General features: G+C 49.0%; 46 protein-coding genes and 1 tRNA gene (1 of these 47 running past the window's edge). 35 read left to right on the top strand and 12 right to left on the bottom strand.

The genetic code is table 11. The features are described from left to right. From GK108_RS17830 to GK108_RS17720, 23 genes are all read left to right on the top strand, one after another. Window positions 1–2,315 carry the 3' portion of an ATP-dependent Clp protease ATP-binding subunit gene (locus GK108_RS17830; RefSeq protein ID WP_163951535.1) on the top strand. The gene continues 226 nt to the left of window position 1, outside the view, so the window shows 2,315 of its 2,541 coding nt (coding positions 227–2,541); its start codon lies beyond the left edge, outside the window; it ends in the stop codon at window positions 2,313–2,315. 21 nt (window positions 2,316–2,336) lie between these two features. Further along, on the top strand, window positions 2,337–3,161 hold the full coding sequence (locus tag GK108_RS17825) for a hypothetical protein (RefSeq protein WP_163951533.1): 825 nt from the start codon (window positions 2,337–2,339) through the stop codon (window positions 3,159–3,161). A gap of 120 nt (window positions 3,162–3,281) precedes the next feature. After that, window positions 3,282–3,686, top strand: coding sequence for a hypothetical protein (locus GK108_RS17820; RefSeq protein ID WP_163951530.1), 405 nt, complete (start codon window positions 3,282–3,284; stop codon window positions 3,684–3,686). A gap of 107 nt (window positions 3,687–3,793) precedes the next feature. Beyond that, on the top strand, window positions 3,794–4,243 hold the full coding sequence (locus GK108_RS17815; RefSeq protein ID WP_163951528.1) for a hypothetical protein: 450 nt from the start codon (window positions 3,794–3,796) through the stop codon (window positions 4,241–4,243). Between the two features lie 73 nt (window positions 4,244–4,316). Further along, a complete protein-coding gene (locus GK108_RS17810; protein WP_163951525.1) occupies window positions 4,317–5,681 on the top strand; it encodes a type VI secretion system contractile sheath protein TssC in 1,365 nt (454 codons plus the stop codon). 66 nt (window positions 5,682–5,747) lie between these two features. Then, entirely contained in the window at window positions 5,748–6,143 is a 396-nt protein-coding gene (gene tssD / locus GK108_RS17805; RefSeq protein WP_163951523.1) for a type VI secretion system tube protein TssD, read from the top strand. An 89-nt stretch (window positions 6,144–6,232) separates the two neighbouring features. After that, window positions 6,233–6,559 (top strand): hypothetical protein, encoded by a 327-nt coding sequence (locus GK108_RS17800; protein ID WP_163951521.1) that lies wholly within the window; start codon window positions 6,233–6,235, stop codon window positions 6,557–6,559. A gap of 139 nt (window positions 6,560–6,698) precedes the next feature. After that, window positions 6,699–8,549, top strand: coding sequence for a type VI secretion system Vgr family protein (locus GK108_RS17795; protein ID WP_163951518.1), 1,851 nt, complete (start codon window positions 6,699–6,701; stop codon window positions 8,547–8,549). A 12-nt stretch (window positions 8,550–8,561) separates the two neighbouring features. After that, window positions 8,562–9,089 (top strand): peptidoglycan recognition protein family protein, encoded by a 528-nt coding sequence (locus GK108_RS17790; protein ID WP_163951516.1) that lies wholly within the window; start codon window positions 8,562–8,564, stop codon window positions 9,087–9,089. 95 nt (window positions 9,090–9,184) lie between these two features. Continuing rightward, the gene (locus tag GK108_RS17785) at window positions 9,185–9,637 is read left to right on the top strand and encodes a M15 family metallopeptidase domain-containing protein (RefSeq protein WP_163951514.1); all 453 of its coding nucleotides are present in this window, start codon (window positions 9,185–9,187) and stop codon (window positions 9,635–9,637) included. Between the two features lie 12 nt (window positions 9,638–9,649). Continuing rightward, window positions 9,650–10,087 (top strand): GPW/gp25 family protein, encoded by a 438-nt coding sequence (locus tag GK108_RS17780; RefSeq protein WP_163951513.1) that lies wholly within the window; start codon window positions 9,650–9,652, stop codon window positions 10,085–10,087. Window positions 10,088–10,107: 20 nt separating this feature from the next. Continuing rightward, window positions 10,108–10,587, top strand: a complete 480-nt coding sequence (locus GK108_RS17775; protein ID WP_163951510.1) for a hypothetical protein — start codon at window positions 10,108–10,110, stop codon at window positions 10,585–10,587. Between the two features lie 31 nt (window positions 10,588–10,618). Further along, window positions 10,619–11,152 carry a hypothetical protein gene (locus GK108_RS17770; RefSeq protein ID WP_163951508.1) on the top strand — a complete coding sequence of 178 codons (534 nt, stop codon included), beginning with the start codon at window positions 10,619–10,621 and terminating at the stop codon, window positions 11,150–11,152. A gap of 42 nt (window positions 11,153–11,194) precedes the next feature. Beyond that, complete coding sequence (locus GK108_RS17765) at window positions 11,195–13,003, top strand: type VI secretion system baseplate subunit TssF (RefSeq protein ID WP_163951506.1); 1,809 nt, start codon at window positions 11,195–11,197, stop codon at window positions 13,001–13,003. 2 nt (window positions 13,004–13,005) lie between these two features. After that, a complete protein-coding gene (locus GK108_RS17760; protein WP_163951504.1) occupies window positions 13,006–13,935 on the top strand; it encodes a type VI secretion system baseplate subunit TssG in 930 nt (309 codons plus the stop codon). Window positions 13,936–14,007: 72 nt separating this feature from the next. After that, entirely contained in the window at window positions 14,008–14,856 is an 849-nt protein-coding gene (locus GK108_RS17755; protein WP_163951501.1) for a TssN family type VI secretion system protein, read from the top strand. Window positions 14,857–14,932: 76 nt separating this feature from the next. Then, complete coding sequence (locus GK108_RS17750) at window positions 14,933–16,072, top strand: hypothetical protein (RefSeq protein WP_163951499.1); 1,140 nt, start codon at window positions 14,933–14,935, stop codon at window positions 16,070–16,072. A gap of 14 nt (window positions 16,073–16,086) precedes the next feature. Next, on the top strand, window positions 16,087–16,389 hold the full coding sequence (locus tag GK108_RS17745) for a PAAR domain-containing protein (RefSeq protein WP_163951497.1): 303 nt from the start codon (window positions 16,087–16,089) through the stop codon (window positions 16,387–16,389). A 55-nt stretch (window positions 16,390–16,444) separates the two neighbouring features. Next, window positions 16,445–16,945 (top strand): hypothetical protein, encoded by a 501-nt coding sequence (locus tag GK108_RS17740; protein ID WP_163951494.1) that lies wholly within the window; start codon window positions 16,445–16,447, stop codon window positions 16,943–16,945. A gap of 76 nt (window positions 16,946–17,021) precedes the next feature. Continuing rightward, window positions 17,022–17,981, top strand: a complete 960-nt coding sequence (locus GK108_RS17735; RefSeq protein ID WP_163951492.1) for a hypothetical protein — start codon at window positions 17,022–17,024, stop codon at window positions 17,979–17,981. Window positions 17,982–18,075: 94 nt separating this feature from the next. Continuing rightward, the gene (locus GK108_RS17730) at window positions 18,076–19,611 is read left to right on the top strand and encodes a C1 family peptidase (protein ID WP_163951489.1); all 1,536 of its coding nucleotides are present in this window, start codon (window positions 18,076–18,078) and stop codon (window positions 19,609–19,611) included. Between the two features lie 163 nt (window positions 19,612–19,774). Continuing rightward, the gene (locus tag GK108_RS17725) at window positions 19,775–20,590 is read left to right on the top strand and encodes a TerC family protein (protein WP_163951487.1); all 816 of its coding nucleotides are present in this window, start codon (window positions 19,775–19,777) and stop codon (window positions 20,588–20,590) included. A 76-nt stretch (window positions 20,591–20,666) separates the two neighbouring features. After that, on the top strand, window positions 20,667–22,229 hold the full coding sequence (locus GK108_RS17720) for an NADH-quinone oxidoreductase subunit N (RefSeq protein WP_163951485.1): 1,563 nt from the start codon (window positions 20,667–20,669) through the stop codon (window positions 22,227–22,229). 11 nt (window positions 22,230–22,240) lie between these two features. Here the strand turns inward: GK108_RS17720 and GK108_RS17715 are convergent, their stop codons facing one another. The 5 genes from GK108_RS17715 to GK108_RS17695 all read right to left on the bottom strand — a co-directional run bounded on the left by GK108_RS17715 (window position 22,241) and on the right by GK108_RS17695 (window position 27,779). Next, the gene (locus tag GK108_RS17715) at window positions 22,241–22,861 is read right to left on the bottom strand and encodes an ABC transporter ATP-binding protein (RefSeq protein ID WP_163951483.1); all 621 of its coding nucleotides are present in this window, start codon (window positions 22,859–22,861) and stop codon (window positions 22,241–22,243) included. Between the two features lie 105 nt (window positions 22,862–22,966). Then, window positions 22,967–23,761, bottom strand: a complete 795-nt coding sequence (gene lpxA, locus GK108_RS17710; RefSeq protein ID WP_163951481.1) for an acyl-ACP--UDP-N-acetylglucosamine O-acyltransferase — start codon at window positions 23,759–23,761, stop codon at window positions 22,967–22,969. A 67-nt stretch (window positions 23,762–23,828) separates the two neighbouring features. Beyond that, on the bottom strand, window positions 23,829–25,223 hold the full coding sequence (locus tag GK108_RS17705; RefSeq protein ID WP_163951479.1) for a bifunctional UDP-3-O-[3-hydroxymyristoyl] N-acetylglucosamine deacetylase/3-hydroxyacyl-ACP dehydratase: 1,395 nt from the start codon (window positions 25,221–25,223) through the stop codon (window positions 23,829–23,831). 93 nt (window positions 25,224–25,316) lie between these two features. Continuing rightward, complete coding sequence (gene lpxD / locus GK108_RS17700) at window positions 25,317–26,345, bottom strand: UDP-3-O-(3-hydroxymyristoyl)glucosamine N-acyltransferase (protein WP_163951477.1); 1,029 nt, start codon at window positions 26,343–26,345, stop codon at window positions 25,317–25,319. Window positions 26,346–26,522: 177 nt separating this feature from the next. Continuing rightward, window positions 26,523–27,779 carry an HD domain-containing protein gene (locus tag GK108_RS17695; protein ID WP_163951475.1) on the bottom strand — a complete coding sequence of 419 codons (1,257 nt, stop codon included), beginning with the start codon at window positions 27,777–27,779 and terminating at the stop codon, window positions 26,523–26,525. 126 nt (window positions 27,780–27,905) lie between these two features. Here GK108_RS17695 and GK108_RS17690 point away from each other — a divergent pair. Next, window positions 27,906–27,982, top strand: a tRNA-Ile gene (locus tag GK108_RS17690). A 240-nt stretch (window positions 27,983–28,222) separates the two neighbouring features. Continuing rightward, window positions 28,223–28,498, top strand: a complete 276-nt coding sequence (locus GK108_RS17685) for a hypothetical protein (RefSeq protein ID WP_163951473.1) — start codon at window positions 28,223–28,225, stop codon at window positions 28,496–28,498. 147 nt (window positions 28,499–28,645) lie between these two features. Here GK108_RS17685 and GK108_RS17680 read toward each other — a convergent pair whose 3' ends face one another. The 3 genes from GK108_RS17680 to GK108_RS17670 form a co-directional block, all read right to left on the bottom strand. Further along, on the bottom strand, window positions 28,646–30,223 hold the full coding sequence (locus tag GK108_RS17680; RefSeq protein WP_163951471.1) for a RagB/SusD family nutrient uptake outer membrane protein: 1,578 nt from the start codon (window positions 30,221–30,223) through the stop codon (window positions 28,646–28,648). Window positions 30,224–30,235: 12 nt separating this feature from the next. Next, on the bottom strand, window positions 30,236–33,286 hold the full coding sequence (locus GK108_RS17675) for a SusC/RagA family TonB-linked outer membrane protein (RefSeq protein WP_163951469.1): 3,051 nt from the start codon (window positions 33,284–33,286) through the stop codon (window positions 30,236–30,238). A 320-nt stretch (window positions 33,287–33,606) separates the two neighbouring features. After that, the gene (locus GK108_RS17670; RefSeq protein ID WP_212592828.1) at window positions 33,607–34,161 is read right to left on the bottom strand and encodes a DUF4269 domain-containing protein; all 555 of its coding nucleotides are present in this window, start codon (window positions 34,159–34,161) and stop codon (window positions 33,607–33,609) included. Between the two features lie 267 nt (window positions 34,162–34,428). On the opposite strand from GK108_RS17670, the gene GK108_RS17665 reads away from it, so the two are divergent. Then, on the top strand, window positions 34,429–36,726 hold the full coding sequence (locus GK108_RS17665; protein ID WP_163951468.1) for a tetratricopeptide repeat protein: 2,298 nt from the start codon (window positions 34,429–34,431) through the stop codon (window positions 36,724–36,726). A gap of 216 nt (window positions 36,727–36,942) precedes the next feature. Here the strand turns inward: GK108_RS17665 and GK108_RS17660 are convergent, their stop codons facing one another. Continuing rightward, window positions 36,943–40,539: an FG-GAP-like repeat-containing protein gene (locus GK108_RS17660; RefSeq protein WP_163951465.1), complete on the bottom strand. Its 3,597-nt coding sequence runs from the start codon at window positions 40,537–40,539 to the stop codon at window positions 36,943–36,945. A gap of 485 nt (window positions 40,540–41,024) precedes the next feature. On the opposite strand from GK108_RS17660, the gene GK108_RS17655 reads away from it, so the two are divergent. After that, window positions 41,025–43,955, top strand: coding sequence for a S8 family serine peptidase (locus GK108_RS17655; RefSeq protein WP_246224957.1), 2,931 nt, complete (start codon window positions 41,025–41,027; stop codon window positions 43,953–43,955). 231 nt (window positions 43,956–44,186) lie between these two features. On the opposite strand, the gene GK108_RS17650 is transcribed toward GK108_RS17655, so the two are convergent. Beyond that, window positions 44,187–45,053 (bottom strand): helix-turn-helix domain-containing protein, encoded by an 867-nt coding sequence (locus tag GK108_RS17650; protein ID WP_163951463.1) that lies wholly within the window; start codon window positions 45,051–45,053, stop codon window positions 44,187–44,189. Window positions 45,054–45,197: 144 nt separating this feature from the next. Between GK108_RS17650 and GK108_RS17645 the strand changes: the two genes are divergently transcribed. The 6 genes from GK108_RS17645 to GK108_RS17620 all read left to right on the top strand — a co-directional run bounded on the left by GK108_RS17645 (window position 45,198) and on the right by GK108_RS17620 (window position 51,906). After that, window positions 45,198–46,103, top strand: coding sequence for a dihydrodipicolinate synthase family protein (locus GK108_RS17645; RefSeq protein ID WP_163951461.1), 906 nt, complete (start codon window positions 45,198–45,200; stop codon window positions 46,101–46,103). 126 nt (window positions 46,104–46,229) lie between these two features. Next, a complete protein-coding gene (locus GK108_RS17640; protein ID WP_163951459.1) occupies window positions 46,230–47,234 on the top strand; it encodes a 4-hydroxyproline epimerase in 1,005 nt (334 codons plus the stop codon). A gap of 93 nt (window positions 47,235–47,327) precedes the next feature. Next, window positions 47,328–48,572, top strand: coding sequence for an NAD(P)/FAD-dependent oxidoreductase (locus GK108_RS17635; protein ID WP_163951457.1), 1,245 nt, complete (start codon window positions 47,328–47,330; stop codon window positions 48,570–48,572). A 95-nt stretch (window positions 48,573–48,667) separates the two neighbouring features. Next, window positions 48,668–49,489 carry an alpha/beta hydrolase gene (locus GK108_RS17630; protein ID WP_163951455.1) on the top strand — a complete coding sequence of 274 codons (822 nt, stop codon included), beginning with the start codon at window positions 48,668–48,670 and terminating at the stop codon, window positions 49,487–49,489. Window positions 49,490–49,546: 57 nt separating this feature from the next. Next, window positions 49,547–51,295, top strand: a complete 1,749-nt coding sequence (locus GK108_RS17625; protein WP_163951453.1) for a DUF885 family protein — start codon at window positions 49,547–49,549, stop codon at window positions 51,293–51,295. 74 nt (window positions 51,296–51,369) lie between these two features. After that, window positions 51,370–51,906 carry a hypothetical protein gene (locus GK108_RS17620; protein ID WP_163951451.1) on the top strand — a complete coding sequence of 179 codons (537 nt, stop codon included), beginning with the start codon at window positions 51,370–51,372 and terminating at the stop codon, window positions 51,904–51,906. A gap of 78 nt (window positions 51,907–51,984) precedes the next feature. Here GK108_RS17620 and dinB read toward each other — a convergent pair whose 3' ends face one another. Further along, entirely contained in the window at window positions 51,985–53,067 is a 1,083-nt protein-coding gene (gene dinB, locus GK108_RS17615; protein ID WP_163951450.1) for a DNA polymerase IV, read from the bottom strand. A 259-nt stretch (window positions 53,068–53,326) separates the two neighbouring features. Between dinB and GK108_RS17610 the strand changes: the two genes are divergently transcribed. Then, the gene (locus tag GK108_RS17610) at window positions 53,327–53,701 is read left to right on the top strand and encodes a hypothetical protein (RefSeq protein ID WP_163951448.1); all 375 of its coding nucleotides are present in this window, start codon (window positions 53,327–53,329) and stop codon (window positions 53,699–53,701) included. Window positions 53,702–53,809: 108 nt separating this feature from the next. Here the strand turns inward: GK108_RS17610 and tkt are convergent, their stop codons facing one another. After that, on the bottom strand, window positions 53,810–55,855 hold the full coding sequence (tkt, locus tag GK108_RS17605) for a transketolase (RefSeq protein WP_163951446.1): 2,046 nt from the start codon (window positions 55,853–55,855) through the stop codon (window positions 53,810–53,812). Window positions 55,856–56,214: 359 nt separating this feature from the next. On the opposite strand from tkt, the gene pyk reads away from it, so the two are divergent. Next, complete coding sequence (gene pyk, locus GK108_RS17600; RefSeq protein WP_163951444.1) at window positions 56,215–57,651, top strand: pyruvate kinase; 1,437 nt, start codon at window positions 56,215–56,217, stop codon at window positions 57,649–57,651. The last annotated feature ends 20 nt before the right edge of the window (window positions 57,652–57,671 follow it).

Here is a 57,671-nt window from a genome sequence, read left to right as displayed (position 1 = left end):
CGACCGAAGAACCAACCGGCGATGCGCAGGTCCGTGCGTTGATGGAAGTATCCGACGTAGTACGCATGAAGCTGGGAGAATCCGAGCTAACGCCATTAACTATACTGATCGCGATGTGCAAACCAGACGTAGCCTTCAGTCGCGATCAACTCAAATCCTTTCCATTAACTGAGAACCAGCTTCTGGAAAAGGCTCTGCTGGAAGCGGGTTTGCAACAAGCTATCAACGGTCAGGCTGGCGGCAACAACGGAACAGCCAGTAATGGTCAGGCAAACACCAGTAAAGAAGGCGTTCCCACCGGAAAAACGCTCTTCAAATACTGCACCGACCGAACAGCGGCCGCCCGCGAAGGCAAACTCGACCCCATTGTTGGTCGTGATCGGGAAACCCGGCAAATGATCGAAGTGCTGGGTCGGCGTCTGAAACCAAACGTAATTATAACCGGTGAACCAGGCGTTGGTAAAACAGCGCTGGTAGAGGGACTGGCGCAGCAGATCGTAGCTGGCAACGTACCGCCCCATCTAAAAAAAGCGAACCTGTTTCAGCTCGACATGGGATCGCTGATTGCCGGAGCCTCCTACAAAGGTGAAATAGAAGACCGATTAAAAGGAATTCTGGCCGATTTGAAGCAGTTTGATCGGGCCATCCTCTTTATCGACGAAATTCACATTCTCCTCGATCCTAACGGGGGCGCTACGGGTCTGGTTAATCTACTGAAGCCCGAATTAGCGCGGGGAGAATTAACCCTGATTGGCGCTACCACCAACGACGAATACCGCAAATATCTCGAAAAAGACGAAGCCTTTGCTCGTCGCTTCGAAATACTGGCTGTCGAAGAGCCCGACGAACCAACAGCCGTTCGTATGGTTCAAACGATTCTTCCGCTGTTTGAAACCCATCATCAGATCGGAGTAGCCAGCACTACGGTCGCTGAAGCCGTTCGACTAGCCAAACGCTATCTGAAAGATCGACGACTACCCGACGCAGCCATCGATCTCATCGATCGGACTATGGCAGCCATGAAACTAGCTACCGAAACGACTCAGCCAGAAGTGGAGCGACTACGTAACGAGCTAGCTGAAATACGGCAAAATGTAAGTGAGAGCGACCCGCTAACGTATATGCCTAACGTTAGGTGGTTTGAGCGACAGTTAAAGAATCGATTAAGTCCCGTATTGCTGGGTCAGGTTGAAGAAGAATTGCAAACGGACTCCTTTGAACTTCCCGATGCACTGGCTGATCATCTGGTTACTCTGATGGCGAAAATCGAAACGTTAGGCGCCGATGTTCACGATAAAGTAGAGCCATCGGAAGTAGCCGCCGTTGTAGCGAATCGGACAGGCATTCCGCTTGGAAAAATACAGTCGAAAGAGCGCGATAAGCTATTGGCCCTGGATGAACATCTGAAACAGCGGGTTGTTGGACAGGATCATGCCGTCAAAATTATTGCCGACGCCATTCTGGAAAACCGGTCCGGTTTAAGTCGTGCAGGTCAGCCGATTGGGTCCTTTTTCTTCTCTGGGCCTACTGGAACCGGCAAAACGGAACTGGCTAAGTCGATGGCTGATTTTCTGTTTAACGACGAAAAAACACTGATTCGGTTCGATATGTCGGAGTTTAAAGAAGAGCATTCAGCGGCCTTGCTGTATGGCGCTCCTCCGGGCTACGTTGGCTACGAAAACGGTGGACTATTAGTAACCAAAATTCGTCAGCAGCCTTTTTCGGTGGTTTTATTTGATGAAATCGAAAAAGCGCATCCGTCTGTTTTTGACTTGTTTCTACAAATTCTGGATGAAGGGATGCTCCACGACAGGCTGGGTCGCGAGGGCGATTTTTCGAATGCTATCATCCTCTTCACGTCGAATATTGGGAGTGACTACGTAGTAGAAAAAGCGAGCAAAGGAGAGATTGCAGCCTCGAACGAATTACTGGATATCATGGGTCGTTTTTTCCGACCTGAGTTTCTGGGACGCCTGACCGAAATCATTCCATTTCAGCCGATTTCTGAGGATGCCATTATCAATATTTTCAATATTCAGCTCAAACCCTTACTGACTTTGCTTGACAAACAAGGCATTACGTTAACGATCGACGACGCAGTACGGCGCCAGCTTGCCCTGGAGGGTTACACCCCCAAGTACGGTGCCCGGCCGCTACGTGGTGTCATTCGGAATCGACTTCGGCGCCCCTTATCGCGCATGATCGTATCCGGCGAAATCGGAAAAGGAAGCCATCTGAACCTGACAGCGAATGAAGCAGGAGAACTAACATTTACAGCAATAGATCATTCTGAACAGTTAAAGCAGCCTGCTTAGTCCTCTTAATCAAACGATAGTATGCTTATTTCACACAATGGTACGATGCAGGAGGCAACCCTGACGCCATCGCCTTATACCCCACGCAACCGGACGATGCCAATGGATGGTATTAACAACCTGGTGCTGACGATTAGACAAACCTATTGTTTTCAGCAGGTAAATCCAGATGCGACCGGCAAAGCCCTCGATGCCAACAACAACCTGGTTACGGTTAATGCCTGGGTACCGGCGCGGTGGGAGGAAGTGTGTAATAACTTTATTCTTGTTGCCAAACAACACTGGGATAATCGGTTTTGCTTACGTATTCCGGCTAGCTTTCAGGGTTACAATTATTCGCATAACCAGAATGAATATCGTCCCTGTATCCATTGCCGGTACGACGCCGTTCGAGTCAACACTCCGCAGTCGGGTTCGATTAATGTTCAGGTAGTGGATGTTCCAACCGGCTCCCGGTTCAGAGCCCATGCCAGACTGTGGACCTCGCAGGATACGACCTTAAAAACCAACTTTACCGGTAACCAGCAAATAACGGTTGTCCACGAAGTAGGTCACAACTTAGGTTCTGACCACGTCAATGGGGCCGGAAACGGCCTGCCAAACTACGGTGGTGTTGGTACGTATAACTCCCGAAATATCATGGGTGGCGGTATGGTTTTCGAAGGCTGGAATGCGTATTCCTGGCAAAAGGCCATGGAGCATATGACCCGCGTTTCCTTTGCCCAATGGGAGGGGTTCTTAGGTACAACCTTAACACCAGTCTGGGTAAGGCGTCTCTCGTTTATGGAAAATATGTTTTACCGAATGGGTGAAGCGCAAATGTATGCGACTCCATTTCCGGCCTAGAATCGTTCACTAACCGGCACTACCCGCTAGCTATAAATCACCCTTTTGTGGGATTGTGGTAGCGGTTACTATTGAGGTTTTTTGCTTTCCTAAACTAATGCCCAGTAAATCATAGATAGCATGGCACTCCGTCATTTCGCCCCTGATGAGCTCGTTCTTAGCCCAGAACAGACAAAAGAGGTTCTCATTATGTTCTGGCCAAACCAACGTAACGCGATTGGCACGTTGAGCATCATTGATGCTGATCGAAGTTTTGCCCAGGCACTACTTGTTGAATCAGTCAACGCCAATCGGGGCATAGGCATCGTAGAAGGCCTTTTTCGAACTTTCTACCGACCCAATCCCAGCGCCTTGTCGGCTATTATGGCCGTAATTGCCGTTGCTCGTCGGCGAAATTGGCTGTCCGATAACTCGATAAATCCCAATACATTCAAGTTATATGATGCTGTACGCGTAACGCTGGCCAGAAATTTCCGGACAGAAATAGAGCTGCGTATTCAAACAGGAGAATATGTGGGTTATTAACGATTTCTCGACTCACTACCGTTCGCTCAACCCTTTGTTTCCCTTTATCAACCGATTTCGACATACTAATTCAAAACCTTAACTAATCATCTAAACGCATATCCTCTATGATGGACTATGGCATTGGCGGTCAGGAAAAAAAAGGCAACGACGCCAACGAAGCAATCGCCGACATTCAGAAAAACCGCACGCTCCTGGTGCAGAAACTAACCGCCGACGCTCCCTTCAAACCAAAAATTGAAGAGAAACTCGAAACCGTTGATGCCGTATTCGCTCGCTACAAACCCCAGATCGATATTGAGTTTGAAGACGCTGAAGGATCAGGGGTCGAAGAAACACTACGCTTCAACAACCTGGGTGATTTTGGCAAAAAAGGCATTACAGCACAAAGCCCTTTTCTACAGGATCTGCAAAGCCAGCAGGACGATTATCAGAAGTTTATCAAACAACTGAAATCCAACAAAGTGCTGCAAAAAATTCTGGCTGACCCGGCAGCTAAGGAATCGTACCTGACAGCGCTTAGAGCGATGCTTCAGGAGCTCGAAGACAGCAAATAAAACTGCTGTGGGGTAAACAAGACTAATATAGAAACACTCAGAAAACTGTAAACCAAAGTCCCTTACTAAAGGCATGGAAGACAATATAGAAAATGGCAAAGCCGTAAAGGAGCGCGTTAAAATAACCAATCCTACTCAGACCCTTGCCGACAGTAGCCAGCAGCTGGCCAAGTTTGGCGGATTCGAATTCGTGGAGACGACCGTAGAAGGCGCTCAGAATATGAATCCGGCAAAAAAAGCCCGTAAGAACATTTTCCTGACCGAAAAAGGGTCGGAGAAGGACAGAAAAGCGCTCAAAAAACGGCTGAAAGAATGGACTGAACTGCTCGACGCCCATCAGAACGTAGCCGATATGATCGGCGAAGCCGAACAGAAAACGGAAACAGCCGCCGAAACGCTACGTCGTAATCTCAAAAAAGCCGTCGACGAAACAAAAGACCTCGAAACGGCCTACCGTTCCGTAGCACTCTTTTACAAAAACGCCGATACCGAAAAAGTTAAGAACATCTCCATCGTCAATGCCGACCCAGAGCAAATCCAGGATCTGGACAATACGTTGTTCTTCGACGAAATCGCTAACGAGTTACGGCAGAATTACGACAAACTCGATCTGCGCCAGAACTACTCCCTGATGGTACTTCCAGGTTATCTGGGTTCCAAAAAAGTGGTCGATAAATGGGCGCGTCTGGCTCACGAAAATAAGGTGATGATGCTCACCGATTACCGCCATCTCGACACGCCCGACGACGTACTGGAACTTTGGCAGGACGAAGATATGCCCAGTGCCGACGCCTATAAAGCGAACGTAATGATGACCTGCAACTACCTCGTTGGTCGGGAAGCATTCAGCGAACTGGGCGAAGACGAACCACTCTACGTACCACCCTCCTCGGCGCTGGCTGGTAAAATCTACAAAACCATGCTTCAGCAGCCCGTTGCCGGTAGCAAGCATGGCACGCTCAACGAAGTAGATGGCGTGCGGTTCGAGATGAAAAAGAGCGAAATCGCTAACCTCGAAAAGCTGGGTCTGGTACCGATGGTCAACGAGTATAATAAGGTAATGGCCTATTCGGCCAAGACGCTGTTCAACGGCGACAACCAGGGCTTGCAGACGTACTCCGTTGTTCGTGTGTTCGACTGGATCATGAAAGTTCTGATCGACTTCCTGAACCGTCGTGCCTTTGAAAACTGGACCTACGATGCCGAAAAAGACCTACGGGCGCAGATTGTGAAATTCCTCAACAGCATCACGGGAGCCGACAAGATCATTGAAGATTTCAAAATACTACGTTTCGAGCGCGACAAAAATGTGAAAGACCGCATCCATCTCGACATTCATATCAAGCCTTATTTCCCGGCCAAAAACTTCCTCGTGAAGCTGGACGGTACCAAAGGCGACGATGCCAACGACTGGAAAGGTGGCGTTGAGCAAGCTTAATTCTACAAGTTAAACGAGAGTACCATTCAACTATTTTTTTCAAACAACCAATAACCAATTATCACCATGGCTTTCAAAGCAACTATTGACCTCGATGGCACTGAATATCGCCTGTTACATTGCAGTTTTTCATTAGGCCAAAACACGGACTATACTACCGGAAAACCGACATCTGACGTAATGGGTGGCCAGGTAAATGCGGAGTTCGAATCCACGAAAGACACAACCGCTTTCAAGATGATGATCGACCCAAACAAAAAATTCAGCGGTAATATCAAGTTCTATAAGCAGGACGAAGATTCACCAATGAAAGAACTTAAGTTCGAAGATGCCTTCCTGACCGGCTATTCGGAGAGTATGGATGCCCGTAACAACTCGCCTATGTCTACCAGCGTCGTGATTTCGGCCCGCAAACTGTCTATTGACGGAGCCAGCCATGAAAATAAATGGGCTGCTTATTAAATCAGGCTAAACCCTGGATAGCTAACCTGTGGCTGTCCAGGGTGTATCTTTTTTAATAATCCATATTTCTCACTAACCAATAGCATACAGTGGGTCCCCAACTAAACCGTGAACATTTTGAGTCAGAACTGGGAAAAGCTGGCATTTACAATGAAGCAGAGATCGAAGGGCTGTGGAATTACGCTAAAGAGAAAACAACAAAGCTAGGCCCGCTAGGTATGGCCGCCGGATTTGGCTTTGCGGCAGCGAGTGGAGGCATCGTAGTAGCTGGTGCAGCCGCTTTTGTTGGATTCTCTGTTGGTAAAGTTCTGATTACACAGGTCATGGCGGGTGGCGATAAAATTATCCGCGAAGCAGCCAAGAGTTTCTCGCAACATGGCCGAAAGCCAGTTGACGGGCTTTTTGACGATGAATAACCTGTAATAAGGTTTTCGATCACGCATTAACGCCAGGCGGCCTCAATCATAGAAGTAATCACACTGCCCCGGAGGAGTAAAATAACCCTCCAGACGTAGTGCAGGTAGTAAGACAAGTAATTCAAATTACGCAAGACCAATGAGTAATCTATCTAGCGTCCAGATCGAAATCGGCGGAAAACGGGTCGACATTTTTTCTCGGGTGAGTATCAGCCAGTGGATCGACCGCCATCATACGTTTGAACTGAACGTACCGATCGAACAGGTCGAAGGCGCTGGAGCGATGAAGATCAACCAATCCAAAGAATTTATTAGTAAAGAAGTTACGATTACCATCAAATACCGCCAGGGCGGAGGCTCGCCGTTCGTCTTTCGCGGGTTCATTACGCAACTCTATTTATCCAAGCAGGTAGCCAGCGGTAGCTCGGTAGTAATCCGTGGCTTTAGTGCTTCTATTCTGCTGGAACAGGGATCGCGCTATGCTGCCTTTTTCCAAAAAGACCACGCTGCCATCGTCAATAAGGTGCTGAGTGAATACAATCAAAGCCTGCTTAAACCCAGTGCCAGCCCACGTAACAACCAGACCGAAGACTACGTAGTAAAATTTGACGAAAGCACATACAATTTCCTGCACCGGTTTGCAGCAGCCACTGGAAACTGGTTCTACTTCGACGGCGACCGAACCGTATTCGGCGACGTTCCCAGCGGATCGCCCATTGAGCTACAATTTGGCAATGACATAAGCTCATTCGATATGCGCATGGATCTGCCAGGCGGAGAATTCTTCATTGAAGATTTCAATTACGTTAAGTTGCAGACTGTTAAAAGCCATTCCAAAGACGTACGCGTATCGGGGCTGGGTGAATACGGTCAATTTTTGATCGACAAAGCCGAAAATCTCTATCCAGAACGTACATTCAGTCACTCGCCCATTCCGGTCTGGACCGACAGCGAAGCCAAACAACAGGCAGGTTATGAGAAAAAAGCGTCCGTTGCGAATTCGGTTATTTTTAGTGGTTCCAGCACCAAAATTGGCCTTAAAGTTGGGTCAGTTATCGATATAAAGGAAAGCACAAGCCTCAATGCCCGCTCACAACGCACTGAAAGTCTGGGGCAATACCGAATCATTTCAATCAGCCACGAAGCTGACTTAGGAGGTGGCTATTCGAACCGATTTGAAGCGATTCCGGCGGGTGTCGAATTTCGAACAAATCCCACTTTTTACTTACCCCACGCTACCACACAGCTGGCCAAAGTAACTCATGTCGACGACCCGGAACAGCTGGGACGTATTCGGGTAAATTTCCTGTGGCAGGATGCGCAGGGCGATAGCGAATCATCGACCTGGGTACGTCAGATTTCGCCCTATAACGGCGGTCAGAATCAGGGATTTTACTTCATCCCGGAGATCAACGAGACCGTAATGGTCATTTTCGAAAATGACGATCCTGCCCGGCCGTTGATAGCGGGTGTTGTGCCGAATAAGCAGAACAAAATGAATACGTATTATTCGGCCGACAATCATTTCAAAGCCATCATTACCCGTGGCGGCAACCACATTGTCATCAGCGACGAATCGGGCAAGGAGTGCATAAGCCTACACGATAAAGACCGTAAGAACCACATTATTCTCTCGCTCGATGGCGGTACTCATATCAATATCAAAAGCCAGGGCACCATTAATATGGATGCAGGCACGATCAATATGAGTGCTAAAAAGATCAACATGAAGGCGTCTGAAGAGTGGAACGTAGAAGCGGGGAAATCAGAGATCAAGAACGATCAGGACATGAAGGTATCGGCCACTGGCGAAATCGCCGTGAAGGCCGATAATACACTCAAACTGGAAGGCAGCATCAGTGCCGAGATGAAAGGGATGGGCGTCAAAATTGAAGGTGATGTACAAACATCGGTGAAAGCCAGCGCTGGTCTTGAACTCGATGGTGGGGCTCAGGCCATGTTAAAAGGTGCGATTGTCATGATTAATTAAATCCATACTAGTATGGCTATTTGTCCATTTGCTTATTGGATGCCTGTTAAAACCAAGCAGGAGCAACGTCGACAGGGTGCAGAACCACTCGGCTTAATTCTGCATATCTCCAATAGTCGCCGAAATACATTAGCAGGATTATTAGCCACCTTTAGCCCTGGAGGAAGTAACCCTTTCCCCTCCCATTTTGGCGTACAGACCGATGGTAAATTAGGCCAGTTCATTGACACGAAATACCACGACTGGGCGGAAGAATGGTCAACAAAATACATCAGTATTGAATGTGCTGCCAGCCCCGGCGATTCGCTAACCGTTCAACAACTTTATACGGTTGCTACGCTATACGCCTGGCTCTATGAAGAGCACAGCGTAACGTTTGACCTGGCCAATAAACCTGGCGATGCGGGGCTTGGCTACCATTCCATGGAAAAAACAGGCCATACGTCCTGTCCAGGCCCCAATGTAATTGCTCAACGACCTTCTATCCTAAGTATCGCCCAGGTTATGGCCTTTTCCCAGACGACTCCAAGTTACTGGTAGACAAGCGATCGGATAGATGTACATACCACCAAGCAATTTCAACAGAACTAGTAAATAAGAACAAAACCGAAGCAACAACTAACCTGTATAACTCAATGGCAAGGCTGGAAGCGCAACACGAATTCGTCTGGAACATACTACAAGAATATCTACCTGAAGGCACCCGGCTAACGTCAGTCATACGTACTGCTCAGGATCAACTAGATACCATCGTCAAATATGCCAGAAAGGAAAAGTTCGACTTCAAACAAGCACCAACCCTCGCTGACAAAGGAACGTGGTTACCTGCGCTATCCTATCTGCGTAAGAAAAATTACAAAATCGCCGAACCTGGTCGAAGTGCTCATCAAAAAGGACTGGCCTTCGACTTATCCGGCAAAAACCTGAAAGAGATTCGGCAGGCGGTCGAAAAAGCCCAGGCCGACGGCAGGCTGAGTATTCAGAAGATCATTACAGAATGGTCGAACCACTGTGTTCATGTTGAGGTAACATCGGCCCAAACACGTAATGAAATGGTATTTCTTGAAGGGATGACCATCAGCTTATAATCATTATTATCCATGCCCAACGCCTATTCGCTCCACGGCCCCATCACCAATCTGCTTCATAAGCGGACGCAGCCGCGTATACCGACCATCGAAGCTATTCGGGAACATATCAACCTGCTGCTATCGACCCGGCTGGACGAATATCGGTATGACCCGGAAATGGGATGCGGCATTTGGGGCGAAGACTACGCGAACATTACAAACCCAACGCAGTGGAAAAGCGATGCCGAACAGACGATTACCAACCTGATTATTCAGTATGAAAAGCGTCTGCAATATGCACGGGTCTATGTCAATATCGACGAACCGGCCGATCAGGATGCGGATGGACGTATCATTCGAATCCGTAGACGTATCACGATTCGGGTAAGCGGCAACCTACCCGAAACGGGCGAAACGTTACCTGAGCAAACATTTATCATGTATTTCAGCCCGGTAGCCAGCGAGTAACGGCCAAAACCAATAAAGCTATGAATGCTACGAGTTTAAGTGTGGTTGGTTTCGCCACAACCCAGTATGGAAAGCAGGTTAAACGCGGAGAATGCTGGGACCTGGCCGAAGAAGCACTGAAATATGCCGGGGCCAAAACCTCAAACGATATTATGGGCGCTAAAAACGTAACAGCCAATGCAGACTACCGCTGGGGCACTCCTATTCAAGTCAAGGATGTTGAGCCAGGCGATATTCTCCAATTCCGTAGCTACATCGCCAAAGTAACCAGCAACAACGGAGCCTGGCAAACGCAGAATCGACCGCATCATACGGCCATCGTTGCCGGTGTCTATCCAGTTATCGGTGCCAAGGTCGTTGCCGCTTATGAGCAGAATGTGAATAACAGCAAGTCGGTACAATTAAACACCATTTATCTGACTGCCGGTACTGGGCTTAATGGGGGCGAATCGGTCAGTATCTCAGGTAGAATCTGGGCCTATCGGCCAATAAAGAAATAACAGGCGGACATACGAAATCTGACTGACAATTATGGGAGCAATAGCACCAGCCGTTTTAGAACTCCAGTCTACGCTGGGACAAACATTCCCAGAAATTTTTGATAAGATATTCTGGGATAAATACTGGGATAATGGAACAGATACCAGAGGGAAGCCCAAACCCAAAGGAAAATGGGCACCCAGGCTTCAGGCGTCGGCCAAGAATCCAGGCAGCAAAGATCCGCACGACAACGGTCTGGCGCTCGACATATTCCTTTTTAAAACGAACTGGAATGAGTGGGCACTGGCCAATGAGCTTGTCAACGTTTTCATCACGAACAAATCGATTATGGGTTGGTCGAGCGTGATTTACGATAGCGTAACAACCGACGATTACGGCGGACCCAAGCTCTATACGGGGGCAGACAAACACGAAACGCATATACATATCGAGTGGCCCCGCTCACGCGGAATGACAAGTCGTGGATTCTCGTATCAAATACAGGATCAGTTAGATATGGTAGCAGTAAGCTGGCGGATTGGGGAGCTGATTAACCCATCTAAACACGACAGGCCCGTTTATTAACGAACATAAAACCAGACCAATATTATTTCCAATTAGTCTACTATGCTTGACACCCGCGACCAGATCAAAAGCCGGATGCTGCAACAAGCAGCCCGGCTTTGGGGCTATCAGGAAGCCGCCATTGACACAACAGCTTTCGACCCGCTGGTCGACTTGCTGGTGGGTGCGTTGGCGACTGAATCAGAACGGGTATACAGTGAAATTCAGGCGTCGCGAGGGCGAATTCTGGAAAGACTGGTAGAGCTTCTACTACCCGAAGTCGTTACGGCGCCCAAACCGGCTCATAGCGTCATGGCAGTACGTCCTATCGAACTTCTAGGCGAAGCAACCCGCACGGACAGCTTCACAACCCGTCATCCGCAAACTGGCGAAGAAATTGCCCTGTCTCCGGCAGGCCGTTTTCCATTGATCAATGGCCGGGTGGCCTGTCTGGCAACGGGACATCAGCTTTGGCGCATCGACGATTTTGGCAACAACATTCCGGTTGCTCAGGCATCGCTTCAGCGTCGATTACCCGATTATACACTCTGGATCGGCCTTGAACTCATGCCGGGTCTACCACAGGACCTGTCGTTACGTTTCTTCTTCGACTGGAAAAACCTACCCCTACCCATTTATGACTACGCTCAGCATCTGCCGCAAACCCGCTGGTGGCTCAATGATCAGTCATTAGTTGTCGAACCGGGAACCGACAGCCAGCTCGACCCGCATCTGTCGGCCGCGCTACGTATGATGGAGGGTCACGCCGAACGGTACTATCGGACCAATTTCCTGACCGTACATGGCCGATTTCCGACGCCTACACCGAATGCAGCCGGAAGCTTTTTACCATCCGGCCTAACGGATGTCTTCGACCCAACTCTGCTGCAGACTCTTCCGATGCTGACGTGGATACGTGTTGCTTTCCCGACTGTATTTGGGGCCGACATCATGGCCAAAACAGAATGTGTACTCAATGCGATACCCGTTCTTAATCGGCAGATGGGGCGGTCGGTTTTCCGACTTACCGACGGCCTCAATGTCTTTCCAATCCAGTCCGATTTGCCACTCATTGAACTGGCCAACGTAACGGATAGCGACGGAAACGACTATCCGGCTTATGTAGAAGCCAACGCCAGCGATCCTACGGCCCGTAGCTACGCACTTCGCAGGCAGGGCGTGGGCCGATTCGACAGTCGAAATGCAGACGAAACTGTTCGACAACTGATCGATTTACTGCGCGACGAAAGTGCTTCGTTTGCTGCCCTTGGCTACGATTCACTACGTAGCAATATCGACGATATCCAGAAAAGTTTGCTACGTATCCGACAAAGCATACCCACGGTAGCATCTGGAGAGCCAGTTCCGTTTGTGATTGTGAATAACGGTCCGCAACGGGGAAACCTCTTCGTGAACCATTGGTCGACGGCCGCCGAGCGGGGAAATCGGCTCCCCATTGGCGCAAGAGTCGATTCAACGGCTCCTTCGTTCCGACGGGAAGGCATCATTTTGCTACGTCCTACCCTTGGCGGTATGGCTCGCCTGAGTCCATCGGCGAGTTTGCCCGCTTTTCGTCAGGCTTTGTTAACGCGCGGTCGGGCGCTGACTGTTGAAGATATACGGGCGGTATGCCGCGCCACCGCTCCCGAAAGTATCGAGCGTGTCGACATTCAGAAAGGCTGTGCCGTCAGCCCTGATCCACGTCAGGGACTTATCCGCACACTGGATATACACGTAACGCTACGTAGCACAGCCCGCCTGACAGCCGAAGAGCAACGGCAACTGACCCACGAACTGACCATCACCTTACAGGACCAATGGACCGGTTTATTGCCGTTACGTGTCCTGCTTACTAATCCTGCTTTTGCCTAGCCATGAAACTGTTATACGACATACGCGCTGAAGTCTGGATTGCCGACAGAAAACAGAATATCGTCATGCCCGACGATATTGTTGTTCGACCCCAGGGAACGTTCAGCCGGGCGTATAGTTCGGATATCCTGAAGGTCGAAACCTATGAATCCGACACTCATCACCCGCCAACTCACGTACTGCATGTGAGTCGCGAAGGGCTGTATGACTCCCTCCCCGAAGTAATCCATCACCCGCCTTCGCCCCCGTTACGTGCCGGTCGTGATGAAGCGAGGGCCATGCTTGAACAAAGTAAGCGACTACGTCGCGAAGAAACCGAAGCGCGTACGTTCTGGTTGCCCTTCGAGCAGGAATTGTTTCGACAGCGGGTGCGGATTGAAGAGCAGGAAGCCCTGGCCTTGACGCGCGCTTATGGCGCCATCTGGGATGAGTTGCACGGCTACTTATGGGGCGATTTAGGTATTCCTTTATCACCCCGTCAACGGGCTTGCCTGTTGTCGATCTGGACAAATGCCTACCGTATTGTGGGCGATTGGGAACAGACGGCATTCTACCTGGAAGAGTTTCTGCAAACCCCCGTTCAGATTCGTTACGGGGCTTTTAATGATATCACAACTACGGTATCTGCCAATGCTTCGCCCGCCCCTTTGGGTGCAGGTCGATTAGGCCAGGACTGGGTTCTGAGTGTCGATACGCTCATTGATGACGGCGGTACGGTGCGCATAGCAGTCGGCCCCCTATCAAACGATCAGCTCAACGATTATTTGCCCGGCGGAATTGGACTGACGTATATCGGCATGCTGGCGGACTACCTGCTCCCCGCCGACGCTGACTGGCAGCTGGAAGTTCAACCCGATGAAAATGATAACATATTCTGCCTATCCAACGACGATACGTCTGGCCGACTAGGCTTAACCACAACCTTAAACTGATTAACCGTTTAGTCAAACAGTGTTTGTAAACCAATAACCTGCAACGACTAAACTATAAACCGAGCTAACCACATGGGAACCGATAGTATCATTACCGTTGCCCTCTACGTCGTCATGGCTATTTTATGCCTTGTCGGCCTGATCGTACGCCATTCGGCGGCAGCGGTTTTCTCTAAAAAACTCTTCACGTATTTCGTTGGATCGATTGCCATAGCCGCTGCTTTAGGAGCCGTTTTTGCTCGCTCAGAGTCGCTTGTAGCGGTTTTTTATTGGCTTGAGGGGCTTGCCTTGATACTTGGGATCGTACACGTCATGGCATCACGACGTTTATTTACCTTCCAGGCAGACGGCGGCTTCTGGTCTGAATTATTGTTCGCAGGCGCCACCATCTTTTTCATCGCAGCGGCCTTTACGGGTCTTTTTCAAGGACTGCAGCGTTCGGATCGATTCCTGCCCGCGCTAGTATCGGGACTGCTCCCTTTTCTGATTCCATTGCTGTTTTTATATGCGTATGAAGCCTGGATTGCCATTCCTCCCAAGATTTACCGAAAATGGTTTTACCCAATAGATCGGGCGGTTCCGCTTATCGAACTCAACGATACGGTACGTTTAAACTTTCGTGTTTCCAAAGCGCCTGATGCTGCCGAACTGGCTACGTATACCGTTAAAGCTCCCATTGACAGAACGCTGCACGACCTGTTTCACTACATGATTTATTCGCACAATTCGGAGGAAAACCCCGAACAGCCGATCATGTATTACGAAGAAAATCATGAGGGTAGTTTACTAGGCTGGGTATTCTACAAAGAGTCGCTGGGCGGCCTTTCCAAGCAGTTTCTGGACCCCGCGCTCACGCTGACCCGCAATGGCGTAAAAGCCAACGACATCATTATTGCACGCAGTTTCATTAGCACGGAATAATCATAATAGAAACAGGGAAACGAACCGGTCAGTCAAGTCTGCCGGTCCATTTTCCTGAAGACCAAAAGCCCAATCTATGTTACCTGAGATAACACACTGGCCCGTCAACTGGGCCGACGGTATGAAAATAACCCGATCGCACCTGCTGGGAAACGACAACGCGTTCCGGGAGGCAATCCGCGATTCGGGTGGTATGGTATTAAGCCCATTGAATTATGGTCTGCTACCACCCGCCCCCGGCAAAGACAGTCCATTAGCCATCAGTTGCGATGGCAACGAAATGGTACTCAGCGTTTGCCGGGCAGTTACACCGGGAGGAGCCCGAATAGAAATCGATTCTGCTCAGCCGCCGTTACGTCTGGCCCTGACGGCCGCTCGTGACGAATGGGTACGTCTCGGGCAATCGTCGGGCTATGCCGTCGTTGAAGTCAATCCGTTTGATCCACAGCCGTTTGGCCAACCTGACCCGGAGGAGGTTCCGCTACGTTATCCGTATACGACGCCGGGCTATCGGTTGGGAGCCGTGCCGCAGTCAGCCCTGGCTAATTCGCTGTCGGCGGCTTACCATATGCCCGTTGGCCGGCTAACACTCACCAATGGCGTGTTTAGCCTCTCGACCGACTATATTCCACCCTGCCGCATGGTGGGGGTGCTGCCCCAGATGCAACAGCAGTACCTGACTATTGGCAGCCGGATGGGCGAGATTGCCGGATTCGCTACGTCTATTATCGTGCGGGTACGTACCAATGCCCGCTCCGGTCAACCCAACTTACTGGCTACGACAATTGGCTATCTGGCCGAATCGACGATACGTACCATCGCCGACAATCTCGATGCGTTTCAATTACGAGGCCCATATGAGTCGCCGGTCTTTATTGCTGAGTTTGGGATGCGTTTTGCCCGCGCCATGACCCTCATGATACGTAGTACGCCCGACCGGGAGAAAGAAGCGATGTTCAATTATTTCAAGAACTGGTGCGGCATCAGTCCCGTGCAATTCGAATCGGCCATGCAGGAAGTGCTGGATATGGAATATGCTCATGCCGATTGCCAGCCGGTGATGGCCGCTATTATCCGGCTCTGCGACGTAGTCATCGCTTTGTATGGCAAACTAAGCCAGTTGAATTACGTGGAGAAAGACAAGGATGAATTCTTCGTGGATCGGCAGGATGCGCCAGCCAAGAACGGAAATAAAAGTAGTTTCTGGGGACGATAAACCACTAAACAACAATGGGAAAACCAGCTGCCCGAGTAGGCGATATGCATGTTTGTCCGATGGTAACACCGGGGCTTCCGCCCGTTCCGCACGTTGGTGGCCCCATTTTACCACCCGGCACAGTAACCGTCCTGATTGGCGGCCAGCCCGCTGCCTGTATGGGCGATATGTGCACGTGTGTGGGGCCACCAGACAGTATTATTCTGGGCTCCATGACCGTTCTGATCGGCGGAAAACCAGCGGCCCGCATGGGCGACACGACAGTACATGGCGGCACCATTACATTAGGCTGCCCTACTGTGTTGATTGGAGGATAATTGCTTACACATCCTGACCGGCGATACGTGTCAGGAGCCAATAGAACTGACTATTATGAATGCATCGTTTATCAAATTCTTACTCGTATCGCTAGTGTTTGCGGGAGCTATTGGCGGTCTATTTTACATCCTGGCTGGCCAACGTTCGACCGATGGAAGAGGAACATCGGTTGAGCAGGAAGACCTGTTTCTGAGCGACGTTCGGCAGGCTGACAGCTTACACATAAAACTCAAGAAAACCGATCCAAGCGAACAGGCCAGCGAGTTTTCGAGTCTGCGGTTTAAGCAGGAAGAAGCCATTGGACGTATGGAAACCGGCTATAAAGCAGATTCCGTTTTTCGCTCATTGTCGCAAATGACGGGGCGGAATTATAACAAGTTGCTCGGCATAGTTGCCATTCAGGCAACCGACCGACAGAGTAAAGCTGAAACCAAAGAGCAATTGATCGATCAGGTTGCCACCCTAAAAACAGAAATCCAGAGCCTGGAAACTCAATTAATGCTGAAACAATCGAGTCTGGAAAGTATGCGAGCGCTCAAAGCCTCTCAAAACTAAGCATTCGGTTAACCCAATACGTAACATACGGAGATCTAATATTAGTAGCCCACCGGTCATCCGGTGATAGTACTCTATGAAACCACTAAATCAACCGGAACGTAGTAAACGCTGGGGCCAGTTTTTAGCCCTCTATACCTCATTATTGCTGGTAGTCGCTGTTTGTTGGTGGCTATCGCTGTCGTTGATCCCCCAGTTGACGAACGTACAACAGAATCAGACTGTACAGGAAATGATGACCTATCGGAAACAGCTCAGCGGCACGGACAAGATGCTGACCTCCGTTGAGCAGGGAGCCCCCCTGACCGACAATTGGCTACGTAATTTTTATGCGAATACAAGTGTGCTCGATCAGCAGTTTCCTAAGCCGTTGTTTATGGCAACCACCAATAGTTACCGACAACTGGCCGGTGAATATGAAAACGCCCGGAAAGCCGGAGATGAAGGTCTCCAACTCCTGAATTCGCAAAAAATTCAGTTGGAAGCACGCAAAGCAAAACTGCTCGCCGATTTGGCATCGGCTGGCGACGCCATCAAAGCGGTAGCCGCTGCCCCTAAAGCTGGTGGGGCCAAACCCGCTCCTGCGGCACCAACTGGTCCAATGATCAGTCCGGGACAATACGGTCCGTTTAAGCCACTGCTCATTTCGGGAACGGGCGAGTTTGGGAAGAATCAGCCAGAAATCAATGCATCTGTTCAGTTTATGATTGTTCGCGAGCATCAGGTAGCCCTAGCCATCTATTTCGAAACCGGTGGACCCGATGCGGGTACACTGGCCAAGGTAACTGAACGCAAAGAACTCTATACAGCGCCACCCGGCTACAAAATTGTGGGTATATCGGTGCCGGAACGTACTCCCTGGCGAATTAATTACGTCGACAAAACCACTACGCCCGATACGTTTACGATTGCAGATGGCCTGATGACGGTAACGATCAATGGCAGTACGACTGGCCTCGATATTGGAGCGACCGGAAACAGCGCGATCTCAGTCCAGCTGAAAAAGCCGATCAAGATTGAATTAGAGAAAGAATAAAATAAGTATACCCCCTGAATACGGCCCTATTCAGGTTAAATAACGTATCAACCACCTGGATGTGGCCGTCCAGGCAACTTACTGTATGACTGTTATGAAACCAGCTACCCTATTCATACGCTTTGGAATTACAGCGCTGCTAACCACTGGGCTAACGATTCTGGTTGCTCACGCTCAGGATAAACGAAAATATGCGGACGGACTAAAACTCAACCGAACCCGATCACTCACGGTGAAGACCAAAGCACCTTTGGCAACCCGTAGCTTTGCCAATCTGCCCGCCGAAATTTCCTACGAAAAATTCTGTCCGAGTGTGGGCGACCAGGGGCAGCAGGCTACGTCGGTTGCCTTCGCCACAGCCTATTACCTCCGGACAATTATGGAGGGGAAAGAAAAGAATATTACGCAGAGAAACCAGCTCGACGAGGCCCGGTTTTCACCGACGTTTGTTTATGATAAAATCCGGGACCCCAAAGATGTGAATTGTAAGGGGGGGGGCACTATTGAAGAAGCACTGGACATTTTAAAATTAGACGGAGCTCCGCGCTTACGAACCTTAAGCTACCCACTTTGTAATCAGGCCATTCCACCAGCAGCCTCCAAAGAAGCCACCCAGTTCCGAATTGGCGATTATCAGCAATTATTTACAGAACAAACCGATGCTGCCCAAAAAGTACTGACTGTAAAGAAAGCGCTGGCAGAAGGTAACCCGGTTGTAGCCGGTATCGGCGCTCCCCTCTCCTTCGAAGAAGCCCGCACCGTATGGGAACCTGCTCCCAATGAAAAAGCCGACGATATTCTATACAATCAGGCGATATGCGTTATTGGTTATGATGACAAACAACACGGTGGGGCCTTCCGAATTGTCAATAGCTGGAATACTGGCTGGGGCGAAAAAGGGTTCTGTTGGATTCCGTACAGTTATTTCGGAAAATTTGTTCTCAATGCCTTTCAGGTCTATAGCGCCGAGTCTGAGCCAGGAAACCGCCCCGGCACAGTAATTCTGACCAGCTCTAACAAAGGAAATAAAGGAGCAGACATTCGGTTGACTGATGGTCAGCGCCGGGGTTCCGCTGAACTTAAACTTAACGATGGTTCAGCCATGGAGGTAACTCGTCAGGCATCACGCGATCTAAAAGTAGTTGCCGACGAATCGGCCCCTACGGACATTAAAGCGTATCGGGTCGTAAAGCCCTACGAATCAGGCACCCGATTTAAGTTTTTCCTGAACAATTCCGAAAATGCGTATGTATATGCACTCACAACCCATAAAGATGGTGAAATAGAGAAGCTATTTCCCGCCGACGAATTGATCAGCCCGTTACTAGGCCCTAATACAACAATCGCCTACCCATCAGAAAACAGTTCCATCGTGATGGAAAAACATAAAGGAAACAAGTATGATTATTTGTTGATACTATTCTCCAAACGTCCACTCAACATGGAAGGCTTCATTAAAACACTTGATCGAAAGAAAGGCCCTTTAGACAAGCGTTTGACCGAAGTGCTGGGCGATCAGCTTGTGAAACAGGAGCAAATCAAGTACAATCCTGATCAGATTGCTTTTGAGGTAAAGCCAGAGGTAACGGGCAACATTGTTCCCTTACTGATTGAGCTACAATATAAATAAGGGTTTCTCCAGAAGTCCGTACAGTACGATAACTACGTAGTACGGCTTCTGGACCGACTAGTCAATTAAATCACCTTTCGTCCGCTTAAAGGCTTTTTTATCAAACAAGTTGTTGCAGAGCAGAGTTTGAGCCAATATTTTTGAGCCGTACATTTGTTCAACCATGAGCGATCTCTTCTCTGCTGCATCCATTGTAAGCTTGCTGACCCTGACATTTCTGGAAATTGTCCTGGGTATCGACAACATCATTTTCATTTCCATTGCTGCTAACAAATTAGCCCCTGGCGATCAGCCTAAAGCACGTAACATCGGGTTAGCGCTAGCCATGGCATTCCGGCTGCTGCTGCTGCTTGGTATTTCGTTTGTTATTTCACTGAGCAAGCCATTCACCCACGTTGATGCGGGCTGGTTTAAAGCTGCCTTTACGGGTCAAAGCCTGATTTTGTTTGGTGGTGGCCTATTCCTGCTCTATAAAGCGACCTCCGAAATTCACCACAAACTGGAAGGAAGTGATCATGACGACGTAGAAGGAGGCAGTACTAAGGGAAAAGCAACCATTGCCAGCGTTGTTACGCAGATTGCCATCACCAATATTGTCTTTTCGATCGACTCAATTCTGACGGCTATTGGCCTGACCCAGAACGTCACCATCATGATGATATCAGTTATTCTGTCTATTTTGATCATGATGTTTTTCGCGGGTCCCGTTGGCAAATTCGTTAACGAGCACCCAACCATTCAGATGCTGGGGCTGGCATTCCTGATCATGATTGGTTTTATGCTGGTGGCAGAAGGTGCCCACTTATCGGAAGTCGTTATTTTCGATCAGGAAATTGGTAGCGTACCGAAAGGCTATCTTTACTTCGCCATTGCGTTCTCGCTGCTGGTCGAATTCCTCAATATTCGGTTGCGGAAAAAACAGGCTCCGATCCAGCTTCATGGCTATGAGGAAGAAGCCCACCGCGACGGTATGATTTAATCCAACGTTTCAGGTAGTTGCCCAACGGATCACCGATCAGCTACCTGAAACTACTCACCAGTTACTCATTACCGATTTGCCTCTCATTGATCAACTTAATGACCTACTAAGTAGCCTCGGCGGATTTGGCCCCATACTTTGGCTGTCATTTGCTTTCTGTTCGCTTCTGATCGCTGAACTTATTCTGGCTCGCACCACATCGTCAGCCCAAAAGCGGAAATGGCTGGCTATTGTAACCATTCTCGCTCTTGGCATCACTACGTATTGGACAGTTGCATCGTCAACAAGAGGCTTCCTGTTCCTCCATCTTTTATTCGTTGATAATCAGGCCATTTTCCTGCAGCTACTCATCGCGCTGGCGGGTATTTTTGTGGTCCTGTACGAGCTGATTACTACGTCTGATCACGTTGTTACGTCTACTGCGTCCTCTGCCCGGTCGGAACGCTTGCCCGTAGAATGGTATTCTCTGCTGCTGGCTATACTCATTGGATTATTTCTGATGACTATATCCGTTAACCTGCTCAGTATTTACCTCAGCATCGAGCTGGTTTCTATCTGCTCGTATTTATTAACGGCGCTTACTGCCGAGCGGAAAACGTCTGAAGGTGGCCTGAAATACCTGCTTTTTGGTGCTGTCAGCTCAGCGATCATGCTCTACGGAATGTCGTTGCTCTACGGGATCACCGGTACGCTCGATTTAACAACGGAGGCCTTTGGGATGGAGCTCGCTCATCAGGACAGCGCCGTCGTGATTGTAGCCATGCTACTCACCTTAGCCGGGTTATTGTTCAAACTTGCTGGCGTACCCTTTCACATCTGGACGCCCGATGCTTACGAAGCGGCTCCTATTCCAGTGGCAGCCTTTTTTTCTGTTGCGCCTAAAGCAGCTGCCATCCTGGTTCTGATGCGGCTAGTGACGGTTCTACCAGCCGAACTATCGACGGCCGATATGATTTTAGGCGCCAGTACGGCCTCTTTGCAAACGCCTTTAGCCGTTCTGGCTCTGGCCGGGATTCTAATTGGTAATCTATCCGCACTCAGGCAGACCAATGCGAAGCGACTCCTGGCTTACTCTACCATAGCGCATGCCGGCTTTCTGCTGGTGGGCGTAGTAGCGTTCAATCAGGCGGGTTTCGAAGCGGTCTTTTTTTATATCAGTACGTATCTGTTTATCTCCCTGGCGGCTTTTTTCCTGATTGATTTGCTGATCCGAAGGGTTGATCAGGAAGAGTCTGTTGACCCATTTACACTTAGTCGGCTGACAGGTTTAGGGGCCAAATTCCCTTTTATTGCTGTGGCCCTGACCGTGGTGATGCTAGCGCTGACGGGGCTACCGCCGACTGTTGGCTTTACGGCCAAACTACTGGCATTCTCCGCTTTGTTTGATGCTTATCAGCACTCCAGCGACAATTGGTTGCTGGCACTTTTTGTGCTGGGCCTACTCAATGCGCTGATTTCTCTGGTCTACTACCTTAAAATTCCTTTCCTGCTTTTCTTTCGGGCAACACCAGAATCGAATCGAATTGATACGAGTGAATTACCCGTCTCGGTCTTATTGCTTACCCTTGTGCTTGTCATACCCATAATCGGATTATTTGTCAAACCCGACTGGCTGCTAAACGTAATGACAGGTTGGTAACCAGCCGTTGGTTATTTCCATTGTGTTACGTCCAGCACGTTTGAACAGAAGGTATATTCTTCCGGCTGATTCGACCCAATTAATAAGAGTTGATCGGGCGAGAGCTGTTGAACCTGCTCCAGATACCAGGCAGCCCCCTGTCGATCAAGATTGGACGTAGGTTCATCCAGAATGACGACCGGTGACTGAGAGAAAAAAGCCAGGCCAAGTTTCACCCGTTGTTTCATCCCCGATGAAAAGTATTTAATTTCTTTATGCCGGGCGTGCGAGAGCAGCAGCCGTTCGGCTACGTCGTCGGGCGAGAGATTATTTTTGAAGGGTTTGAACGTTTGATGGAACAACAACAATTCGTTTAGTGTAAGCTCTTCCACCAACTCAAGATAAGGAGCCGCAATACTAACCTTCCGAAACCAGTCGTCAGCCTCCAGCTCCTTTCCCTGCTCCGTATAGCTCAGTTTTCCCTCGGTTAGAGGCAAACTCCCAGAAAGGAGTTGCAGCAATGTTGATTTACCGCTCCCGTTTGGCCCAACGAACGTATAGCTCGTACCAGCCGTGAGTGTTACGTTTACATGCCGAAAAATCCACTCCTTCCGGTACTTTTTACCCAACTGCTCTGCTTTGATTGTTAGCATAAAAGATTCTTATAGCCAGCTATTTTGTTGCTCGTACACTAAAACGGAAATGGCCTGTGATTCCCACAGGCCATAATACCAATTATGAGGAGCTATAAACAACGCTTAATCCCGTTCTCCATTAGCCGAAGGCCCTCGCATAATACCCCGTTCAGAGCTACGGATAAAGTTTACAATCTCATCACGCTCATTAGACGGCGGCAATTCAAGTTCTATCTGCGTTAAGGCCTCGGCATTATTCAGACCACGCATATAGATGTAGCGATAGATGTCCTGAATTTCATTGATCTTGCTGTTCTCAAACCCTCTACGCCGTAACCCGATTGAGTTGATGCCTGTATAGGAGAGCGGTTCGCGAGCCGCTTTCGTAAAGGGCGGAACATCCTTACGAACTAAAGAGCCCCCCGATATCATAGCATGCGCACCAATTTTGACCCACTGATGCACCGAGCTAGACCCACCAATAATGGCCCAGTCGCCCATGTGCACATGCCCACCCATCTGTACATTGTTGATGATCAGACAGTTATTGCCGATTCTACAATCGTGTGCTACGTGGGCATAGGCCATGATCAGGCAGTTGCTACCAATCTCGGTCTTCCAATGCTCTTCTGTTCCCCGGCTGATGGTTGCGTATTCACGAACAGTCGTATTATCGCCAATGAACGTTAGCGTGTATTCGTTATTAAACTTTAAATCCTGCGGAGTCGATGAAATAACCGCTCCCGGATAAATTTTACAGTTACGGCCTATCCGCGACCCTTCGTTAATAACGGCATGTGAACCAATCCATGTTCCTTCAGCAATTTCAACGTCTTTATGAATGATGGCAAAAGGCTCAATCACGACGTTCTGCGCAATTTTCGCTTCAGGATGAATATAAGCTAATGGTTGAATCATATTCTCAATTCAAATAGTTTACCGGTTCAGGATACACGAATCCGTAGGCTGAACGATAAACTGAAGACTATTTTTTCTTTACCAGGCTGGCAATCATATCCGCTTCACACACCAGTTGGTTGGCCACGTAGCCGCGACCCTGCATTTTCACAATACCGCGTTTCATGGGCGAGGTAAACTCGCATCTAAAGATTACGGTATCGCCGGGCAAAACGTTGCGACGGAACCGGCAATTCTCGATTCCGATCAGGTAAGGCCAGTAATTCTCAGGATCTGAAACGGTGCTAAGCACCAGAATACCACCTGTTTGTGCCATAGCTTCCAATTGCATAACGCCGGGCATCACAGGATTGCCAGGGAAATGGCCAGGGAAAAATGGCTCATTCATGGTCACGTTTTTGATACCTACCACACTATTTTCGTCCAGCGCAATGATTTTATCAATCATCTGGAACGGATAACGGTGCGCTAATATCTGCGATATTCGATTGATATCGAGTACGGGTGGCTGCGTTGGGTCGTACTGAGGAACCTGATTAGTCGCGTTTTTCTGAATGAGTTTTTTGATCTTTTTGGCAAACGCTACGTTAGCCGCATGACCGGGCCGGGCCGCCAGAATCTGTGCTTTGATCGGCCGTCCGATCAGGGCCAGATCGCCAATCACATCCAGAAGCTTATGGCGCGCCATCTCATTCGGGTAATGTAACTGAATATTGTTCAGAATACCCTCCCGCTTATTTACACTTACTTTTGGCTTGTGAAGCAAGTCGGCCAGATAATCCAGTTCTCCATCTTCAACATCCCGATCGACAATGACGATGGCATTTGTCAGGTCTCCGCCTTTAATCAGGTTTTGCTTGTAAAGCATCTCCAGCTCGTGCAGGAATACAAACGTACGTGAACTGGCAATCTGCTCTGGGAACTGACTGATATCATTCAGATAAGCGTGCTGACTGCTGATTACCCGCGAATTATAATCGACCATTACGGTCAGCCGATAGTCGTTGAGGGGCAATGCTGCCAGTTCGATATCTTTCTCTGAGTTCCGATAATGAACGTATTCGTTCACCTCGAAATAGTTACGCGTTGCGTTTTGTTCCTCGATACCGGCCGACTGAAGCGCTTTTATAAATTGGATCGACGAACCATCCATAATGGGCGGTTCTGGCCCATCGAGCTGAATCAGAACGTTATCCAGTTGCAGACCAACCAGAGCCGCCAGTGTGTGTTCAACGGTATGTACCCGAGCGCCACTCTGTTCGATAGTCGTACCCCGCGATAAATCAACGACATTGTCGACATCCGCATCAACAATGGGTTGACCCGGAAGATCGATACGTTGAAATTTATAGCCGTGGTTTGTGGGAGCGGGCAGGAAAGTCATTGTTGCCGCAACACCCGTGTGCAAACCTACACCAGATACTGAAACGGCCTTCTGAATCGTCTGTTGTTTGGTATTCATTCTTATCCAGTTTTCAGTTTTCAGTTTTAGTCGTATTGAGTAGACGGGTGAATTCTGCCCAATCAATCATACACTAAAACGGCAAACTGTAAACTATTTATCTGTTTTCTTTTCCAAATCACTCAATCGCCGTTCCAGGTCCGGTAATCGCCGGAAAACAGCTAATGAGCGCATACTTTCTTTTAATCCAAAGGCGGGCGAACTATTAATGGCTGTCCCTTCCTCGGCTATGCTTTTACCTACTCCCGATTGTGCCCCAACTTTTGTTCCGTTGGCGATACTCAAATGGCCAGCAAAGCCTACCTGCCCGGCAATAACGCAATTTTCACCAATTTTAGTAGATCCTGAAACACCCGTTTGAGCGGCAATAACCGTGTTTTTACCAATCTCAACATTATGTCCGATCTGAATCAGGTTATCCAGTTTTACGCCCTGCCGAATAATCGTCGAGCCCATTGTGGCACAGTCGATTGTCGTATTTGATCCGACATTAACGAAATCTTCCAGAATTACATTACCAAGCTGCGGAATCGTTTTATACGTTCCGTCCTGCTGCGGTGCAAAGCCAAAACCTTCACTGCCAATCACCGCATTAGGGTGAATGACACAGTACTGGCCAATAATTGAATTGTCCAGTATTCGGGCTCCCGTATGAATAATGGTATTATCACCAATACGAACGTTATCACCAACATAAGCATGCGGATGAATTTTAACGTTACGTCCAATCCGGCAATTGCGGCCTACGTAGGAGAAAGCGCCCCGATACACCTGATCACCAACCTGCGTCCCGTCGCCGGTATAGGCTGGCTGTTCGACACCCACCCGCGCAAAACTCAATCGAGTATGGTATTCCTCCAGCAACCGGGTAAAAGCGGTATAGGAGTTTTCAACAAAAATAAGCGCTGCTGAAACCGGTTTCCTTGGCTGAAACGTCCGGTCAACAATCACCGCCGATGCCTGCGTGGTATAGAGGTGTGGCTCATATTTAAGGTTCGACAGAAATGAGATATCTCCGGGTCGCCCTTCCTCTATTTTTGCTAATTTAGTAATTGCCAGAGTATCATTCCCAGTTACCTCTCCCCCCAACAACGTAGCAATCTGCTTGACTGTAAACTCCATATGCGTATGATAACCATCGCAAAACAGTCGCTTATTCCGACTATTTTGGCCGCTAAGGTAGGCAACAAATTGCACTTTTTGGATAAAATCACCGGAAATAGTGTCGATATTCTGGTAAGTTAGTAAGGCTCGGGCTTGCAAGCTGGTAGCAAGCTCAATCAGAATACCCCTTACAGCCTACTGACTTACCGATTTCACCACCATTTTCAGGTCTTTTGCCCAGCATACGTAGTACCGACGAACGATATTTGTCAATACATGAACGTTCGATAAATCGGAGGCATCCGCAATATCGATCACCTTTCCTGTTTTGAGTTTAATGGCTATACGATCCTGCAACGGTAAGTAAGCGGCATTGGTAGCCTGCCCTTCTACCAGAAAATACGATAATTCCTCCTCGCCTATCCCTAATTCCTTAAGCTGTTGCTCCAGCTCATTCAGTAGTTCACCGGCAAATGGCTCCGTCGACAATATGATTTTGAACAATCGGCGATCGAGCAGCATCCGACAGAGTGTCGATAAAACCGTATCGTTATGCAACGCCCACTGCTTCACACAGAACCAAACATCGTAATCGTCGAGTTGCGTAAATGCATTAATATACAGCTGATTCGACAGGAAAGCATCCAGCGAAACACTTTCCCGCAGAAACAACATAAACGTATCGGGCGCAAACACGGGCTCGCCCTGCCGAATCAGGAAGCGCGCCCGACGCAAAATCTGAATGAGCATCGACTCACAACAAATGGAAGTCTTGTGCAGATAAACCTGCCAGTACATTAACCGCCTGGCATTCAGAAAATTTTCTACACTTAAAACGCCTTTCGCTTCAACAACCAGTTGATCATCGACCAGGTCCAGCATTTTAATGATTCGTTCGGCACCGATGGCACCTTCTGCCACTCCTGTGTAATAACCATCCCGATTAAGATAGTCCATCCGATCCATATCGAGCTGGCTCGAAATCAGCTGATGGAAAAATGGGCGTTCGTAAGTTCCTTCAAACATCTGAATCGCCATTGTCAGCCGTCCACCGAACTGACGATTCAGTTCGTTCATCAACAGCAACGAAATTTTTTCGTGGTGCACATCGTCCAGCAAACAGCATTCCAGCACGTGCGAAAACGGACCATGCCCAATGTCGTGGAGCAGAATCGCAATCTGCGCCGATTCGCATTCGTCATCGGTCAGATAATGCCCTTTGCTACGTAGCGTTTGTGTGGCCTGCCCCATCAGATGCATGGCTCCCAGCGCATGGTGGAACCGGGTATGCAATGCACCCGGATACACGTATTCCGACAAACCAAGCTGTTTGATCCGTCGTAAACGCTGGAAATACGGATGCTCAACCAGATCGTATAGTAATGCCGTCGGGATTGTTATAAATCCGTAGACGGGATCATTCAATATTTTCTTTTTGTTAAACGCTGACATTCAGCAAAGATAGGCAGACAGATCAACAGGAATGACAGGTTTTTTGACAGATAATCGGTAATCGTTTATCATTCTGTTGAAAAATTCGTAATTTTGCCCTGCTGAATTGGACACCCAATCAGCAACGGGCTTGTAACTCAGTTGGTTAGAGTGCCTGACTCATAATCAGTAAGTCGCAGGTTCGAGCCCTGCCTGGCCCACCAGACCTAAAACCACTTAGCGTAACGTTAAGTGGTTTTTCTTTTTAGGTTAGTTTTGCCATCTAACAGCCATTAGGCTCAAAAATAACCCTTTGCAATCTTTTCCTATCGTCGTAATCGTGTAAACAGGAATAGAACGTATATACGTTTAATAAATATTCGAAAAAATCACGCTGAAACGCGTCCTGGCAGGCAAACAACCTACAAAAAAAAAGGTTAGCTTTATCATAAATCGGATAAGACATGACAACGTATACACTTCTGTATGTGCTGATTGGTGTTGGATACGCTTCTACAATAGACTTCATTCTGCACAAAACTCACATTCGTTTCAACAGCAAGTTTATCTATACAGCCCTTACCTGGGGGCCAATCTTGCTGGTAGCTTTGTTTAGCATTACGTATATAGCCGCAAAACGGTATATAGATGAGTGGCAATTGACCCACAAAGAACGACCGATCAATACCAGAGCTATTAATCAGCACGATTCTGATTTTTATACTGCCCAATCGGCCTAGTCGACTTCATTCCTCTGGAAGGATACGCTATCGTTAGGTATGCTCAACCGATGAGCTCATTTTCGGCATTCATAAACGGCAAATCCGCTGGTCTGAAACGAACGATATTATTGTTTCAGGCCAGCGGATTTATTTTTTATTGACTACTTAGTAACCCGGATTTTGGGTCATATTTGCATTCACTGCCATTTGCTGAATAGGAATAGGGAATAACAGATATTTTGGATCGCTCGTGTAATTCTTCTCGTAAAAAGGCTGCAAAAACTTCCCAAAACGTATTAAATCCTGCCGTCTCCAATTCTCTAAATACAATTCGCGTCCTCGTTCATCCAGCAACACATTCAGGTCTACAGAGGCCAGGGCGCTAGCTCCACGAGACGAATGAGTCCGAATAGCATTGACCAGTTCCAGCGCCGTACTACCGTAAGAACCTGCACTAGTCGGTGTTCCTCCACGTAATATTGCTTCTGCCTTCATCAACAATACGTCGGCCAGTCGAAAATACACATAATCATTGTCGATCAGTCGACTGCCATCGTTGGCGTAATCGATCGGGTACTTGATGGGGCGAATACCCGGCTGCTCCAGGTTGGCTCCCGTCTCAATAATTTTTACCTCTTTGGTAAAAATCAACGGATTACCGGCCCGATCTTTCAAGGGTACGTCTGTGGTCAGATTATACTGCTGGCCAATCAGGAAGCCTGTGTTGATACGATTACCCGGATTAGGCAGCCCTCCCGGGCTCTTATAGGCAGTACCTAACCGCTTATCGGTGGCTTCATACTTGTCGTAAAAGTCAGGAATAATTACCCAACCATTGTTTCCAGTCGGGTTTTGGTTAGGATGCAGGAACGTAACCCATCGATTTCGAAGGTTTGCACTTGGCGATACGCCCCCTACATTTTCCTGAGTCCAGATGTTCTCTTTCCCAATAGTTGTATTGTTGGGCGCAAAACTGTCGTAGTAATTAGCCGTAAACGAATATTTATTACTATTGATAATCTCATCGGCCAGGCTAATTACCTTGTTCATGTCCTCAGCCGCAAAGGTTGGCGTCGCCCGATTGGCATACGCGCCTTTGTTGAGATACAGTTTCATCAGAAATACACGGGCGGCATCTTTATTGGCCAGTCCGGCAGGGCCATCCGGCAAATTACTCTGAATGGCAGTCACTTCGCTAATAATGTAATTCAGCGCATCCATGCCTTTACGTACCTTGGAAGCCTGTACTACGCTCTCCCCCGGCTCCCGATACGGTACCTGATCGTATAAATCCAGCAACCAGAACATACACCAGGCCCGTATAAAACGAGCTTCGGCCGACTGCTGAGGAGTTGGATTGAACCGTAACATATCCGTTGCCGCAAAAATACCCCCGCTCATATTATTGAACGTATTGATAACCCGGATATGGTTACCATCCCAGCGATGCTGGTGCAACTGACGCCAGGTGCCATTATCATCCCAGTCCGGGCCGCGAGTGGGTCCCATCATGGCATCGGTGGTCATTTCGCAGAGCGCGTTCAACTGCGAATTATTTTGAAACGGCTCCCGAATTGAGTTATAAACACCCGTCAACAAAGCGGCTGTATTGGCTGAGGTAGACGGGCTAATCTGATTGGCGGTCAGATCGCCCTGAAATTTCTCTTCCAGATCGGTACAACTACCAAGGCTAAGTACCAGACCAACCGTGCAGATACGTATTAGATTATTTTTCAAAGACATTATCGTAAGGGTTTATAAGGAGAAGTTGATGCCAAACATGAGGGTACGGGCTGGTGGATAAGCCGCATAATCGATGCCTACCGACGGAACCCCATTGATTGCCTTATTGACATTGACTTCCGGGTCGAAGCCGGTGTATTTGGAAATAACAAACAGGTTTTGACCCGTTACATACACTGATGCGCCCCGAATTGCTTTTCCTACATTCCCAATGGCGTACGAAAGCGTAGCGTTTGTCATCTTCAGGTAATCTCCTTTCTCCAGGAATCGCGACGATGGTGTTACCGGATTAGCGATTGATTCTTTTGTTGGCTCTTTGAACAACGACAATCCGATATTCCGCCCGCCATTGATCAGCCCAACACTGATAACGGCATTGTTGGTATTGTTGTAAATATCATGTCCGAAAGCTCCGTTCATATTAGCAATCAGCGATAGCTTTTTATACCGAAGTGTCGTGCTTAATCCTAACAAGGTTTTAGGATTAGGATTACCAACGTAGAAAAACGTATTTCCCGCATCTTCATACGTAGCAAGGCCAGTCGATTCATTCATACCCAGATATCGGCGGGTAAAAAAGGCATTGATGGGCAAACCGTTCTGAATTACCTCTACCGAAACCCCGCTAAGTCCCGGCCCACTCAAGGCACCAGTCAGAATAGGCGCGGTTAACCCAGACACACTATTCTTGATAAAAGTGGCATTGGCGGCCAAATCCCAGCTGAAGTTTTCCTTACTGATCACCGAAGCCTCAAGGGCGACTTCCAGCCCTTTGTTTTCAATACGCCCGTCCAGGTTGATCCACCGAATAACCGATCCGGGCGGAGCGGGCTGAATTGGCGGACTGGGGAACAATAAGTCAGTAGTGGTTTTATTGAAATAATCGACCGTTGCCGACAACCGATTGTTCAATAACGCTACGTCAAAACCAACGTTAAACTGCTTGTCAGACTGCCACTTTAGATCTGGGTTAGGGTTATTGGTCTGGCCTAGTCCGCCATTGTCGGTAAACGAATAGCGGGCCTGCGACGATCCCGAGGGGAACTCCTGATTACCCGTTTTACCCCAGCCGCCCCGCAGCTTTAACGAATTGATGGTACTTATCTGGAAGAACTTCTCATTGCTGATATTCCAGGCGGCCGAGAATGACGGGAAGTAACCATACTTATTATTTGCCCCAAACTTACTGGAACCATCCGCACGTAACGTAGCGGTTATCAAATAGCGGTCTTTGTAATTACCAATAGCCCGGCCAAAATACGACTGCAGTTCAGACGTAGGATCAACAAACGACGAAACAGTCCGACCAGTTGTATTCGAATACTGAATGTAATTCGTATAGTCGAGACCATAATTACCAAAACCGGATGCAGGCCCTAACGCACTCATAGCCGACCCTTTATTGGCAAAACTCATGTACTCAAAGCCAACCAGTGCATTCAGGTTCAGATCCGGCAAAATGTCTTTGTTAAAATTCAGCGTATGCGTGAATTGCTGGGTGCTGAGTTCGCTGTTTCCGATACTGGCCCATCCCCGCCCCTGGGTTGCGTTGATGTTAATATCCTGGTGAATAGAAGCCCGACGTCCACCCGCGCTGTAATTAATGCTATACAGCATCCGGTATTCCAGCCAGTCGGTAAACTTAAAATAGGGCGAGATACTGGCTAGAATGGTGGTTACCTTCGATTGGTCGTTATATAACTCCGACATAGCCAGCGGATTGATCACTGCCCCCGCTTTGATGTTGAGACTACCATTGGCTTTCCGCAGCGAATCAGTAGGGTTCCATTGTAGCGCATGCCCAATCAAACTACCATTCGATCCCGCATCGTTGGTAATGGCGGCAATATCTTCAATGTACTGGCTGGAATTTACGTTCATGTCTAACCCCAGCTTTTTGCTCTCCAAAAACTTTAGATTACCGGAAAAATTAGCCGTGTACTTTTTAAAACCCGTTTTATTGATAATGCCCTCCTGATTCAGATAGCCCGCCGATATACGGTATTTGCCACTTTCATTCCCTCCACTAACAGCAATCGTATAGTTCTGCTGCATTCCTTTCCGCAAAATGGCATCGAAAGCATCCACGTTTCCACCCCGATCATTCAAGGGGCTAACACCGTAGTACTTGATGGCTTCCCGGTATTGGTCGGCATTCAGTACGTCTATTTTCCGAAAAATGGTCGATACGCCCGTGTTGAGCCCTACGTCAACTTTAGCCTGCCCAGACTGGCCCCGTTTGGTATTGATGATGACGACACCGTAGGCCGCTCGGGAGCCATAAATAGCGGTAGCCGAGGCATCTTTCAATACATCAATGGAGGCAATATCGGCTGGGTTTAGAAAGTTAAGCGGGTTACCACCGGGCGTATTACCGAGGCCGTTGGCATTTAATCCTGGCCGGGCCGAACGGTTATCGAGTGGCACCCCGTCTACTACGTATAAGGGTTGACCGCTCCCCGTAATAGCCGAATTTCCGCGAATTTTTACCGTTGCGGCTCCGCCCGGCTGCCCACTGTTATTGAGAATCTGCACGCCGGAAACCTTCCCCTGAATCAATTGATCGGGAGACGTAAAATTACCCTTATTAAAATCTTTGGCTGTTACCGACGTTACGGCACCAGTAAGATCCTTTTTACGGGCCGTTCCGTAGCCTACAACGACAATTTCGTCGAGCGACTTCGTTTCAGGTTTTAACGTAACATTCACGACCGTCTGATTGCTCACCGCTACGTCCTGGGAGACATAGCCCACAAAACTGAACGTTATCGTTACAGCGCCATCTGCCACCGTCAATCGATAGGCACCATCTTTATCGGTTACGGTTCCTCGCTGAGTTCCTTTCATTAACACCGATACGCCCGGTAAACCAGCCCCCGTCTCATCAGACACGATACCCGAAATAGCCCGGTCGGCAGGTTGATCACTTGGCATTGGATGGTTTCGGCTCATAGACGCTACGTCTCTTGGGGAGCCATAACTTACTGTGAATAAACACAGTACTACCTGAAGGCAGCCCGTATACAGGATACGCTGCCACTGTCTGGAAAAAATTTTCTGCATAAAAAGATTAAGGGTTAAAGGAAAAACAGGATTGTGGCAACCAGGAAAGGAGCAATTTCATAATCAGTATTTTTTGAAGATAAAATTGTCAGTTACCACTATTCAGTAAGAGCGCAGAAAACAGGTGTTAACCTCTTTTTTTTTGAAAAATATTTTTGACCGACTCAAACCAGACCGAGCAGATTTATAGCGAAGCAGTTTAGACATTTGTTTTCCCCTGGCTCTTACGCCTACCAGAAACGAAAAATCGGAACCTGGCAGGCTCCGATTCGCGGGAAAGCATCTGTTATTCAATCAGTTTATATCGGTCAGGACAAAGGCTAGTCAAACAGCAGTAAGCCTTCGTAGGGATCACCCTGAATGCCAAGCAGTTTAGCGAAAGCAGGCTCTGTTTTGTATCCACTCCGTTTTAGCTCAATAACTGCCTGCCGAAACGTTTCGCCACGTTCTTCCAGGAGTTTATGTTCGATAAGCAGATGTCGATAAGCCATCTGATGTCGGGTGGGTACGTTCTGACCAAAAATTTCGATATCAAAGCGCCCAATCCGGCAATTGGCAATCACTACTTCCCGGTCGGATACTATCGATTCCTGAATTGTGAAGGCAAATTCCGTTTCAAAACCAGCCAGAACAGCCTTGTAAAAAGCAGCCCGGTTTGTCCAGTAGCAGATAATGTCAAGATCGCTGCTGTCAATATCAATATTGATCGGAATAGTCCCGGCTAGTATCGGATCAAACGAGGTCAGTTTTTGCAGAACGCGGTGCTCGGTCAATAGGGCAAAAGCTTCCCGTTGCCGGGCTGTCCCATATTGCAAATAATCTATCGTATCAAATATCATCGACGTATCTGAAGTTATATCTAACAGAGCACCCATAGTGCTGACTAGGCTAGTAAGCGATACTACGTTCCAACTCACCAACGTAATGTTTTGGTCGTATTATCTAGTTTAGTCCGATAAAGAAATTCTGCCTCATTTAACTAGCTAATACGTCTCAACAGCAAGGCTTTCCGATGAGTAAGTCGCCAGAATTTCAAACCTGATCATTAGTTTATTGGGCCCGAATAGGCTATACTTGTAGTAAGACTTTTCTTGATTAGTAAGGAAAAAGCAGTACGCATACATCCTCTTTTATCCGCTTTTATGAAATACGAATATCTCCTGATTTACCTGCTGATGGTAGTACAGGCTAGCCAGGCTCAAACGCCCAAGCTGGATAGCCTGAATCGGCTTATTAATCAGGCTTCTTCCGATACCGCCCGCATTAGTCTTATCAATAAAAAAATTGACTTGCTCGTCGACGTAAATATCGATTCAGCGTTGGCTTTGAGCCTCAAAACTATTGGACAGGCCCAAAAGATCAATTTTAAAGCTGGTGAAATTTCGGCCCGTCGCAGTCTGGCTGGTTGCTATATTTTGAAAGGCGACTACACGGCCGCCAAAAACAATCTGAAAACTGCGGAGGATATGGCTATTTCCCTGAAAGAAATGAGTCGACTCCTGAAGGTCTACAATACGTATGGCATGCTGTATGGTATGCAGAGCAAATACGATAGCTCAATCGCCTTCTTCCAGAAAGGCATTCCTATTGCCGAACAGGGCGCCGACAAGAGCGGTCTGGAAAAACTATATATGAATATCGGTACGTCATACAGCATGCTATCGAATCATCCTGAAGCACTACGGTATGAACAAAAAGCCTTACGACTAGCCGAAACAAATAACAACTACAGGAACCAGGCGCTCTGTCTCGTCAATATGGCGAACACCTACAAGGCAATGGGCGACGATCTGCGAGCTGAACAGCGCTATACCAGAGCCATAAAACTAGCCCAACAGGAAGGGCTGAAAAATGTGGAGTTATATGCCTACTCCAACATGGCCACTATCTATACCAGTCAGCGCAAGAGCCAGAAAGCGTATGAGTTTGCCAGTATGGCGGCAAAACTGAGCAAGGAAATGGGCGATCAGGGCATGGAAGCCGCCAGTCTGACAACGGCAGCAACCAGCCTGGCCGAACAGAAAAAATTTGCAGAAGCGGAACGCTTAGGAAAGAGCGCCATAGACATTGCGAATGAATCCCGGCAACCGCTCAATATTCATCAGGCTTATGCGTCGATGGGCACTATTCTGAAAATGCAGAATAAGTATGCAGCCGCTATTTCCTCCTACGAAAAAGGGTTTGCGGCTCTGAAAGACGCCGATATTTACGATAGCCAGACCGGAGACATTTATCGGGAACTATCCGACTGTTACGAAAAAACGGGCGACTATCGCCGGGCACTTTCTACCTACAAAATAGCCGCTACCATTGCCGACTCCGTTCGGGGCAAAGAAAACATTCGTAAGTCCACTGAACTTAGTATGAATTACGAATTCGAGAAAAAAGAACAGGCTGCCCAGATAGAACAACAAAAACAAAACGCAATTGCCGAAGCCCGGCAGATAGCCTTGCTATCGGGGCTGGTACTCATGCTGCTACTGGCTGGCGTTTCGTTTTACGCCTACCGGACCAAACACAAAGCCAATACGTTGCTGGAAGCGCAGAAACAGCAGCTTCAACAACAAAAATCGCAACTCGAAGAGCAGAAAGTACAGCTTCAGAAAACCCTTACTGAGCTTCAATCGACACAACGACAACTGGTTCAGGCCGAAAAAATGGCTACTATGGGTAAGCTGACCAAGGGTATTGTTGACCGTATTCTTAATCCACTCAATTACATCAATAACTTCTCGCTGGCCGCCAAAGACCTGCTTCGGGAGGTTACGGACGTAACGCAGAAATATCAACCAACCTTCGATCCCAACGATCTGGATGACCTGGAAGATTCCAGTACCATGCTTAGCCAGAATCTGGACAAAATCAATCAGCACGGCAACAGCACAGCCCGTATCTTACAGGGTATGCAAAAGCTACTCAAAGAACGGTCGTCGACGTTTGCTACGCTCGATGTCAATCATTTTCTGGAGCAGCACATCAGCAACTCACTGCAGAAAGCAGTGGCGGACTATACACCGCCCTTGTCTGTAGAACTGATCTTTCATCTTCAGCCGCAGCCTCTCGAAGTAACCCTGCTTACACATGAGTTTACCGAAGTAATCGCCAATCTGATCGACAATTCCTGTTATTCGTTATCAGAGCAGCAACGTCGGCAGGCCGATTTCAAGCCTGCAATCCAAGTCTCTACACAACAACTCGACGATCAGGCCGAGATTCGTATTCGGGATAATGGCCGGGGTATACCGCCTAAAGAATTGGCTCAGTTGTTCAATCCATTCTTCACGACCAAACCAACCGCTAAAGGAACCGGTCTTGGCTTATACATGAGTAAGGATGTTATTGAATACCTCCAGGGGCATATGAAAATCGAATCCAAAGAAGGCGAATATACCGACGTAATTATCCACCTCCCCCTCGTCACCGCCGAAAGCATCGCCTAAACAACGTAATTGTCCCCGACAGCATCCTGCTGTCTGACTCATGAACTCTCCTCCGTTGCTAATCGCAGTTCGGACAGCAGGATGCTGTCGGGGATAATTACGTAATACAGCAGCACAACGTTCATGTGACACAAAAAGTCAGGGTCCCGACCAATGGAGCGAAGACGCTCTTCTGTCGGGACCCTGACTTTTTGTTAAGGCTATTCAATCAGCCCTTTATGGCTTCAGAAGCTTGACCAGTTGGCGCTGCGTTGACGTACTGACTTGTAACAGCAGCGTACCTTTACCGGAGTTGACCGGAATACTGGCTCGTTCGACCTGACCGGCTTTATTGATCTGCTGCTTGCCTAGAACACGCCCCTGCTGATCAACCAGTTCAATCTGAACGGTCTGTCCACTCGCGCCCGTAATTTCAATCTCAGCGTCTTTCCCATCAACGGGATTGCCCAGCACTTTTACCTCCAACTGATTGCCCGTTTCCGTTACGCCAACACGAGCCGGAGCGTTACAGGCCGCCAGCCAGTTGTACACGTAGCTAGCAGTGATAGTACCTTGCTTGGCGCTTAATCGGATCACCGGATTGTCGATATTCAGGTCAATACTGTATGGCCCCGGATCGGTGGTTGGTAGTCGCTCATTCACAATCGAGAAGCTGATAGGCTGCCCCGTTACGCCCGCATATTGCGGGTTGAACGACAATCGGCGGTTATTAGCGTTTAAGGTTTCACAACGTATCGTGGTTACACCTGTTATGGTAAAGGCCCCCGGCGTTGTAGAGACCGGATTTACCACCAGCTGGAAGCTTGTGTTCACCGATAAACCACCAGGATCAAAAGCGGTAACGGTCACATTCGACACACCGGTTGCCGACGCACTACCACTGATAACACTGCCTGACAGGGTTATTCCGGCGGGCAATCCATCAGCCGAGAACGTAAGGGGCTGCTGCTCTGGATCAGCGAAGTAGTTTTTCAACTCAAGCTGGAAAGCTTGTCCCTGAACAATAGTCCGGCTCGCAATACCTGTTGTTCGGGGCGGCTGGTTCGGACTTGATCCCAACTGACAAGACGCCCACCAGTTGTACTGAAAACGAGCTTCCTGACTTCCTGCCTGATTGGCCACCAACGTAATAATTGGGTTGTCGGTATACAACCGAACCGAATATGGAGGAGGATCGGTGGTCACCAGTTTTTCGTTCACAATGGAGAACGAGATAGGATTACTGTTCTGCCCGGCATATTGCGGTGTAAAACTAACCTGATAGCCTCCTTTAGCGGCATCGACCAATTGGCAAGTAACCATCGTTACCGACGTAATGGAGAATCCACTGGCAGCTGGCAGAATCGATAGCACCACTGGGGCAGAAGCAGGACTCGTACAGCTATTTTGCGTGCAGGTAGCCGTAAGCGTATAGTTGCCCGGCTGCGTAAAGGTGTATACGGCTCCGTTAGCGGTTCCCGTTCCGCCCTGCGCGCTCCAGTTTACGGTACCACTCGTACAACCCGACGCCGTCACAGAAATTGGCTGATTCGTTGTGTTCTGTGCACTAGCCTGTAAGGTAGGTGCTGCCAGCTCAGAATTATTGACCACTTCGGTCTGGGCCGTTGCCGAGCATCCCGTGGAAGCGGTTACGGTTACGCTGTAGACACCACCCGTATTCACCGTAGCCGTGTTACTGCTAACACCACCAGTCTGAGTCACGCCTGGGCTAAAGACATACGTATAGGTCGTAGCGGCCGGTGCATTGGCGGCAGCCGCTCTTGCAGAACCAGGTCTTACCGAAAGAGGTACCATCTCCGTAGCAGTTGCCGTCAGAAGTACAACTGGCTTGGCACAGGTCAGCGGCCCATCGTTCGTTAGTGACACCGACAATGGTGGACAGAACACCTGGAAAACAGTTGGGTTGCTGGTGCCTTCTGTGCTAGGATCATTGGTCAGTACGGTTGTTTCGTTCGATTGATTGTTATCCGCGTCATAATTAACACGTCCCTGATTACTGATCGTCTGACCACCCGTACCATTTTTTATCGTTGCTTCGATCGTAATCGTAATTAGCGTGCCCGGCGAGAAGAAGCCATTCCATGTAACAGAATTCGTCGACACATTCGCGACAGCATTGCCCGTGGTGGCCGTAGCCGACACCAGACTTAGACTGGTTGGTAGCACATCGGTAAACTCATCCCCCGAGTTGTCGTACTGAAAGTGTGACCCAGGATCGATAACGATCGTATACGTAACAGCACCTCCCGGCGCAAAATTGCCTGTCACCGTTTTAGTAGCACTGACCGCTGAACTCGCTGGTTGAACCGTCAAATCAAACGTTGTGGATGTGAGGCTATTACAGGTACTCGTCACCACCAATACGTAAGACCCCGACTGAGCCGTTGTCACCTGGTTCAGCGTCAACGTAGCATCGGTCTGGCCTTCAACGGCATTTCCGTTTCGATACCATTGGAAACTAGAATTTGGCCCACTAACCGAAACAGGCACGACCACATTCGTTCCAGCCGCTACGGTCGACCCACTGGCGGGCTGCTCCGTAATGATCGCCTGCTGCACCACTACGTTAAAACCATCACTGAATAAAATAACGTCCTCCCCATCAATTATCCGGAGGAAATAAAGCCCGGCATCATCCGGCTGAAGATTATTCAGCGTTAATGTAGCCGTATTTTGCCCCTGAACCGGCGTATCGGAAGATTGGGTGTTGCGAAACCACTGATACTGGGGTTGCCCCTCCCCATCTCTCCAGACAGACACGGTTGTACTAACCGACGCTCCGGCACAAACTGCTACGCTGGCGGGATCGGGCTGGTGCGTAATTCGAAGCGCATTTCGTAGATAGGATATAGTACCCGATGGTTGCCCAACTACTACATCATTATCCCCATCCTGATCCAGATCCCCTAACTCGATCTGCGACAATGGCCCTATATTCAGCCCTTCAAATGGATTACCCTCGCCGATAATCTGGATAAAAACCGGATTCTGTGGCGTTCCTATATTTCTATAATACGTAATCGGCAATCCCGAAAACGCTACGTCCAAATCTTCATCGCCATCTAAATCGCCAATAATTGGGTTTGACACAACGCTGGTTCTGCGGATAGCCGAAAATGGGTTATCACATCCGGTAACTTCCTGAAAGGAAGCTGCGCTCGGACTGCCCACGTTGCGCAGATAATGGATGGCCGTATTGGTGATGACCAGCATATCCAGATCCCCATCCGCATCGAAATCGGCCAGGCTCACATAGGTGTAGCCTTCATTCGTATAATCGATACCCGGCACGATGTTCTGGTTGTTCGGGCCCGCAGCCGCTCGCCCGCGATTGGAGCCCCGTGGAATAATCCCCTGTGCATAAATGGGATTGGTTCGGGTACCATTGTTAAAAAATGGCAAAATCAGGCCATCCCGATTACCCGTTACGGCATCCAGATCGCCATCGCCATCTAAATCGCCAAAGGCAAATTTGAGGTTCTTGTTAGACCCGACATTGGGCTGCGGGATGGGAACACTCTCCGAAAGAATAAAAACAGGTTGCGTACTGGGTGGGATAACGCCCGTGTTGATGTAATACTGAATAGCTCCATCAAACTTCGTTACAATCATATCCAGATCGCCATCGCCGTCCAGATCAGCCAGCGAGGTAGACGTACCGCCCGATCCAGTATTGACTGTATTAAAGGGGTTCGAGTTTCCAGATTCAGATCTAAATCCTTGCCCCAAAACCACCTTGGTCAGTCCAGGCCACGCTAGTAAAATGAGGCTCACGAAACAGATACGTGCATGCTCAGATAAAAATTTTTTCATAAAAAACGAGAGATTTTGGCCGGGGAATAGCACATCTAAAAACTACTAATTAAGGACGTGAATAGTACTATCAATGCTGACGTTCGGGGGCTCCTTATTCGTCAGGAATCGGGTTTCTGGTATGTAGTCGATACCAGGCTTACATAGCCTGTCTGCCTTCTTTTTTGTCGTCAATGGATCAGACGTTATACGCGGAATCATCGATAATCGAATACGTAGCACTATGCTCCGGCAACGCTCAATGCCAGAAGCGTTGAATGAAGGCTTTTCTTAATAAGCGAAAGGTAGGAAACAAGCAATCACCAGGTCGTTAAATGGTTGCCATCTACCGAATATTGAGTGTGAATAACCGATTTATGGGAGTGAACGAATCAGCGCTATTTCCTTGTCTATGACCATTCAATATAAATATCCTATAGCCTGTCGAACAGCTATATTTTTAACCCATATTTAGGTAATATTCTACATCCCTAATCCAATTATTTATGCAATCACGTTTACGTATCGCCAGAGAGATGATAGTCTCCCTAGGTCTTCTTCTATGGTTGTCATCTTCGGGCTTCGCCCAGGATGTAAAACAAGAGGCCAGAGACGCCAAAGTCTCATCAGATCTCTATGCTGTTTTAACGAACAGAGGACTCCCGAACCAGGCGCCGGTAAATGGTCTACAGCCACTAAATCTGTTTGCCACCCGAGACAATGCTATTGCTATTGAGGCTGCCGCTACGTCGGAGCAGGAAGGGGAGAATTTGTTACGTGCCTTACAGAATCTGGGCCTCCAAAACGGGATGGTCTATAAGCAAAAGGTGTCGGGCTATCTGCCCATCGACAAGCTAAGCGACTTAAAGAACATTCCATCCTTAAAATTTGCCCAACCCGCCTATAAACCCAAACATAACGTTGGCTCGGTAACCTCACAGGGCGACGTAGCACTACGGGCTAATGTGGCCCGGTCGGCCTATGGCGTTACGGGTGCAGGCGTAAAGGTGGGCATTCTATCCGATTCATACAATGCGTTAGGTGGAGCACCAGCAGGCGTAGCGTCGGGCGATTTGCCGGCTGATGTGCAGGTGCTGTCCGATTTAACGTCAGGAACGGACGAAGGTCGTGCTATGGCCGAACTAGTACACGACATAGCCCCCGGTTCGCCCATTGCCTTCCATACCGCCTATGATACGCAATTGCTTTTTGCGCAGGGGATCCGAAATCTGGCTACTGCTGGCTGCAAAATTATTACGGACGATATAAGCTACTTTGCTGAGCCTTTTTTTCAGGATGGTGTTGTTGCGCAGGCCGTTGATGACGTAGTTACCAATCAGGGAGTAACCTATTTCTCAGCTGCCGCCAACGCCGGACGTTCTTCCTACCAGAATACCTTCAAACCAATACCTTTCTTTGATCCCCAATATGATCCCAGTAGCTCGTATTCGGCACATGATTTCGGCGGAGGCAACTTTCGGCAACGGATCTCAATACCAGGTAGAGGTGGGCAGGTGATTATCAGCTTCCAGTGGGATGATCCATTTTATTCGGTTAGTGGCGGGGCGGGTGCCCAAACCGACATGGATATTCTGGTTTACTCAGGAACGACTTTACTAGGCAGCTTATCGGGCTTCTCAGCCAACGCAGGCAATGATGCGGTTGAGGTCATCGGCCTGGTTAATAACGGAGCATCGGCCGCTACAATCAATCTGGTATTAGTCAAATATTCCGGCCCAGACCCGACGCAACTAAAGTGGGTGAACTATGGTAGCACCGTTGCCATCGAGTTCGATACAAAAAGCTCAACCGTTGTGGGACACGCCAACTCAACTCGTGCCATTGCTGTAGGAGCAGCTCCTTTTTATAATACACCGGCTTTTGATGGAGGGCTGACAACCGCCGTTATTGAACCATTCTCGTCGGCTGGCGGCACGCCAATCCTATTCAACACTGCCGGGCAACGTATTAGCCAGATCGTACGGCAGAAACCCGAAATCACGGCTGTTGATGGTACGAACACTACGTTCTTTACTGTTGATTCTCCTAGAGATTCCGATAACTTTCCCAATTTTTTTGGCACATCAGCAGCCGCCCCTCACGCGGCTGCGGTAGCTGCGCTGATGAAACAGAAAGAAAGCAGCCTGTCCAGCAGTGCGATTCTTTCAGCGCTTCAGCAAACTGCGCTCGACATGGACGACCCCCTTACCCCTGATTTTGATTATGGGTTCGACTTTGGGACGGGTTTCGGCTTTATTCAGGCCGATAAAGCGCTTCAGGCGATCAGTACGTCGGCATCCGATTTTGCTATTGCTGGCGTAACCACTATTACCTGCACAACCGTATCGGCAGGCCAGCGTACCTTAACATTCAATCCGCAATATTCGGGTGTTAATGGCCAACCCATTTCCTTCTCGGTCGTCAGTGAACTAAGCCCAACCACCAATCCGGGGCCATACACGCTCAATCTGTATACCGACAACCCAATCATTACGTTAAAGGCCACCCAGAGCGGTACGGCGGGTGAAGCCAGCTTTACCTACAACTGGCTGGCTGCCTGTGGATCAAATTCAACGACAAACCCGCCGGGTAATTTCTCCATCATAGGCGTAAATACAATCACCTGCACGACCGTAACGCCAACGCAACGGACCTTGACGTTTAATCCACAATACGCGGGCCTGAATGGGCAAACTGTCTCTTTTTCTGTGAATAATGAGCTAAGCCCAACCACCAATCCGGGCCCATACACGCTTAATCTGTATATCGACAATCCAACCATTACGTTAAAAGCTGCTCAGGCCGGTACTGCGGGCGAAGCCAGCTTTACTTATAACTGGTTGTCGGCCTGCGGAACAACTACGCCAACGCCAACGCCAACGCCGTCTGATTTTACGATTACGGGTGTAACAACGGTGGGCTGTACCGCGATTTCACCTACTCAGCGTGCGCTGACATTCAATCCGAACTATTCGGGCGTCAATGGACAGACCATTTCCTTCTCGGTCGCCAACGAAATGAGCCCAACTACTAACCCCGGTCCTTATACGCTGAACCTGTATATCGACAACCCAACCGTTACGTTAAAAGCCGCCCAGGCCGGTACTGCGGGCGAAGCCAGCTTTACTTATAACTGGCTGGCTACCTGTAACTCAGGAGCAGGACGACTATCAGCTGAATTGGGTACGGGTCTACAAGTGCGGGTATTGGGCAATCCGGTGGGCGAAACGGCAGCGGTCGAAATTACGGGCACGGCCGGAACAGCCGTTCGCATGACCTTGACGGATATACAGGGTCGTATTTTACATCAGCATCAAATTGATCAGCCTAACGCCACGGAGCGTGTTCATATCCCGGTTTCGGGTGAAAAAGGGCTCTTTTTCCTCCAGGTGGGTGCTAATAATGAACAGCGTCAGGTGAAACTTTTGAAGCAATAGACGTAACCCTTATTCTTGCACAGCCTTCCCGAATGGTTTACGTTTCGGGAAGGCTTTTTTATTGAATCCTACACTTAGATGAACAGAGTGATTAAATTGTCGCAGACAGCATCCTGCTGTCGAAGCCACGTCAGTGGCTAATTAGGTAGTTACAACTTAGCCTACGGCTTCGACAGCAGGATGCTGTCTGCGACAACCTAATCACTCAATACACCTGGATTCTTGTACCATTCAACCCTGATAGCTTCGAATGTAATCGCTGGGGGGCATTCCCGTTATTTCCTTAAACTGGCGATTAAAATTCGAGAGATTCGTGTAGCCGCAACTAAACGCCGTCTGGCTAATTGTTTGTTTCGACTCGCGCAAATACCGACAGGCGTGTTCAATACGTACCTCATTCAGCAACGTCGAGAATGTTTTACGGGTATGCTGCCGGAAGAAACGACAAAAAGCCCCCGGTGTCAGATTGGCAATACTCGCTACATCGTCCAGCGTAATAGGCGTATGGTAGTTCTCCAGAATATACGAAAAAACGCGCTCCAGACGACGGTGATCTTCGGGACGCTGCGGCTGCTCGTAGGCCGTTACAGATAATACCTCCCGATCTGTGTTCGTAGCCAGATAATCCAGAATAGTCAGCAGGTGCAGTAATTGGTCGAAAGGACGTAGCGTGGGCAGCGTTTCCAGCTGTTCGGCCAATGGATGCCCTTCCCGACAGCGAAACCGAATGCCGTGCTGCGCTTCCCGAAACAACTGCTGCAGATGCCGGGTCTCGGGTAAACTCAGGATAGTGGGCTCCAACTGCTCGGCACGAAACAGAATAGACACCGATACCGACCGACGTAGTGACCCCTCCTCAAAATAATCAGGATCACTACGTAGTACGTGCGGCAGGTTCGAACCCAGCATCAACACATCGTACCGGCTGAACCGGTCAATCTTATCGCCAACTAGTAATGTCCCCTCGCCTTCCTGAATCAATGTCAACTGAATTTCCGGATGAAAATGAAGCTTGCCATAGAAATGCGGCTGACTATCCTGCTCAATACGAAAGGATCGGTCGTCAATCGATGGAACTTTGAACAATAATGGCTTCACTGTTAGCTTTTTTGCGAATATAATTCTGCTTTATATTTTTCTGGTGAAAATAGTATTACAATCAATGAATAGGTCAGAAGATTCCTTCCTGTATCCAGATTAACTTTGATCTAAAATCTGCAATTAACACATAAGCATACTACTATGAACGTCTCTGTTCAGTGGGAAGGCGTCTACCCTGCGCTTCTGACACCCTTCACGGCTGATGATCAGCTCGATATCCCTCTTTTCGAAAAGAATCTGAATGCCCAGTTGGAAGCCGGTGTCCACGGTTTCATCATTGGCGGTTCATTGGGCGAAGCCAGTACGTTGCTTAACAGCGAGAAAATCGAACTCCTCAGCTCAGCGCTGGCCGTTTCGGCTGGTAAGGTGCCTGTGCTAGTCAACATTGCCGAACAGGCAACCAAACAGGCAATTGCCTGCGCTCAGGACGCAGAACGTAACGGTGCCGACGGTCTAATGCTGCTCCCACCAATGCGTTACCCTTCCGATTCCCGGGAAACCGTAACGTATTTCAAATCCGTAGCGAAAGAAACCTCGCTACCAATCATGATCTACAACAATCCGTACGATTACAAGATCATGACTACGGTTGCCATGTTCGAAGAGCTGGCCGAATTTTCCAACATCCAGGCCGTGAAGGAATCCACGCGCGACCTGACCAACATAACGCGTATGCGTAATGCCTTTGGCGACCGGTTCAAACTGCTGGGCGGTGTCGATACGTTAGCGCTGGAAGCCCTGCTGCTGGGTTGCGATGGTTGGGTTGGTGGCCTGGTCGATGCCTTCCCACAGGAGACAATGGCTATTTATGACCTGGCGAAAGCGGGTCAGATTGCCGAAGCACTGGAGATCTACCGTTGGTTCATGCCTCTGCTGGAGCTCGACATTCATCCTAAACTGGTACAGTATATTAAACTGGCAGCAACGGCCACCGGCATTGGTTCAGAATATGTGCGGGCTCCCCGTCTGCCACTCATCGGTGCTGAACGCGAGCAAGTTCTGAATGTTATTCAAACGGCCCTCGCCAAACGCCCGGTTCTGGTTTAAGTTTAATGATAGAGTGAGGGAATGATAGAATGAGTGAATAAAATGTGCGTCAGTTTATTCACTCATTCTATCATTCCCTCACTCTATCACTCATTCCCTAATTCACTCATTCTATCATTATGTAAAATGGCGGAGTACCATTTTTTTTGCATTGATGCCCATACCTGCGGTAATCCCGTACGGGTCGTAACGGGCGGCAGCATTCCCTTTCTTCAAGGGGCATCGATGAGCGAAAAACGTCAGCATTTCCTACGTGAATACGACTGGATACGTACCGGCCTGATGTTTGAACCGCGCGGCCACGATATGATGTCGGGCAGCATTCTCTACCCGCCCACCGACCCAGCCAATGACGCGGGTGTTCTGTTCATCGAAACATCGGGCTGTTTGCCCATGTGCGGTCACGGGACCATTGGAACCGTAACGGTAGCCATCGAGCAAAACCTGATTATGCCCAAAACACCGGGCGTACTGAATCTGGAAGTACCGGCTGGTCTGGTACGGGCCGAGTATGTGCAGGAGGGCAAAAAAGTGACGTCGGTAAAGATCACGAACATCAAGTCGTATCTGGCTGCCGAAGCCTTAACCGTCGACTGTCCTGAGCTGGGTACGCTGACCGTCGACGTAGCGTATGGCGGTAATTTCTACGCCATTGTCGATCCGCAACCCAACTTTCCGGGTCTGGAGCATTTCAAAGCCGAGCAGTTGATTGGTTGGGCACGTACCATGCGGCAGCGCATGAACGAACACTATACATTCGTTCACCCCGAAAATCCGACCATTAATGGCCTGAGCCATATTCTCTGGACAGGTAAACCGCTGCAAGAAACCTCAACGGCACGTAACGCGGTGTTCTACGGCGACAAAGCCATTGATCGGTCGCCGTGTGGCACCGGTACGTCGGCCCGGATGGCTCAGCGTTACGCCAAAGGTCTGCTGAAGCCTGGCGACGTGTTTGTTCATGAAAGTATCATCGGGTCAATTTTCAACGGACGTATTGAAGCCGAAACCGAACTGGCCGGCGTACCGGCTATCGTACCGAGTATTGAAGGCTGGGCGCGTATTCATGGCTACAATCACATTATTCTGGACGAAGAGGACCCATACGTTCACGGTTTTCAGGTTATTTAATTTTGACTGATAGACTGAGTGAATGATAAAATAAGCTGACGCGCATTTTAATCATTCACTCAGTCTATCAGTCAACTAGTCTATCATTCTATCATGGCACACGTTGGTATTGTTGGTGGAGGAATTATTGGGCTTTGCTCTGCCTATTATCTGCATAAGGCCGGGCACCGCGTTACGGTTTTCGATCAGGGGCCTATTGCCGACGGCTGTTCGTTTGGGAATGCCGGCATGATTGTACCGAGTCATATCATTCCGCTGGCACAGCCTGGTATGATCGCCAAAGGCATGCGCTGGATGTTGAAATCGACGAGTCCCTTCTACGTTAAACCCCGGCTCAATCTGGATCTGGCCCGATGGGGCTGGCTATTCTACCAGCACGCCAATGACGAGCACGTACAACGGTCCATTCCGGCACTACGTGACCTGAGCCTGCTCAGCAAAGCGCTCTATCAGGATCTGGCGGCCAACGGCGATCTGGAATTCGAATGGCAGGAGCGCGGGCTGTTCATGCTTTACAAGACAGCATCGGCCGAACACGAAATGGCCGAGGAGGCCGACGTAGCCAACCGAGCCGGTATTGAAGCCCGTATTCTCGATGCCCGGCAGGTGCAGGAACTGGAACCCAACACGCGCGTTACGGTGCGCGGAGGCATTCTCTATCCCGGCGACGCACACCTGAACCCGAACGAGCTGATTCGGTCGCTGGTGGCCTATCTACGTAGCGCCGGTGTACGGATTCTGGAAAATCAGACAGTGACTGGCTTTACAAAAGCAGGCTCACGTGTCAAATCCATTCAAACCCAGCAAGGTTCTGTTGATATTGACGCGGTTGTTATTGCCGGAGGAGCCTGGTCGCCGGAGCTTTCCAGGTCTTTAGGATTGAATTTGTCGTTGCAGGGCGGAAAAGGCTACAGCTTCATGCTACGTAACGTATCGAATAATGTGCGCATACCCGCCATTATGCTCGAAGCGCGGGCGACCGCTACGCCTATGGGTCAGGATCTCCGATTTGCAGGCACGCTCGAAGTGGCTGGCACCGATATGACCATCAATATGAATCGGGTGAAAGGCATCGTTGACTCGATCAACAACTACTACCCCGACATTACGGTGCCCATGCCGACTGTAGAAAAAGTCTGGCGAGGACTACGGCCCTGCTCACCCGATGGCCTTCCCTATATTGGCCGGACCGATCGCTTCGATAATGTAGTTTTAGCGACGGGACATGGCATGATGGGCTTAAGTCTGGGGCCCGCCACGGGAAAACTCGTCAGTGAGGCTATAGACAACAAAGTCGATAGTATGGAAATTGCTGCGTTCAGTCCCGATCGGTTCTAATTTGACATACTACTCGAACACGGATTTTTATGGCTGATTAGGCGTATCATAGAATCCGTGTTCTGCTTTATTGAGCAGATCACAAATCCAATTACATGAAAACTCTTGCCACCCTGCTGATCTGTCTGGCTCTATATACCGTTTCGTTTGGCCAATCGAAACCGTTTGTGTTAGGTCGAGTCGATTCAATTCGTTCGACTGTTCTGGGCGAGTCCCGAACGCTGAACATCTACCTTCCCGAGGGTTATTCCAGCGATTCGCTGTCGAAATACCCGGTTATTTATCTACTGGATGGATCAGCCGACGAAGACTTCATCCACGTAGCGGGACTGGTCCAATTCTGTAATTTCCCCTGGGTAAACGTATTACCGAAATCCATTATCGTGGGCATTGCCAATATTGACCGACGACGCGATTTTACGTATCCAACCACAATCGAAAAAGATAAAAAAGACTATCCTACCACGGGACACTCGGCCCGGTTCCTTACGTTTCTCGAACAGGAATTACAGCCCTATATTCAACGAAAGTACAGTACGAATCCATCCCGAATGCTAATCGGTCAATCGCTGGGAGGCTTGCTGGCAACTGAAATCCTGTTCAAAAAACCGACTTTATTCAGTCAATACGTGATCATCAGCCCCAGTCTGTGGTGGGATAACGAGTCCTTGTTAGCGCACAAACCGGCCTGCCTGGCTTCTGATTTCAAGCAAAAAACAACGGTCTTTATTGCCGTAGGTAAAGAAGGTAACATCATGGAAACCGACGCCCGACGCTTAACGGACCTGCTCAAAAAAGCAAACTCATCAGCGCTAACAGTTGGCTTTCAGTATTTCGGCGACGAAGACCACGCCACAATTGGCCATCTGGCGGTTTATCGGGCTTTCCAGTATTTTCACAAAAACCGGCTCCCCTGAGTAATTTATACTTATCCTGCCTGCCATCCATAGCTGATTCTTCTTCATCAACCAATCATGACTACATATTCCCTCCTCCGACCTTTACTACTCACCAGCCTATTTCTGGCTACTATCCGTTTGGCGGTAGCTCAGTCAAGTAGCAATTCACTTACTGGTATCAACCCACAAAGCAGCGATGTTCATCATCTGCTTACGCAGTACTACGCTGACCGGGGCAGCCTTTCCCGATTTTATATCGTAACCGGATCGCCCGAACGTCGGGAGCGATTTCATAAATTCAATACCGATTATCTCAACCGCTTAGCCCAACTGGATTTCAACCGGATGAATACGGATAGTCGGGTCGATTATCTACTGTTTAAGCGCGACTTGCAGGAACAACTGAACAAACTGGAAGCAGAAGCTACAGAACGCGAGCAAATCAAACCGTGGTTTCCGTTTGCTGACACGATCTACGCCATTGAAAAACGGCGACGTCGGGGACACGTACCGGCCTCGGAACAGCTGGCACAGAATCTAGCTACCATGAACAGCCAGATTATTACACTTCGCGGTGAGATTGACAAAAACCCAAAGCTCGATCCAACGCTGCTACGTCGGGCCATTACGACGGCCGAAGGCTTACAAACAGCGCTACGTAGCGTTTACAATTTCTACAATCATTACGACCCTGATTTTACGTGGTGGGTGCCGCAGGTTTACCAGAAAACCGACAGTCTACTGACGGGATACGTAGCGTTTTTCATCAAAAAGAGCCGCGAAGCTGCGCCCGTGAAAGACGACGGTAGCGGTATTACGGGGGTAGCCGTCGGGCGAGCGGAGTTGCTACGTCAGTTGCAGATCGAGATGATTCCGTACACGCCGGAAGAATTGATCGACATGGCCAACAAAGAGTTTGCCTGGTGCGACCGGGAGCTACTGAAAGCATCGCGGGAAATGGGCTTTGGCGACAACTGGAAAGCTGCCCAGGAAAAGGTCAAAAACAGCTACGTACCGATTGGTCATCAGCCCGAAATGATTCTCCGTCTTTTCAACGAGTCGGTGGCCTTTCTGAAAGCCAAAAACCTGATTACAATTCCCCCCATTGCCGAAGAAACCTGGCGCATGAGCATGATGTCGCCGGAGCGCCAATTGGTGAATCCCTTCTTTCTCGGTGGCGAACAAATCATTATCTCCTACCCGACAGATGGCATGAAACACCCCGATAAACTGATGAGTATGCGGGGCAATAATCCTCATTTTTCGCGGGCGACAGTACACCATGAATTGATTGCGGGCCATCATTTGCAGGGGTTTATGAACAACCGCTACAAGGTGTACCGCAATTTCGATACGCCCTTCTGGACCGAAGGCTGGGCGCTGTACTGGGAAATGCTGCTGTGGGATCAGGGCTTTCCGCAATCGCCGGAAGATCGGATTGGCATGTTATTCTGGCGAATGCACCGTTGCGCCCGTATCATTTTCTCGCTCAACTATCATCTGGGCAAGTGGGGGCCACAGCAGTGCATCGACTTCCTGGTTGATCGGGTAGGTCACGAGCGGGCCAATGCGGAAGGCGAAGTTCGGCGGTCGTTCATTGGTGGCTACCCTCCCCTCTATCAATTGGCTTACATGACCGGTGGTTTCCAGTTTCTGGCCCTCAAAAAAGAACTGGTCGATAGTGGCAAGATGACGTACAAACAATTTCATGATGCCGTGCTGCAAATCAATGCCATGCCGATCGAAATGATACGTGCCATACTGATCAATCAGAAGCTTCCGCAGAACTTTAGTACACAATGGCGGTTTTATGATTTGAAGTAGCCTGGATGTCCACATCCGGGTGTAATCGTTATTACCGGACGTGGACGCTAGAACGCTAGCCCGGCCAGACTACCATGATGAAGCAAGCTTTTTTCTCCCTACTTTTTGCTTTCGTAGCACAATCGGTTTTTGCCCAGCAGACGGCGGATTTCCGAAAAATCCGCTGGGGTTTTACCCCCAAACAGGTTATTGAGTCGGAACCAGACAAACCCTTTTCCAAAAAGAAAGAACTACTAACCTACAAACCGATCTCGCTGGCGGGCCGCCGAGTCGGCCTGGATTACGAATTTCTCGACGGAGGGCTTTTGTCCGCTTCGTATTACTACTACGTAACAGCATCGGTCACCAAAGACTCCGTTATGGCTGCAGCGGCTGATTTTGAAACCCATCTGACGGAAAAATACGGTAAGGGGAAGGCCAAAACTATAGGCGATACGAAAGATATAGTCTGGCAAACACCTCGTACACAGATTAATCTGACGCTTGGCAACGTAGATCGAGGCTGGTCGGTCGAGGTCCGGTATCTATGCCGCGTCTGTTCCGGCGACACCCAAACGACCGGTGCTACGCCAGCCGAGTTCAAACCGAAAAAGGAGGTAAAGGATTTTTAGGTGTTATAGGTTTATAGTTCATTGTTTATGGTTGTTTTCCATCCAAACTATAAACCATAAACCTACAAACCTGCCCCCCTAAAACCCCAACGTCAACTGACCGCTCCGTTGTTCTGTTGACGGATTGTGAAGGCTGGACAGAGAAACACCCAGCAACCGGATTCCTTTCTCGGCAGGTAATACAGACTGGAGCAGGTCGAGGCTCAATTGCCTCAGGATAGCTGCGTCATGAATCAAACTCAATACGGTCCGACTACGGGTTATCTGCTGAAAATCCGCGTATTTCACTTTCAACGTAACGGTACGTCCAAGAATACCAGTACGTTCGCAATACGCCCACACGTCATCAATCAACGGCTGGAGTTCATTTACCAGATCGGATTCAGCTGTCAGATCTTCTTCAAAGGTCGTTTCAGACCCTACCGATTTACGCTCCCGATTCGGCATTACGGGCCGGTTATCAACAGCCCGTGCAATCAGGTAGTAATGACGCCCGACCTTCCCGAAATGCTGCGTCAAGAAGGATTCGCTCTGCTGGCGTAAATCCAGCCCCGTAAAAATGCCAAGCTCGTTCATGCGGGCCGCCGTTACGCGACCAATGCCATGAAACTGCCCAACCTCAAGCTGCTCAACGAAAGCGAGTCCCTGATGCGGTTTTATTACGTATAACCCATCCGGCTTTTTATAATCAGAAGCCAGTTTCGCCAGAAATTTATTGTAGGAAACGCCCGCCGAAGCCGTTAATCCCGTTTCAGCTTTAATCTGATCTTTAATGGCCTGAGCGGTCAACGTTGCCGATGGACTGCTGGTTATATTCTCCGTTACGTCCAGATACGCTTCGTCCAGCGAGAGCGGCTCAATAAGCGGTGTGTATTGGGCGAAAATAGCCCGTACCTGCTGTGAAACAGCTTTGTACACGTCAAAGCGGGGCTTTACGAAGATCAGCTCCGGGCATTTACGAATGGCTATCGACGACGCCATGGCTGAGCGAACGCCGAATTTCCGGGCTTCGTAGCTGGCAGCCGCCACTACACCCCGCTGTCGGGAGCCGCCGACAGCCAGCGGTTTACCCTGTAAATCCGGATTGTCGCGCTGCTCTACGGAAGCATAGAACGCATCCATATCGATATGAATAATTTTTCGGGATACTGACTCTTCCACCGCTACCAAAGACAATAGATACGTTTTCTATTTCCGGCTCTAAACCGGATAGACACTGCAATTGCAGAAATATTCAGCAGGTAAAACAGGCGATTTAGAAGACTAATTCCGGCATTCGGGCAGATTAAGTATTAATGCGATTTTAAACGATTAATCTTTACCAAATCAATAAATACCAACGTGTGAGCATTCCGACCAACCAGTAAAGTCAGGAGCTGACTATCGTTCATGAACTCTATTGACTGAACCGTTTCCTGTCATGAAAAAAACGTCATTTGCCGGCATAAATATTCAATTCCTTAATAAAGCCGTTCAGGATGCCATTCGTCGCTGCGAACGTATTGTCGTTGTCGGCCCTTCCGACGAATATCAAAAGATTTACTTTTTTACGGGTAAAAAGAATTACTTCCGATACTACAGCATCGACCTGAGAGCCATTGACAATGTTGTCCCGAAACGCTTTCAGCAATCAAGGCGCGACTTTTACGACGAAGTGCTTCGCAAGGAACCATTTGCCAGGGCCGTCGACAAAGGAGAAGCCATTAAACTCTTCAGCATATCCGGGCAGGAAGCCCAGGTAACTGCTTCCAATATTGAACTTGTCCATTGGGTTAAGGACTTACTGGCGGCTTAATTTGACCAATAATTTATATAAATCGCGGTTGACGTAATACATAAGGCGGGTTATCCACAATACTGTATCAACACATTGTGGATAACCCGCCTTAGTTTCTAGTTTGCATCAGGACAGCACTTCTTTCTTCCGGGTATCGTCAGGATTTCCCTTTAACACCTTTATGGCTTTTTCCACTACGTTGTCTACCGTAAAGCCAAAGTAAGCCATCACCTCTTCGCCCGGCCCCGACAGGCCAAAACTGTTCATACTGATCGTACTTCCCTCATCGGTTACGTATTTGTGCCAGCCAATTGGCGAGCCCACCTCAATGGACAAACGCTTACGAACCGTTGGCGGCAGTACCTCATGCTGATAGGCCTTATCCTGCTTTTCGAACAACTCCCAGGAAGGCATGCTCACGACCCTGGCTGCTACGTTCTGTTTTTTGAGTTCGGCCTGGGCTTCGAGCGCCAGAGACACCTCAGAGCCTGTTGCAATCAAAATCATCTGTGGCTCACCGTCGGCTTCGCTCAGAATATAAGCGCCTTTTTCGAGACCTCGCGCGGATCCGTACTTAGTTTGGTCCAGCACAGGTAGTTTCTGACGGGAGAGCAGCAACATAACCGGTGTTTTGGGTTGCTGCATCGCCACCCGCCAGGCTTCTACGGTTTCGTTGGCATCGCCCGGACGAATAACAATGACATTGGGAATGGTTCGAAGCGATACGTACTGCTCAACGGGCTGGTGCGTAGGCCCATCTTCGCCTAAACCTATACTATCGTGCGTAAATACGAACGTAGCGGGCGACTCCGCCAGGGCCGTTAGCCGAATTGCTCCCCGCATATAGTCGGAGAAGTTAAGGAACGTACCGCCGTATGGATGAACGCCACTATGCTGAGCCATGCCATTGAGCGCAGCCCCCATTGCGTGTTCGCGCACCCCAAACCAGATATTCGAGTTTCCGTAATGACCGGGCTGGAAACTAACGTCGCCTTTGGTAGGCATCTCGTTCGAAGAAGCCAGATCAGCCGAGCCACCGAACAGAAAAGGAACGCGTTGTTTGAGCGCAGTCAGAGCTTTACCCGATGCCTGCCGCGTTGCCAGTGGACCATCTTCCGGCTTAAAGATTGGCAGGTCGGCCTCCCAGTCTTTCGGAAGTTTCCGATCGAAAGACAGGACAAAGTGTTCGGCTTCATCAGGAAAGCTGGCCTTAAAGTCATCGAAGCGCTTATTCCAGTCAGCTTCCAGATCCGCACCCTTTTCACCAGCTTCCAGCAAATGGGGTTTTACCTCATCAGGAATAAAGAAGGTTTTATCCGGGTCCCAACCGAAAAACTCTTTGGTTTTACGTACGTTCTCATCGCCCAGTGGACTGCCGTGCACTTTACTGGTTCCCTCCTGCGGACTACCATATCCGATAATCGTTCGAACGGCAATGATTGACGGACGTTCCGTTTCTGCCTGAGCCGCTTTAATGGCGGCTTCGATAGCATCCAGATCATTTCCATCGGCCACGTGTTGGGTATGCCAGCCATACGCATCAAAACGCGCCATCCGATCTTCTGTAAAAGCCAGGTTGGTCGGACCATCCAGCGAAATCAGGTTATCGTCGTACAGGTAGATTAGTTTGCCTAACTTCAGGTGGCCAGCCAGCGATGCCGCTTCGGAAGCTATGCCTTCCATCAGGTCACCGTCACTGACAATTGAATACGTATAATGATCGACCACCGTATGTCCTTCCCGGTTGTAGTTGGCCGCCAGAAACGCTTCGGCCATAGCCATGCCTACGCCATTGGCAAAACCCTGTCCCAACGGACCCGTTGTTACTTCAACGCCCGCCGTCAGATTCGACTCCGGATGGCCGGGCGTTTTTGAGTGTAGTTGCCGGAAATTCTTCAGATCATCGAGCGTAAGATCATAGCCATACAAATGCAACAGACTATATAATAAGGCCGAGCCATGCCCAGCCGACAACACAAAGCGATCGCGGTCGGGCCAATGGGGGTTCTTTGGATTAAATCGCAAAAAACGCGACCAGAGTACATAAGCCATTGGTGCTGCGCCCAGCGGTAAACCCGGATGACCCGAATTGGCTTTCTGAACAGCGTCGACTGATAACAGACGAATCGTATCGACGCTAAGTTGGTCAAGATCAACGTTCTTAGTAGACATAACGAAAGAGACGAAATTGAAGAGATGTTTTTAGCTTTTACGCCCTGCAAAAGCAGTTGTTACTAAGCTAACCAGCAAAACCAGAAGAAGATTAAAAAAACTGCAAATTCTTACAGAACCTTACTGATAACGAACCCCTTACCTCACCGCCCCGTAGTATCAAAAAAGCTTGCTCTGTTAGCCATTAGCTCCATTTTCTTCCCCTTTACAAACCCTTTGGTTTCAATGATCCTGTTGTTTTTAAGACGTAACACTTTTCGTCATATTGGTAAAATTTCTGCGAAGTCAACTGTTTATAAGCCCCACCGGTTATTTTTGCACCGGTTTTTGGCCCTTATTGCCCAATTTTCCCGTCCCTCATGTCTAAAAAAACTAAGATCGTGGCCACTGTTGGCCCGGCTTCCGAAACGAAAGAACAATTGCTGGCATTAGCCAAAGCCGGTGTAAACGTATTCCGGCTCAATTTCTCTCACGGCACTCACGAAGACCACCTTCAGCGGCTTAACCTCATTCGTGAGATCAATGCAGAATATAATCTGAACCTGGCTATCTTACAGGATTTACAGGGGCCGAAAATTCGTATCGGCAATGTCGAGAATAAAGATGGCGTCATGCTGTTGCCCGGCAATAAACTTGTATTTACGAACGACGATATCGTTGGCACCGCCGAACGCGTCAGCACGCCTTACAAAGGCATGTACAGCGATGTACATCCGGGCGAACGTATTCTGATGGACGACGGCAAACTGGAGGTAAAGGTTGTTGGTACTGACGGTACCGATGTTATTACCGAAGTGGTTTACGGCGGCCCGATGAAGTCTAAAAAAGGTGTAAACCTGCCAAACACGCGCGTTTCGATGCCCGCTGTTACCGAAAAAGACTGGGAAGATCTCAAATTCGGTCTGGAACACGAGGTGGAATGGATAGCACTATCGTTTGTTCGGGAAGCTTCTGAAATCATCGAAATTAAAGAATACATCAAGGCTCAGGGCAAGAGCAGCCGCGTGGTTGCCAAAATTGAAAAGCCAGAAGCCATTCAGAACATCGATTCTATTGTCGAAGCAACCGATGGCCTGATGGTAGCCCGGGGCGACCTTGGCGTGGAGCTACCCGCCGAAGAAGTACCGATGATTCAGAAAATGCTGGTTGAAAAGTGTAACAGAGCCGCTAAACCGGTTATCGTTGCCACGCAAATGCTGGAAAGCATGATTGATGCGCCACGTCCAACCCGCGCCGAAATCAACGATATTGCCAACTCGGTTCTCGACGGTGCTGATGCCGTCATGCTTAGCGCCGAAACGGCATCGGGTAAGTATCCGATTCTGGCCGTTGAAAGCATGGCGAATACGATCCGTCAGGTTGAAGCGACCACCGACACGATTTATTATCGTTATCACGCTTATGTAAATGAGCATCCTAGCGAAAACGTCCTGAATGATAACGTCGTGATGAGTGCCTGCCGACTGGCCCGCGATACGAAAGCCAAAGCGATCATCGGTATTACTAATTCGGGGTATACGGCCGTACGTATATCGCACCATCGGCCAAAAGCGGATCTGTATGTCTTCTCCAACGATCCCGTGCTACGTAATACGTTAGGTTTGTACTGGGGCGTTCAGGTAATGCCGTATGAGCAAAACCCCGAACTGACCATCGATCAAACTGTAGAAGGCATCAAGCAAATTCTGGTAGGTCAGGACAAACTCGAATCTGGCGATATCTTTATCAATACGTTGAGTATGCCATTGACCCAGGCTAGTCGTACGAACACAGTAAAACTGAGCATAGTTGACTAACCACTACGTTTACGCGAACG

Origin of the sequence: Spirosoma terrae (genome assembly GCF_010435915.1) — a bacterium.
GTDB classification, from domain to species: Bacteria; Bacteroidota; Bacteroidia; order Cytophagales; family Spirosomataceae; genus Spirosoma; species Spirosoma terrae.
The sequence above is the reverse complement of the archived record's forward strand: the minus strand, read 5'-3'. Positions and strand labels throughout refer to the sequence as shown.

Excerpts from the sequence above, each read along its gene's own strand:
- GK108_RS17825 (WP_163951533.1), top strand. The coding sequence starts at position 2,337 with ATGCTTATTTCACACAATGGTACGATGCAGGAGGCAACCCTGACGCCA.
- GK108_RS17820 (WP_163951530.1), top strand. The coding sequence starts at position 3,282 with ATGGCACTCCGTCATTTCGCCCCTGATGAGCTCGTTCTTAGCCCAGAA.
- GK108_RS17815 (WP_163951528.1), top strand. The coding sequence starts at position 3,794 with ATGATGGACTATGGCATTGGCGGTCAGGAAAAAAAAGGCAACGACGCC.
- GK108_RS17810 (WP_163951525.1), top strand. The coding sequence starts at position 4,317 with ATGGAAGACAATATAGAAAATGGCAAAGCCGTAAAGGAGCGCGTTAAA.
- tssD (WP_163951523.1), top strand. The coding sequence starts at position 5,748 with ATGGCTTTCAAAGCAACTATTGACCTCGATGGCACTGAATATCGCCTG.
- GK108_RS17795 (WP_163951518.1), top strand. The coding sequence starts at position 6,699 with ATGAGTAATCTATCTAGCGTCCAGATCGAAATCGGCGGAAAACGGGTC.
- GK108_RS17790 (WP_163951516.1), top strand. The coding sequence starts at position 8,562 with ATGGCTATTTGTCCATTTGCTTATTGGATGCCTGTTAAAACCAAGCAG.
- GK108_RS17785 (WP_163951514.1), top strand. The coding sequence starts at position 9,185 with ATGGCAAGGCTGGAAGCGCAACACGAATTCGTCTGGAACATACTACAA.
- GK108_RS17780 (WP_163951513.1), top strand. The coding sequence starts at position 9,650 with ATGCCCAACGCCTATTCGCTCCACGGCCCCATCACCAATCTGCTTCAT.
- GK108_RS17775 (WP_163951510.1), top strand. The coding sequence starts at position 10,108 with ATGAATGCTACGAGTTTAAGTGTGGTTGGTTTCGCCACAACCCAGTAT.
- GK108_RS17770 (WP_163951508.1), top strand. The coding sequence starts at position 10,619 with ATGGGAGCAATAGCACCAGCCGTTTTAGAACTCCAGTCTACGCTGGGA.
- GK108_RS17765 (WP_163951506.1), top strand. The coding sequence starts at position 11,195 with ATGCTTGACACCCGCGACCAGATCAAAAGCCGGATGCTGCAACAAGCA.
- GK108_RS17760 (WP_163951504.1), top strand. The coding sequence starts at position 13,006 with ATGAAACTGTTATACGACATACGCGCTGAAGTCTGGATTGCCGACAGA.
- GK108_RS17755 (WP_163951501.1), top strand. The coding sequence starts at position 14,008 with ATGGGAACCGATAGTATCATTACCGTTGCCCTCTACGTCGTCATGGCT.
- GK108_RS17750 (WP_163951499.1), top strand. The coding sequence starts at position 14,933 with ATGTTACCTGAGATAACACACTGGCCCGTCAACTGGGCCGACGGTATG.
- GK108_RS17745 (WP_163951497.1), top strand. The coding sequence starts at position 16,087 with ATGGGAAAACCAGCTGCCCGAGTAGGCGATATGCATGTTTGTCCGATG.
- GK108_RS17740 (WP_163951494.1), top strand. The coding sequence starts at position 16,445 with ATGAATGCATCGTTTATCAAATTCTTACTCGTATCGCTAGTGTTTGCG.
- GK108_RS17735 (WP_163951492.1), top strand. The coding sequence starts at position 17,022 with ATGAAACCACTAAATCAACCGGAACGTAGTAAACGCTGGGGCCAGTTT.
- GK108_RS17730 (WP_163951489.1), top strand. The coding sequence starts at position 18,076 with ATGAAACCAGCTACCCTATTCATACGCTTTGGAATTACAGCGCTGCTA.
- GK108_RS17725 (WP_163951487.1), top strand. The coding sequence starts at position 19,775 with ATGAGCGATCTCTTCTCTGCTGCATCCATTGTAAGCTTGCTGACCCTG.
- GK108_RS17715 (WP_163951483.1), bottom strand. The coding sequence starts at position 22,861 with ATGCTAACAATCAAAGCAGAGCAGTTGGGTAAAAAGTACCGGAAGGAG.
- lpxA (WP_163951481.1), bottom strand. The coding sequence starts at position 23,761 with ATGATTCAACCATTAGCTTATATTCATCCTGAAGCGAAAATTGCGCAG.
- GK108_RS17705 (WP_163951479.1), bottom strand. The coding sequence starts at position 25,223 with ATGAATACCAAACAACAGACGATTCAGAAGGCCGTTTCAGTATCTGGT.
- lpxD (WP_163951477.1), bottom strand. The coding sequence starts at position 26,345 with ATGGAGTTTACAGTCAAGCAGATTGCTACGTTGTTGGGGGGAGAGGTA.
- GK108_RS17695 (WP_163951475.1), bottom strand. The coding sequence starts at position 27,779 with ATGTCAGCGTTTAACAAAAAGAAAATATTGAATGATCCCGTCTACGGA.
- GK108_RS17685 (WP_163951473.1), top strand. The coding sequence starts at position 28,223 with ATGACAACGTATACACTTCTGTATGTGCTGATTGGTGTTGGATACGCT.
- GK108_RS17680 (WP_163951471.1), bottom strand. The coding sequence starts at position 30,223 with ATGTCTTTGAAAAATAATCTAATACGTATCTGCACGGTTGGTCTGGTA.
- GK108_RS17675 (WP_163951469.1), bottom strand. The coding sequence starts at position 33,286 with ATGCAGAAAATTTTTTCCAGACAGTGGCAGCGTATCCTGTATACGGGC.
- GK108_RS17670 (WP_212592828.1), bottom strand. The coding sequence starts at position 34,161 with ATGGGTGCTCTGTTAGATATAACTTCAGATACGTCGATGATATTTGAT.
- GK108_RS17665 (WP_163951468.1), top strand. The coding sequence starts at position 34,429 with ATGAAATACGAATATCTCCTGATTTACCTGCTGATGGTAGTACAGGCT.
- GK108_RS17660 (WP_163951465.1), bottom strand. The coding sequence starts at position 40,539 with ATGAAAAAATTTTTATCTGAGCATGCACGTATCTGTTTCGTGAGCCTC.
- GK108_RS17655 (WP_246224957.1), top strand. The coding sequence starts at position 41,025 with ATGCAATCACGTTTACGTATCGCCAGAGAGATGATAGTCTCCCTAGGT.
- GK108_RS17645 (WP_163951461.1), top strand. The coding sequence starts at position 45,198 with ATGAACGTCTCTGTTCAGTGGGAAGGCGTCTACCCTGCGCTTCTGACA.
- GK108_RS17640 (WP_163951459.1), top strand. The coding sequence starts at position 46,230 with ATGGCGGAGTACCATTTTTTTTGCATTGATGCCCATACCTGCGGTAAT.
- GK108_RS17635 (WP_163951457.1), top strand. The coding sequence starts at position 47,328 with ATGGCACACGTTGGTATTGTTGGTGGAGGAATTATTGGGCTTTGCTCT.
- GK108_RS17630 (WP_163951455.1), top strand. The coding sequence starts at position 48,668 with ATGAAAACTCTTGCCACCCTGCTGATCTGTCTGGCTCTATATACCGTT.
- GK108_RS17625 (WP_163951453.1), top strand. The coding sequence starts at position 49,547 with ATGACTACATATTCCCTCCTCCGACCTTTACTACTCACCAGCCTATTT.
- GK108_RS17620 (WP_163951451.1), top strand. The coding sequence starts at position 51,370 with ATGATGAAGCAAGCTTTTTTCTCCCTACTTTTTGCTTTCGTAGCACAA.
- GK108_RS17610 (WP_163951448.1), top strand. The coding sequence starts at position 53,327 with ATGAAAAAAACGTCATTTGCCGGCATAAATATTCAATTCCTTAATAAA.
- tkt (WP_163951446.1), bottom strand. The coding sequence starts at position 55,855 with ATGTCTACTAAGAACGTTGATCTTGACCAACTTAGCGTCGATACGATT.
- pyk (WP_163951444.1), top strand. The coding sequence starts at position 56,215 with ATGTCTAAAAAAACTAAGATCGTGGCCACTGTTGGCCCGGCTTCCGAA.